The organism is Bacillus sp. 05T22 (assembly GCF_056396765.1).
The window spans coordinates 1-57,671 of sequence record NZ_JBFTMC010000010.1; the positions used below are offsets into that span (position 1 = coordinate 1).

Here is a 57,671-nt window from a genome sequence, read left to right on the forward strand (position 1 = left end):
AGTTGGACCCCATGAAGGGAAGTTAATAACAACTGGAAAACTTGAACCTATTGCAGAAATGCCTGCTATAATAAATGCAAAGAAATTAAATACAGTAATTTGGTCACTGCTTATTGGAACGGGACTATATATTATATTAAGATTAATTTTACGAAAAAGAGTATCAGCGGCCCTTCAGCCAGTAGTAAAAAACGTTAACAGTGATTTACTTGATGAAATTGGATATCGATCTATTGCAATTGGATTCCCAATCTTTACGTTAGGAGCGTTAATTTTTGCGATGATTTGGGCACAAATTGCATGGACGCGCTTTTGGGGGTGGGATCCAAAAGAGGTATGGGCACTCATTACATGGCTCTTTTATGCTGCAGTTTTACATTTACGTCTATCTAAAGGTTGGCATGGTGAGAAGTCGGCATGGCTTGCGGTAATTGGATTTGCCATTATAATGTTTAACTTTATAGCTGTAAACTTAATTATTGCTGGTTTACACTCATATGCGTAAGGTTTTTTCTCTTTTTTAGAGGGACATACCGTTTAGTTAAACGTAATAAAATAGGAAAGTGGTTGTCACTTTCCTATTTTATTTTTGTCAATTTCTTTTCTTTTTTGAGAAAAACATGGCAAAATAAAGGTTGATTTTGTAAAATGATGTGAGGACTAAATGTCCTGTTCAAAAAAAATACATATTTTTGGAAAAGAAATGAACAAACTTTATTATTCTTGTGAAGTATAATTGTTAAGGTGGAAGTCGGACGCTTTAGAATTATCTATTATGAGATAAAAGTAAAAACAGTATTATATTGTAGAGAGGTAGGTGTGAACCGTTGTCATGTTTTTTTCGGGCAGCGGGAAGCAATGGAAAATGAACCAAGAATTTTAATTGTGGATGATGAAGATCGTATTCGTCGTTTATTAAAAATGTATTTAGAAAGAGAACAATATACAATCGATGAGGCTGACAATGGTGATACAGCCTTAGAAAAAGCATTGCAAAATGACTATGATTTAATCTTATTGGATATCATGATGCCTGGAAAAGATGGAATTGAAGTGTGTAAAGGGATTCGCGAGAAAAAAGCAACACCAATTATTATGCTGACAGCTAAAGGTGAAGAAGTAAACAGGGTGCAAGGATTTGAAGTTGGCTCGGATGATTATATTGTAAAGCCGTTTAGTCCACGTGAAGTAGTTCTTCGTGTAAAAGCGGTCTTGCGACGTTCTGTGACAACAACATTCTTTACACAAGATACAACAACAAAAGATATTATTGTATTCCCGCATTTAACAATTGATAACGATGCGCATCGCGTTACTGCTGATGGTGATGAAGTCAATTTAACACCAAAGGAATATGAATTGTTACTATTTTTAGCAAAGGCTCCTGATAAAGTATTTGATCGTGAGCAATTATTAAAAGAGGTATGGCAATATGAATTCTTTGGAGACCTGCGTACAGTAGATACGCACGTAAAGCGTTTACGTGAAAAATTAAGTAAAAAATCAGCTGATGCAGCGAAGATGATCGTAACTGTATGGGGTGTTGGTTATAAGTTTGAGGTTGTGAACGACTGATGCTTTGGAGAAGTGTAGTAGGAAAGCTATGGATGACCATATTGCTTCTTGTTTCATTTGTTCTTGGCTTTGTTGCCATTTTGCTTTCACAGTTTTTTGATAATTACTATATTGAAATGAGTGAAACAAGGCTTACAAAAGTAGCGACAAGTGTTTCAGAATTAATAGAAGAAGGTGCAGACGAAAAGACGATTGAGAATATTGCGTATAAGTTTGCCGATCMACTCTCACGAATTATTATTGTAAAAGGGGATCATGAAGTTTCTTCTTCACCGAAACAAGAAGGATTGGTGGATCTTACAATAGAAGATCTGAAAAAGGATAAAGATTTAGCAGCTGTTTTTATAGATAAAAAAGAAAATAAAGAAAAAATAAAAAAAGTGTCTGATGACAAAACGAAGAAAAACTCTGAAAATGATATTATGATTGTTGGCAAGCCGCTGCAATCATCAAATCATAGTGCGGTGTTTGTGTATCAATCATTGCAAGTTCCGAAACAAGGTATGGAAAAAGCGACAGATTTTATTTTTTTATCAGCGGGAATTGCGATTATTTTAACAACGTTCTTTGCATTTTTCTTATCGACACGAATTACAGCTCCACTTCGTAAAATGCGTGAAGTGGCCTTTGAAGTAGCGCGCGGGAAATTTGATACGAAAGCACCTATGGTTTCGCAAGACGAGATAGGAGAGCTAGCAACGGCGTTAAATCAAATGGGAAAACAATTAAAGTTTAATATTAATGCACTACAGCAAGAAAAAGAACAACTTTCTAGTATCTTAAGCAGTATGGCAGATGGGGTTGTAACGCTGAATCAAGAGTGTGAGGTTGTTGTTATCAATCCGCCGGCGGAGCATTTTTTACAAGTTTGGCAAGAAGAAAAAGAGTTGGAATTAAGTAGGAATTTACCGCCGGAACTTGTTGAGTTGTTTCATCTGGTAGTAGAAAGTGAGCAACAGCAAGTCATTGAAATTAATTTACAAAAGGGTAACTACGTTGTCCTTATGACGCCGCTATATAATCAAACAAAAATTCGCGGTGCTGTGGCGGTGCTTCGTGATATGACAGAAGAACGTCGCCTTGAAAAAATGCGTCAAGATTTTATTGCGAATGTGTCTCATGAATTGCGCACACCGATGGTTATGCTCCAAGGGTATAGTGAGGCAATCTTGGATGATATTGTTCAAACAAAAGAAGAAATAAATGAATTTGTACAAATTATTTATGATGAGTCAGTTCGTTTAGGTCGCCTTGTGAATGAGCTTTTAGATTTAGCGCGTATGGAAAGTGGTCATGTTGAATTGCATATATCTGAAGTGGATATTCATCCATTTGTTGAGAAGATTGGACGCAAATTTCAAGGGATTGCAAAAGAAAAAAATGTGCAGTTAACAGTTGATTTCCGTAATCCAATTGAGCAACATTCGTTTGATCCAGATCGTATGGAGCAAGTATTAACGAACTTAATTGACAATGCAATCAGGCATACAAATGCAGGTGGTCATGTTGAGCTTATTATTGATACGAAAAATAATGGACTGATGTTTGAAGTGCAAGATTCAGGTGCTGGTATTCCTGAAGAAGACATTCCGTTCTTGTTTGATCGTTTTTATAAAGCTGATAAAGCAAGAACACGTGGGAAAACAGGTGGTACTGGTTTAGGGCTTGCAATTGCTAAAAATATTGTACAAGGGCATAATGGTAAAATTTCTATATCAAGTGTCGTTGGAGAAGGAACAATATTCTCTGTATATTTACCAGGTCAATCAATATAAGTGATATTGTTGTGAGCGAATACTGAAGTTCTAGTATTTTTTATTCTTTTTGAGTTTATAATATTTTCTCAATGGAATGAAGAATATTAGAGCTTTTTGTTTTATTGTACTATTTGTAGATGGTAGTCTCTCTATGAAAGCTGATTGAAAGACAAGAAGCTTAGACTAAGGAAAGAATAAATCCATGTTGATTTGCTGGCATATAAGTCACGGCTATGAAAACAAAAGAAGGCCTCCGCTCATTTTCTCCTTCTGTTTTCACATGGCATGGGGCTAAAGGGTACTGATCGTTTCTACGCATAGTCGGATGCTCTCTCTCATCAAAAAAAGAAAGGTTTAAGCCGTTTTTTCAATGTATACTTACATTTGATGGATCGTGTAATGAATAAAAATTTAAAAGAGAGGTGTAGAATATTTGAAACTATATACGAAAACAGGAGATAAAGGACAAACGAGTATTATAGGTGGACGAGTTGATAAAGATCATATTCGTGTAGAAGCATATGGAACAATTGATGAGGCGAATTCTCATATTGGATATGCGATGACTATGCTTCAAGAAGAATGCTTTCAAGACATACATGAGGAGCTTGAAAAGATTCAGCATGAATTGTTTGATTGCGGTGGGGATTTAGCAATTGTGCAGCAAAAATTACCTTATAAAGTAACAGAAGAAATGGTCATATATTTAGAAGGACGAATTGATCACTACATAGAAGAAGCGCCACCATTAGAGTGTTTTATTTTACCTGGCGGGAGCCCAGCATCTGTGGTGATCCATGTTGCACGTACGGTAACGCGAAGAGCTGAGCGCAATATTGTATCATTAGGAAAGCAAGAGGAAATAAATGAAGTTGTATTACGATATGTCAATCGATTATCTGATTATTTATTCGCAATAGCTAGGGTGATAAATGCTCGCCTTATGGTGAAAGATGTTGAATATAAACGAAGTGCAATTGTTTTTCGTAAAAAGGAAGTGGAGTAATTCACTTTCTTTTTTGTATACTTTTTTCCGTAATATACCACAATAGAGAAAGTGTGGCGGTTATTAAAAAACGGAGGATGTATATGAAAGGCTTAAAAGTCGGGATACTTGTCTTTGGATTGTTTTTTAGTTCTCAATTATATGTTTATGCTGAGGACGGGCGATGGACATGGCCGGTAGATGGAAGAATTAGTGACTATTTTGGAACAAGAAATGGAAAACACTATGGTATTGATATAGCTGCTCCAATCGGAACGCCGATTGCAGCTATCCGAGGTGGAACGGTGACAAAATCCTATTTTTCAAATAGTTATGGAAATGTAGTGTTTATTAAGCATGGAGAATATGAGGCCGTTTACGCCCATCTAAATAAGAGATATGTATTTCAAGGGAATCATATTACAAGAGGTGAGGTAATTGGTGAAGTGGGAAACACAGGTGAATCACGAGGTGCACATCTGCACTTAGAAGTTCATAAAGGTGCTTGGACATTTGGGAAAAGAAATGCAATGAATCCATTGTTTGTTTTAAACGAAGAAAGGGATCAAGTGGTTTCATCATCGATGTATATTGTGCAAAAAGGGGATACATTGGTCAGTATTGCCCGTAGGTTTGGCATGACTGTTCATGAGATAAAAGTAAAAAATGCATTACAACAAGATCGAATTTATCCAAATCAAAAATTATATATGAATTAAAAAAAGGGCTAGTAGGACTAGCTCTTTTTTTTACCAAAAAATAAAGACACATATAAATCCAGAAATGGCTAAATAGCTATAATAATAAAAGACCTTTGCTCTTGTTTTTTCGTTCGTTCGAAATAATACAATGGTTGGTTCAATTAGTCCAATTGTAAAGCAAAGTAGACCAAGAAGCATACAACCGATAGAAAAAGCATACAAGGCAACTTGTACTTGTTGGAATGGAATAATCCATTTTAATAAAAATGCAATAAGTGCGGTATAACAGATGCTACCAATGTATTTGTTTAAAGTTGTATTGGAACGAAAACCAGGGAGCTTTTTCAAAAAGGATCGGGAAACAACTTCTGTTTGTAAAGAAGTATGTTCTTCTATTATTTTTTGGGCTTCTTTTCCTTTATGGAAGAGAGAAAGAATCCAATTACGCTTTCCTTGGAAAACAAATTGTGATGTTGTTAAATAGTGATCAATTTTCACTTTATCCCAACTTTTCCACAGATGACGCTCGCATAGCTTTAGTTTACTTTCTGTTGTTTTATCATACTGATATACACTAATTCCTTCTTTGTCAAAAGTAGCATAGTATGTTTCTCTTGAAAATGCGCCTAAATCAATTGGACAGTAGAAAAGTAATTCCTTTTTTAAATAAAAGTATTCTTTTCTTAAGTTTTTTTTCATGGTTTCTTGAATAGAGTGTCTTTTTTCTTTCTTCATGACATTTCCTCCGTATTAAGAAAATGCTCTTATCTTAACAATTCAACATCTTATCACTTTTCTGTATGAATGACTAGGGAATTACGCGGGAAAAAGTCAGATTGTAAAAAATATGGATTGTGTTGTCAAATAATTCGATAGCTTTTTTATTGAGTATTAATAAGACGAATCTTATATAGAGTGATGCTTACTATTCGTAAGTTATAAACATTTTTATTCACAACTGTATGATGTTGTTGTATAATGGTGAAGAAAATAGAATATCGGTCTATCTTCGGGGCAGGGTGAAAATCCCGACCGGCGGTGATGAACAGTTGTTTTTCGTTCTAAGCCCGCGAGCCGTTAAGGCAGGATTTGGTGAGATTCCAAAGCCGACAGTATAGTCTGGATGGGAGAAGATGGAGGTTCAAGCGTTCAAAAAAGATAGGTATTTGAACGTCTGTTTGATGTGCCTAAAAATTCTCCCTTTGTGTTATACGCAAAGGGTTTTTTCGTATCATGAATAAATAGGCATAGCGGAACCTTTCCACTTTCCATGAGATGATCGATGGAAAAGGAGAGAGAATGATGAAACAAAAGAACAGTGTAGTACAAATGGTAAGTGTAGCGATGCTTAGTAGTATTGCGTATTTGCTTATGATGTTGGATTTTCCATTTCCAGGACTTCCGCCGTTTTTAAAAATTGACTTTAGTGATGTGCCAGCTTTAATTGCAGCGATTATTTTTAGTCCGATTGCAGGTGTAGTTGTAGAAGGAATAAAAAATATTCTTCACTATGGAATTCAAGGAAGTTTAACGGGGGTTCCAGTTGGAGAAATAGCGAACTTTATTGCGGGATGTTTATTTATTGGACCAGCAACTTTCTTATTCCGAAAGTATCGTACAGTAAAAAGTTTAACAACAGGGTTAATGTTAGGGACGGTTACTATGTCTATCATTATGAGTGTGTTAAATTATTTCATCATTTTACCAGCTTACACTTGGTTTTTAAATCAGCCTGCTATGTCTAGTAGTGGTATGCGACAAATGATTGTAGCGGCAATTCTGCCATTTAATTTAATTAAGGGAATTGTTGTAACAGTTGTATTTGTAGCGCTGTTCTCACGTTTGAAAGTGTGGGTATTTGCAAAAATGAAAAATGCATAGAAACTTTGACCATCAGCGGGAGAGTACCGCTGATGGTCTTTTTATTTGTGAGTTAGATCAATAACAAAAGATCCCCCTCATAAAATGAGGGGGATCTTTTGAAGTTAATAAAAAAGACTATTCGAATTTTAAAGCGTCGCCATCGAATGATTCGTCAGCAACTTTAATTGAGTCAGTTGGGCAACCTTCAAATGCGTCCATCATGTCGTCAATTAATACATCTGGAATTTCAACGATACCTTGGTTATCATCTAATGTTACAAATGCAATACCTTCATCATCGTAGTCATAAATGTCTGGTGCAGCAGCTCCGCAAGCTCCACATGCGATGCAAGTGTCTTTATCAACAATTGTATATTTTGCCATATTTCTTTCCCTCCTGATAATATGTATGTGAAAATAGTCGCCATAAAAATTATAACCTTATTGTAAAACGGTTTTTCAAACTTTTCAACATAAAATTATAATGATAATGCTTATCAATTAGAGTGTCAACTTATTTTTGATTTATTTCACAAGATTTTCAAAATGCCTAAATGCTGTACAGTTTGATACAATAGACAATATAAAGTGAAGCTTCCATCAATGGAAGCTTTTCACCTCCGGCTGATGGGAGGCCTTCACCAATTAGGCTGTTACTGCCAGCGCATAGCAAGATAAATGTAATTGAAAGGTGGAAGCGGTGATGCAGTTACAATATACTTTATTGTATTGTATAAAACAATTAAATGGTGAACGAACTGTTTCTTCCATTTATCACCTTTTAAAAGGAAAACGTTCTTCACAAACACTACAAGACGGAAATATATTTCACATTTCTTTTCTGTTTGGAATATACAAATCATTACAACGTTCTGATTATGATCAGGAAATTGAACATGTATTGCATAAAGAATGGATTCAGAATGTACATGGAAATACGTACATTTTAACTGATGCTGGAAAGGAACAACTGGAAACTTGGAAAAAAACACTTTCTTTTCCACAGTATTTACATGGTTTACACTATGGTGATATTGGTGAAATCTTTTGGAAACGACTTTCATTAATTATTCAAACTGTGTCAAACTTACAACAACAGAATGCGAAATTTATTCCTATTCAACAAGATACAGAGGTAATGATGTGGGTCAAGCGGTTTCTCACCGGGATACCGTATGCAAGAAGTAAACTTGCGGAAGGTTTATGGAAAGAGATACATATGCTGTTGAAAGATACCTTGCCAATAGAAGCAACAATTTTTACATATCGACTAACAGGATATGAACGGATTGGATATACATTAAAACAACTTGCAGAAATTACAAACCAAGATGTATTTCGTGTATATCTTTTATTTTGGGGTACCATTCATTTCTTTATTCAATCTGTTCGAGATAATGAAAAAGATTTTCCATTATTAACAGAGATTATTTCTTATCCGAATGAAAGGGCAGATTTGTTTAGTTTATCAACAAAGAAAACATATCAGCTTTGGGGACAAGGGCGTTCTTTAGAGGAGATTGCAACAATTAGAAATTTAAAGGTTGCAACAATAGAGGATCATTTTGTTGAAATTGCATTACGAGAACGAGATTTTTCTATTGAAATGTTCATGGGGAAAAATAAAATTAAGCATGTGCAGCGCATTATTGAAACATTACAAACACGTAAGTTGCGTGTATTAAAGCAAGCGGTAGGAGAAACAGTTTCTTATTTTGAAATTCGTCTTGTGTTAGCGCAGATGGAGGGTGTAAATGAGACTTGAGGATTATCTGTATAAGTGGTTTGGTTATAACGAATTTCGTCAAGGGCAGAAAGAGGTTATTGTGGATTTGTTGCAAGGAAAAGATGTTGTGGCGATGCTTCCAACTGGAAGAGGAAAATCAATGTGCTATCAACTTCCAGGTCTTATGCAAGATGGAACAGTACTGATTGTTTCTCCATTACTATCCTTAATGGAAGATCAGGTAACGCAGCTTAAATATATAGTAAAGGATCGTGTGATTGCGTTTAATAGTTTCCGTACATTAACTGAGAAAAAAGAAGCGATAAAAAGATTATCTTCTTATAAATTTGTTTTTGTCTCGCCTGAAATGCTGCAAACTGAAGCAATAATAAGAGAACTAAAAAAGATTCATATTTCGCTATTTGTCGTTGATGAAGCACATTGTATTTCGCAATGGGGTTACGATTTTAGAACAGACTATAAAAAATTAGATCAAGTTATAGCGGCTATTGGACATCCTCCGGTATTAGCATTAACAGCTACTGCAACAAAAGAAGTATTACAAGATATTATAAAAAGTTTAAAACTTACGACTGTAGCAGAGCATGTGTATTCGATTGATCGTCCAAATATTGCAATGGAAGTACAATTTGTACAAACAATAGAAGAAAAAAAGGAAGCGCTTCTCACGCAAGTTACTTATTTACAAGGACCAGGAATTATTTATTGTTCTAGCAGGGCTTGGACGGAGCGCCTGACAGAATATTTAAGGAGTAAAGGTATAGCAGATGTTGCATTTTATCATGGTGGAATGGAACATGAAGAGCGGATGTTAATTCAGCAGCAATTTATGAATGATCAACTGCAGCTTGTTATATGTACAAGTGCATTTGGTATGGGGGTAAACAAGCCAAATACAAGATATATTATTCATTTTCATTATCCAGCAAATATTGCTTCTTATTTACAAGAAATCGGTAGAGCGGGAAGAGATGGAGAGATGAGTATTGCGATTCTACTTTGTAGTCCATTGGATCATGATCTACCAGTTTCTATCATTGAGGATGAATTACCAAATAAACAGCAAATTCAATTTTTATTTTCCTTACTACAAGAGAAGATGTTCCAAACGAAAGTATTGCCAATGCAAGATGTGGAAGAAATTTGTTATAATGCCGCAAGGTTTAGTGAGCAGCATTGGCGTTTTGTACGTTATCATTTAGAAAAGATGAAAATCATACAACAGAAGAAGCTCATTATGGAATCCTTGTCAGATGAGAAAATGAAAAAATTGATGTTAGAAGTGGACGGGCGTCTTCGGAATAAATATAGGCAATTAGAAAATATGAAATCGTGGCTCCAGTTTAAAGGGTGTAGACGGGAACAAATGCTACATCAATTTGGATATAAGAAGGAAGCTGAGGTGAAAAACTGCTGTGACTACTGCGGTATTTCCAAAGAAGATTATAAAAAAAGACGAGCAAGACAATCAATTTTCGACTATAATTGGGAAGCAGAGTTACAATTGCTCTTTGGTATGAGAGAACGGAGGAATGATGAACATTCAAAGGCGTAGTATTGAAGACATAGGTCCGAAAGAAATACGGCTTAACCTCTATATAACACAATTAATAATAATAGGTGTTGGCTGCGCATCAGCCTGTATATTATTTCCAAATAGGGATGAATTTTATGATATGTGGAAATGGGAACCTGTTTCCATCCTTATAATAGGCAGTGGAGTTGCGGGTGGTGTCATCTTATTTGATTATATTGCAATGCAAGTGTTCCCAGAATCGTGGTTTGATGATGGTGGAATTAATGAGCGGATGTTCCAAGGGATTTCTGTCATACAATTATTAGTTATTACGTTTGTTATTGGATTTGCTGAAGAATTTTTATTTCGGGGTGTGTTACAGACGCATTTCGGACTTGTAATTGCGAGCCTTATTTTTGCTGTTTTACATATTCGATATGTGATGAAGCCATTCTTATTTTGCTTTGTATGTATGATTAGTTTTGTATTTGGATATGTGTTTCAATGGACAGGAAATTTGTTTATAACAATTTTTGCACACTTTCTTGTTGATTTTATAATGGGACTTCAATTAAGAAAATAAATGAAAGGTGGTGGTGAACAGCATGAGGAAACAAATTCCCGATTTTGAAGAAGAATTGGAAGAAGAACAAACAGAAGAAGGTTTACCGCCGCGAAGTGAGGTTCATAGAAATAAAGAAAAGAAAAAATCTAAATTTAAGATTAACCACTTTTTTGTTCGAGTTTTAACATTTTTATTTATTTTGTTACCACTTAGTATTTTATGGTATACGGATAAGTATATCGAAGTAAAAAGTGCAAAAGAGAATGATGTCCCTGGAACAAATGCGTTTGAAGTGATTTTTTTCGATTCAAATAAACATGGTGAAGGAAAAAAGAAGCAGTCAGAAAAATTTGAAACGCATATTGTAAAAGAAGGTGAGACATTTGAAAGTATTGGGAAACAGTATTTTCCCAATGAAGATGGGGCTACAATCATTAAAAGTTATAACAATTTACAAGACAATCAGTTAGAAGTGGGAAAAGAATTGAAAATTCCTGTCAAAAAGAAAACGGAGAAGGAATAGTAGCTGTAAAATAATTTTTATATGAGTGATTGAAAAGGTGAATGAAGTCTTTTGTATCGGATGAGATTTTATCCATCTTTATTGCAATATAGCTTGATAAAATTACATATTGTTGAGAGGGAAGTTGAGAAAAATATATGTTGTGGATTTTAGGTGGCACGTTCATATGTATTGGCTTTATTTGTCTTTTTATGATGTATAGAGAAGCATTACGTAATACATTGCTAGAACACACTTTATCATTTGTAAATTTCCCGGAAAGCTTTGGAAAGGTCAGAATATTTTTCATTTCAGATATTCATAGGAGAATTGTTTCGCCTTCTTTAATTGAAAATGTAAAAGGAAAAGCTGATTTTGTTATTATTGGCGGTGATTTAGCTGAGAAAGGTGTATCGTTATCACAAATTGCTGCTAATGTTCAAACATTAAGTAAAATTGGTCCTATATATTTTGTATGGGGAAATAATGATTATGAAATTGACTATCATGAACTAGATGCGTTATTACTAGAACATGGTGTGAAAATTTTAGATAATACAAGAGTGCTGTTTGAATCAGATTCTGGCGACAAGCTTTGCTTATTAGGGGTGGATGATGTTGGATTAGAACGGGATCGTTTAGACTTGGCACTAGCAGATTGTCAAGAAAATGGCTTTCGTATTCTTATTAGTCACAACCCTGTTATTGTAAACAAAATGTCTGGACAAGAACAAATTTCCCTCGTATTAAGTGGTCATACCCATGGGGGACAAATTCGTCTATTTCATTTTAAACGATATCTAAAAGGCGGCGTATATAAGTATCCGAATACAACTTTATTTGTGAGTAATGGGTATGGAACGACATTGATACCACTACGTTTTCGAGCTCCAGCCCAAACGCACTTAATTACGTTGCAAGGAAAAAAATAAGAGATGTTCGGTTTAAAGGTGGGAAAACATGCCAACTTTAAAAGGAAAATATAATATAAAAGCAGTTTCGAATATGCTTGGAATTCAGCCAAGTACGCTGCGGGCTTGGGAGAGACGATATCATATTATTGCTCCAAAGCGCAATGATGCTGGGCATCGCCTATATACAGAAGAGCATGTGAGAATTTTAAAATGGTTAATGCATAAAGTGAATGARGGATTTACAATTGGTCAAGCAGTCCAGTTATTAGAAAGCAATCGATTGCAAAATCACAATTTAGTTGAAGTAGCGTACAGTACAGAAGTGTTTTTAGTAGACGATATCCTTCATTATTTGTTAAAATTTGATGAAAAACATGCCCGTGAATTATTAAACGAGGCATTTGTTATTTATACAACAGAAAAAGTAATCACTCATATATTTGTTAAGATTATTGATAAATTGGAGACTATGCGGAGAAATGATGAGATAACAGCTGTACAAGAGCGGTATATAGATTCATTTTTATGTTCACGCATTGGAATGATTTATCATAATACGCATACTAATTTTATTTTGCCAAAAGCTTTGGCTATATGCGCACCAGGAGAATTGAATACATTAAACCTTTTTGTTTTCACAATATATTTACGTTTGAAAGGCTATCAAGCAACATATTTTGGGACAGGCCTAGAGGAAGATGAGATTCATACAGTTATTAAGCAATTTGCACCCAAATATGTGTTTATATCATGTTCAAAAGAGCGATATTTGAAAGGCGCACTAAATTTGATTAAGAAGTTGCAAAGTCAGAATTCAAAGATCTGCATAGGGCTTGTTGGATTTGCAAGTGAGTTTGTTTCAGATGAAGACAAGATCGGACTTCAAAATGTGTTCATTGGTGATACAAAAAAAGAATGGGATAAATGGTTAAATACGTCGGAATAGTTGTTCGAAAAGAACCATCTATTTTCTATTTCATATAATAAAAATTAGATACAACGGTTACGTAGGGAGGTTACAAGATGAGGCTGGAACGTTTAAATTATAATAAAATCAAAATTTTCCTAACGTTTGACGATTTATCTGAACGAGGATTGACGAAGGAGGATTTATGGAAAAATGCTCCGAAAGTGCAACAGTTATTTCGMGATATGATGCAAGAAGCAAATAAAGAACTTGGATTTGAAGCGGATGGTCCAATTGCGGTTGAAGTTTTTTCTTTACAAGCACAAGGAATGGTTGTAATTGTCACAAAAGAAAATCACGAAACCGATACAGAAGATGAGTTTCGTGATGAGTTTATTGAGATGCAAGTAACTCTAGATGAGAGTGAACATATATTGTATGAATTTGCAACGTTTGAAGATGTGATTACGTTGGCAAATCGTTTGTATAATCTCGGTGTAACCGGAGGGAAACTTTACACATGGGATGGGCGTTTTTATCTTTGGATGGAAGAAGAAACACCATTATTAAAGGCAGATATTATTGCGATTTTAGCAGAATACGGTAATTCTTCTACAGCAACAATTTATCGTATTATGGAATATGGAAAAGAATTAATGGATTCTCAAGCAATTCAGCAAATATACAAGTATTTTGTCTTAAAACAAAACCTCAGCTAGTAGAAATAGCTTGAGGTTTTGTTAGTATTTCGCGATATTAGAGAGACTAAAATACATTGTGATATAAAAAACATTTAAATATTTAAGTATTTTACTTTTCTAAAAGCAATAAAAGGACTATAATAATAGTGAAAACGCTTGCAATAAAGAATAGTTTGTATACATTTGTTAGCGTTTTCTATTGCATTCCAAATTTAACGGTGTATACTAGGCAATGAAGGTTTACTAAACAAGTGAAATTACAGGGGGTTTACTTACTATGGTAGCCGAAAAGGGAGCTCAAACACAAACACAACAAAGGGAGCAACATTTTGAATTGTTGAATTCAACTCAAATTGTTATTAACGAAGCCCTAGAAAAGTTGGGTTATCCAAACGAGGTATATGAATTACTGAAAGAACCAATTCGTATGATGACAGTGAAAATTCCAGTTCGTATGGATGACGGGACTGTTAAAATATTTACAGGATATCGCGCACAGCACAATGATGCTGTTGGTCCAACGAAAGGTGGAATTCGCTTCCATCCAAACGTAACAGAAAACGAAGTGAAAGCACTTTCTATTTGGATGAGTTTAAAATGTGGTATTGTTGATTTACCATATGGTGGAGGTAAAGGTGGTATCATTTGTGATCCACGTGAAATGTCTTTCCGTGAATTAGAAAGATTAAGCCGTGGATATGTACGAGCAATTAGCCAGATTGTTGGTCCAACAAAAGATATTCCTGCTCCAGATGTATTTACAAACTCACAAATTATGGCATGGATGATGGATGAATATAGCCGCATCGATGAATTTAATTCACCTGGATTTATTACAGGTAAACCGCTTGTATTAGGTGGATCTCACGGGCGTGAAACAGCAACTGCAAAAGGTGTAACAATCTGTATTCGCGAAGCTGCGAAAAAACGCGGTATCGATATTAAAGGCGCTCGCGTTGTTGTCCAAGGGTTTGGGAACGCTGGTAGCTTCTTAGCTAAATTTATGCATGATGCCGGTGCAAAAGTAATTGCGATTTCTGATGCTTACGGTGCACTACATGATCCAAATGGATTGGATATCGACTACTTACTAGATCGTCGTGACAGCTTCGGAACAGTAACGAAATTGTTTAACAATACAATTTCAAACAAAGAGCTATTAGAACTTGATTGTGATATTTTAGTTCCAGCTGCAATCGAGAACCAAATTACAGAAGAGAATGCTGCGGATATTAAAGCGAAAATTGTTGTAGAAGCAGCAAATGGTCCAACTACATTAGAAGCAACTAAAATTTTAACAGAACGCGGTATTTTACTTGTTCCTGATGTATTAGCAAGTGCTGGTGGTGTTACTGTATCTTACTTCGAATGGGTACAAAATAACCAAGGTTACTACTGGTCAGAAGAAGAAGTAGAACAACGTTTAGAAAAAGTAATGGTAAGATCATTCGATTCTATTTACGAAACATCACAAGTTCGTAAAGTGAACATGCGTTTAGCAGCCTATATGGTTGGTGTACGTAAAATGGCAGAAGCTAGCCGCTTTAGAGGCTGGGTATAATAGAATAAAGAGTTTAGAGAGAACGTGGTTTCCTTCAAGGAAACCACGTTTTTTTATCATTTTAACCGAGAAGACCCCCTCCTCTAAACGAAGTGAAGGTGGGGGTCTTCTCGGTTTTTTCTTTTTAAAGAAAACGTCTTTTTTGTAGAACGTATGTTTGTTTTGTTGTATAATGATCTTATCAAATAAAATGAGGTGAAAACAGGTGAAGAAAGCGTATTTTTCGAAACGGATCTATAAGACAGGTTTACCCCATGAGATGGTAGATGCAGTCACACAGACAATCGAAACATTTAATCGGGCGAAACGATTTGCATTTCGAACGATCGTTCGGGAAAAACGTTGGAACCGCAAGATGCATGCGGATAGTCTTCATCTTGTTCTCAAGCGGAACTATCAATTGAATGATTACTATGCAAACAGTGCAGTGCAAGAAGCAAGGGCGTTGTTTACAGGTTTAATGGCGTTACAAAAACGATATGAGAAACAAACGCAAGAGAAGCTAAAGAAACTCAAGAAAAAGTTGAAACAAGAACGGACAAACCTTCGTAAAATCAAACAAAGTTGTGTGAAAGGAAAGCTGACGTTTCCAAAAAACACTCGCTTCGCGAAGCACAACAACCTCATTTCCTTATCCCGTAAAAAAGACACATTGATTTGGCTGAATGAATATCTGTTTGAGCACCAATACTTAGATGTTCAAATCAAAAGGATTCAGGCGAAAATCGGCCTTTTAACCCACAGACAATACCGTTTAACGCAGAAACTTACAACATATAAAATGAATGTTCCAAGCTCAGTATTTGGAAGCAAAAAACTGTTTCGCTCTCAATTTACCATCGATGAGTTTGTACGTAACCACGACAAATGGAAAGCATTATTTTCCCGTGCTCGAAATAAACAACTGATACTATCTGGCCGTAAAGATGCCAAACATGGGAATTTTGTGTTTCAGTATGTGCCTGAGACAAAGGGATTATGGATGACGACAAGTTCCGGAAAAACACTTATGTTTCCAGCTGTTACGTTCCCGTATGGACAAGAAGTCATTGAGAAAGTAATCACAACCCAATTACAGTGTAAGCATAAGAAAAAGCATGGCAAACCGATTGCATGGTCTGTGGAAGACTATGGTCCGTATTGTATTGTGAAATGTTTAGTCGATGTGCCCGAAAACCCTCATACGAATTACAGTAGATCAGACGGCGCGATTGGTGTAGATTGTAATCTCGAGCATTTTGCGTGGGCGAATGTAACAAAGGATGGGAATTATAAAGGAAGCGGTTCCCTCCATTTTTCGATTCTAGGTAAATCCACCGGACAAATCACAAAGATCATCGAAGTGGAGGCGATTCGCTTAGTGGACTTAGCGGAGCGGTATAATAAGCCGATTGTCATCGAGAAGTTAGATACAACCCAATCGAAAACAGGGTATCGTTATGGAAATAAACGAGCAAATCGAATGAAGAGTATGTTTGCGTATGAGAAAATGACAAGCGCAATTCTGGGTCGTGCGGATAAAAGGGGTGTGGCTGTTTTTCAAGTGAATCCCGCCTACACTTCGATCTCAGGGAAAATGAAGTATATGCGGAAATTTGGTATCTCTATTAAAGTGGTTCAGTTAAATAATTACTGTTAATAGGTGTAATATTGTTAAAAATGGATGCTCGATTACAAAAAAACAAAAAAGAACATTTGTTCTATTAGAACGTTTGTGCTATACTCTCTTTAGATAAACAAAACGGAAACAAGATAAGGAGAGATTAATAATGAAAATGACAGCAGACCAAAGATTTATGATGCCAACAGATGTTATGGAACGGGTAGAGGTTTTACGGAAAAAACATGTGAAACGTTCATCTTTGTTACAATCCGTAAATAAATTTTTCGGTTTAGATACAAAAGAAGATCGTGTTTGGTTTTATGGGTTTTATGGAACTGCTGTAAGTATTTTACTATTTATGGTATTTACTTCAAATATTTTCGATTTTCTCTTTGCGTAAGAAATGTGCTATATAGATATCGAGGTTGAATACATATATAAGGAAGAAAGGTAATTTTCTAGAGCGGAGTTGATAAATATGGTGATGTTCCCTATAGAGCGAAATTATATTGGGTACGGAAGCTCACGACCAGGAATCCGCCTTTCGAAGGTGAGGTTTATTGTAAGTCATGATACAGGGAATCCTGGCAGCAATGCGATAGGAAATCGTGATTACTTTAACGAAATACAACCAAAAGCATCGGCGCATACTTTTGTAGATGATACAACCATTTTAGAAATTATCCCAATTGATGAGGTAGCGTATCATGTAAGATATAATGTACCAACAGACAATGATTTGTTTGGTTATGATGCGAACAAAGCGGCAATTGGTGTTGAAATGTGTTACGGAGGTAGTATTAATTTTTGGGATTCTTACACGCGATTTACATGGTACCATGCCTATTTATGTCATACATTCAATTTGAATCCTAAAACAGATATTGTATCTCATAAAAAACTCGATCCGAAGAGAAAGATTGATCCAGAAAATGTATTGGGACAACAAGGAATCCGATTTAGACAATTTTTAGCGGACGTCTATCGAATGTATGTATCGTTTAGATGACAAATATATGAAAAATGAATACAATAAAGATAGGTGCTTACTGCTGAAAGTAGGTTTTTTCTTGTTTTGTAATAAATAGAGATTGAGGCAGAAGACTAGGAGTGAACCAAGTATGCATTTGAACGCGTAGAACAAGTGCAAAAAGATGGGGACTTCTTTAGAGTAAGTACGACGAAGCGTGATGGGAATACGGAAACATACGCTGCGAAATATATCGTAGTGGCAACGGGATATTATGATAATCCAAACTATATGAACGTTCCTGGAGAAAAATTGGAGAAAGTATCTCATTATTTTAAAGAAGGACATCCTTATTTTGACCGAGATGTAGTTGTAATAGGAGGGAAAAATTCAAGTGTAGATGCTGCGCTCGAACTTGTAAAAACTGGAGCACGTGTAACGGTGTTATATCGCGGGGGAGAATATTCGCAGAGTATTAAGCCGTGGATTTTACCTGAATTTGAAGCGTTAGTGCGTAATGGCACGATTCAAATTCAGTTTCATGCTCACGTAAAAGAAATTACCGAACATACACTTACGTATACAAGTAACGGAGAGTCATTTACGATTCAAAATGATTTTGTGTTTGCGATGACGGGGTACCATCCAGATCATAGTTTCTTAACAAAAATAGGAGTAGAAATTGATAAAGAAACAGGGCGCCCAATGTATACAGAAGAAACAATGGAAACGAATGTGGAGAATATCTTTATTGCGGGTGTTATTGCAGCTGGAAATAATGCGAATGAAATTTTTATTGAGAATGGAAGATTTCATGGTGGAGCAATTACACAAACAGTTGTATCAAGAGAACAAAAATAAGCTGTCGAATTTTTCGACAGCTTATTTTTTAATTGTGCATAAACATTTGCTGGATTTTATCTTTAGAATGAGTACATTCTAAAGCAACAAGTAGTTTAATACGAGCTTTTTGGGCATTTAAACCGTATGTGAAAACAATTCCCATATCTTTTAATTGTTTTCCTCCACCCTCATAGGAATATACGTCTTGGACAATTCCATTAAAGCAGCGGGAAACGAGAACAATTGGAATTCCTTTAATTATTAAGCGCTGTAAACTAGAAAGCGTTCGTGGTGGTAAATTACCTTGACCAAGTGCTTCGATTACAATCCCATCGACCGGTAGGTTTTCAATTGCTGCTAATAATGTATCATCCATACCAGCGTATGCCTTTAACACAACAACATTTTTAGAAATTTGCCCAACCATGTATGTTTCATGATGGACGAGAGCGTGATGGAAGACAACGCCGCGTTTTGTCACCATACCGATTGGTCCGTATTGAGGGCTTTGGAATGTTGCAACATTACTTGTATGTGTTTTTGTTACATTTGTTGCACAGTGAATTTCGTCGTTTAACACGACAAGAACACCTTTTCCAAGCGCTTCGCTGCTACTTGCAACCTTTACAGCTGATAAAAAGTTATATAAGCCGTCAGCACCCAATTCATTGCTAGAGCGCATTGCACCTGTTACAACGATTGGAATGTTCGCTTGTACAGTTAAATCTAAAAAGTATGCGGTTTCCTCTAATGTATCTGTACCATGTGTAATGACAACACCATGGATATCTTCATGTTTTACTCTTTCGTCAATGATGATTTGTAATTGTAACATCTCGCTAGGAGTCATATGAGGAGATGGAAGATGAAAGACATCTTCAACAATTAAATCAATATCATCCGTTAAATTTGGAATGAATTTTAAAAGAGGATTTTGTTCCCCTGGTTGTACAACCCCAGTTTCTTTATCTTCCTCCATTGCGATTGTTCCACCTGTGTGTAAAACTAGGATTTTTTTCAATGCTTATACCCCTTTCTAGTCAAAAAATACATTTAGAACATACCATGTTTTTACTAGATTCGACAATGGAAATGTATAAAAGTTTGTATTAGAAATGAAAATAAAGTTGACTACTTTATATTGGAAATAATTAAAGGGAATGGATTCTTAATTTTTTTATTGTGAGTTGTTAGAATGAGTGAGAAAAATGAAAAGAGGATATTTCTTTGAAAAAAATTGAGGGAGCTTTAATTCGTATATTATTGATTCAATTTATTTGTCTCTGCATTATTCAATTGCTTTTCATGCAAGAATCCACAGTGAAATATTTATCAAAAATCGTTTATTATGAAGGAGTTACAAGTGAAAATATAACTGATATTTTACAAGTCAATAAGTAGTTTTCATTTTCTTCTAGTGAGGATTGTGCTACAATAATTGAGGATTTAATCGGTATGAAACAAGTATAGAGAAGCAGGGGATTTGTACCTGCTTTTCATTTTGTTTTATAAGTGAAAAAAATGAGGTGTTACAGTGGATAAACGAATTTCAATTGCGATAGATGGTCCAGCAGCTGCTGGAAAAAGCACAGTTGCAAAGGTTGTTGCGAAAGAACTTTCTTATGTCTATATTGACACAGGTGCAATGTATCGTACGCTTACATACGCTGCGCTGGAACAAAATGTAGATATTGAAAATGAAGAAAGTTTAATGGAAGTTTTAAAAAATGTGAATATTGATTTTCAGCAAGGTGAAAATACACAACTAGTTTTCTTAAACGGCAAGGATGTATCTGAAGCGATTCGTACACCGAATGTAACAAATCGCGTATCAATTGTTGCCAAGCATCGTCTTGTTCGCGAAGAGATGGTGCGCCGCCAACAAGCTCTAGCAGAAAAGGGCGGGGTGGTAATGGATGGTCGTGATATTGGTACGCATGTGCTACCTAATGCGGAAGTGAAGATTTTTATGCTTGCTTCTGTTCAAGAGAGAGCGGAGCGTAGACACCTTGAAAATACGAAGAAAGGCTTCGCTTCTAGTTTGGAGCAATTGAAAAAAGAAATTGCCAAGCGTGATAAATTAGATTCAGAGCGCGAAGTTTCTCCGTTAAAAAAAGCGGATGATGCATTGGAGTTAGATACAACTTCTTTATCAATTGAAGAAGTTGTCCAAAGAATTATGGATATTGTTTCTGGAGCGTTTGCAAAATAAAGAAAGAGGGAATCCTCTTTCTTTTTTTATTTTAAAAATATTGGTATAACAGAGAATAGTGAAACACTTTCCTTGACAAATAAGTCAATTTGTAAGAAGTTAGTAAAAGAAGAGGAACTGTCAGAATATATTCGCTATTATATTTTAAAACATACTTTATTCAAGGAGATTTTGCTGTATACTATTTATATAGGCTTCTATATCTTCTATGAAGTGTATAGCAAAAAATAGGTTGTTGTATGTATTGGAAGCGAGTATATGCTAAAAATTTCTTATAACATGCAAATGAAAACATTTGTTTTCATTTCGTATATACATAAAAAAGCTTTGTCAATTCTGTAGGGAGGTATTTCCATGGTAGAAAAAATGAATGAAGAAGTTGTGGATTCAAAAGCATTACAAGTGGGTGACGTTGTTACAGGTTCTGTAACAAAGGTTGAAGAAAAACAAGTTCTTGTAAATGTTGGATACAAAACAGATGGCGTTATTCCGATTAGTGAATTAGCTAACGTTCATATTGAAAAAGCGAGCGATGTTGTAAAATTAGATCAAAATCTTGAATTAAAAGTTATTAAATTAGAAGATGATGATCTTGTATTATCGAAACGTGCTGTTGATGCAGAAAAAGCATGGGTAGAGTTGCAAGAAAAATTCACTTCAGGTGAGGTTTTTGATGTTACTGTAAAAGATATTGTGAATGGTGGTTTAGTTGTGGATCTTGGTGTCCGTGGATTTATTCCAGCTTCACTTGTAGAAATGCACTATGTAGAAGATTTTACTGATTATAAAGGAAAAACATTAGCGGTGAAAATTGTTGAATTAGATCGTGAAAAAAATCGTGTTATTCTTTCACATAAAGCAGTTGTAGAACAAGAATTAGAATCAAAGAAAAAAGAAGCGATTTCTTCTTTAAAAGAAGGAGACGTTGTGGAAGGTACAGTTCAGCGATTAACTGACTTTGGTGCTTTTGTGAATGTTGGTGATGTAGATGGTTTAGTACACATTTCACAAATTTCTCATGACCGCGTTGAACAGCCTTCTGATGTGTTAACACAAGGACAAAGTGTAAAAGTCAAAGTATTATCGGTTGATGCAGATACGCAGCGTATTTCTTTATCGATTAAAGCGGCTCAGCCAGGACCTTGGGAAAACGTTTCTGCTGAAGTTAAAGCGGGTGATATTCGAGAAGGTATAGTGAAACGAATTGTTACATTTGGTGCTTTCGTTGAAATTTTACCAGGTGTAGAAGGACTTGTGCATGTATCACAAATTGCAAATCGTCACGTAAAAAATCCAAATGAAGTATTAGAAATGGGACAAGAAGTGAAAGTGAAAGTACTTGAAGTACATGCAGCAGAAAAACGCATTTCTTTAAGTATAAAAGAAGCTGTTGAAGAAAATAATGAAACAGAAGATTATAGCCAATATGAGCCGACTTCCGAGTCTGCAACTTTCCAATTTAGTGATATTATTGGTGAACAACTGAAAAAATTAAAGAAATAAAGAGGGGTACAAGTGGTAAGGGCAAAACGAAAATTAGAACATATTGAATACGCTCTTTCCACCGGACAGTCTCGTATACATGGCTTTCATGACATTGCTTTTGTCCATCAAAGCTTGCCAAATYCAAGTTATGAAAGCATTACATTTGAAACGGAAATCGGCGAACTTTCATTAAGTTCGCCGATTTTTATCAATGCGATGACTGGTGGTGGTGGAGATCACACATTACATATTAATGAACAGTTAGCACACGTGGCTAAGCATCACAACCTTGCGATGGCTGTTGGTTCTCAAATGGCTGCGTTAAAAGATGAAACAGAAGCATCTTCTTATCGAATTGTTCGAAAGGTAAATCCAAATGGAATCGTTTTTGCAAATTTGGGTAGTGAAGCGAGCGTTGAACAGGCAAAACGAGCGGTTGATATGGTTGAAGCGAATGCTTTGCAAATTCATTTGAATGTCATTCAAGAACTAACGATGCCAGAAGGTGATCGGGATTTTACAGGCGTATTAGAGCGGATTGAACAAATTGTTACAAGTTCTCCGGTTCCAGTTATAGTAAAAGAAGTAGGTTTTGGTATGAGTAAAGAAACGGTACAGCAGCTAACTAATGTTGGTGTTACGGCTGTAGATGTTGGTGGTTATGGTGGCACAAATTTTGCTGCAGTTGAAAATGAGCGAAGGAAGCGAATGCTTTCTTATTTTAACGATTGGGGCATTCAGACGGCAGCTTCAATCATAGAAGCATCCTCTACAAATAAAAACCTCTCTCTTATTGCATCTGGTGGTATACAAACTGCACTGGATATAGCAAAAGCGATTGCCCTGGGGGCACAGGCGACTGCTTTTGCCGGATATTTTTTACGTATATTGATGAATGATGGTACCCAGAAATTAATGGATGAAATAGAACTTTTACATACAGATTTACAATTTATAATGACGGCTCTTGGAGCGAGAACACTCTCTGAGCTTCAGCGAGTGCCGCTTATTGTGAAGGGTGACACGTATCATTGGTTATCGCAACGTGGGATTGATACGATGCGCTATAGCAATAGGTAATGTTTTTTAAGTTTTTTTGCAGGTTATTTATAAATCAGAATAAGATAAGAAAAAAAAATCAACCGTTCGGTTGATTTTTTTTTGTACCCGCCTTGTACAATGAAGAGGAAAGGGGAAGATGGAATGAAATGAATAAGATTATTGAAGTGGATAAAGTAACGAAGTGCTATGAAACTTTTAAAGCACTATCTAATATTTCATTTTCTGTATGGGAAGGTGAAATTCTATGTTTTCTTGGTCCGAATGGAGCTGGGAAAAGTACTCTCATTATTAATATATATACTAAGCTCCAAGTTTCTAATCGTGTAGAAGCAATAAAGAAAGCGTTGGAAAATGGATTAATAACATAATGAATTGTGGGGAAATGAAAAAACAGCCGATGTCGGCTGTTTTTTCATTTTGTTTAATGCTGATTTTGCTTGCGAGCTTGTTCTGGTGTATCAAGACTCGTTGCTCCAGGATATTGCAGCGATTGGTCGCGGTCAGACTCGACACGGCGCGACTGTTTTAGTTTCTTTTCTTGGCGGTCTTTTCCCATCGTTATCTACACCTCCTTAATAGAAAGTGTTGCTGTTATAAGAAAAACTATGCAAAAAGAAGAAAAGGATTAGTTTTTATAAAAAGTTCCCATAATGGAAATGATAGGAGGAGAAAATATGGATGGAAGTTATTTTTATTTTTTAGCGTGGGTGGGCTGGGTTGTTACAACGTTTTTTTTGAAAAAAGATGAAATTCGTTGGAAAGTTAGTGCTGCTATATTAATATTTATTATTTGTTCACAGATAACGGTATCTATTGCTTCTTTCACTGTATCAATAAACGCTCTTATACTCGGTATTATTTCCTTTTTGGGGATTGCTCTATATTCTGTGTGGAAAAAAATGTATGCCTTATTGTCGGCACTTATCATTGCTATGCTATATACAAGCTTTCATTTATTAGAGGTGTATGATCCGATTTGGATTGTTATTGATAGAATTTTTATGTTAAGCGGTACTCTTGTATATGCATCAATTTTATTACATCGAGATCGTCTATTGCGTCTATGTTCTTTATATGCCGGAGCACTACAAGGAGAAATATTGGTAACATTTATTTTTCGCAGGCTTCATTTCCCATACGAATTTGGTGGTTTGACATTCTTTGATATCATTGCTGTTTCTACACTACTGGTTATGATGATGTCTTATATCGCAAAATTATCGGCGTATAGAGGACAATTTAGAAAAAAACATGTAAAAGAAAGGCRAGGGTAATACATGACTGAATATACACCAGCCATTTTATGTGGCGTCATTGCTGGAACAGTAACGCGAATTTTGATGCTTCGTACAGATACGAGGCAGTATCCGACACGTTTACATGGAAAAATCATTCACATTGCTATGGGATTAATTGCAGCAGCTTTAGGAGCAATTGCTATTCCATCCATTTTGAAGAAGGATTTTTCAGCGATTACTTTCTTAACATTAGCTGCGTCTCAATTTCGAGATGTTCGAAATATGGAAAGGAATACACTGCAGCAATTAGATGGGTATGAGCTTGTACCGCGTGGAAACACATATATTGAGGGGATAGCTCTTGTATTTGAAAGTCGCAACTATTTAGCGATGTTAACAGCATTTGTGACAACATTTACATATATAGGGTTTCATTCGTGGATAGCTGGTGTAGTTGCTGGCACAGCGGGATTCTTTATTGCCAAAATATTGATGTCTGGTAAAAGGTTACATGATCTTGTAGACATTGAGCATGTTCCTCTCCACTTTGAGGGAGCAGGACTATATATTGATAATATTTATATTATGAATATTGGATTGCCCGCAAGGCAAGAAGAAATTATGAAGTATGGAATGGGCTTTATTTTAAAGCCTAAGTCTATTGACGCAAGAGTAACAATCTCCAATCTTGGACAACGACAAGCAATCTTGCATGATGTATCGGTTGCATTAGGCATATTTAGAGATTCTGGAACCCCGGCGTTAGTCCCCTTAGCTAAGCGCGATTTAGAAGATGGAAGAGTAGGGGTATTTGTACTCCCGCAAGATCAAGATGTAAAAAAAGCGATTGCAGTAATAGGGAATGTACCAACATTAGAAAGTGCGGTTCATATGTCATCAGAGGCCCCAAAAGGAAGGGGAGATATACAATGATGTTAGAAAGCTATATTCTTGCTGTAATTACAACGACGCCAGAAAAGTTTGCTGGGGGAGCACCTTTATTTACTTGTGACTCAAAAGAAGAAATGGAATTTGTAGCAAATAATTTAGAAGCGATTTTAGACGGTATTGCACACCGCTTACAAGAGAATGTATATATTATTGTGAAACATTAGTAACGTGTGTTATAATATGAGATGTTTTGATACGATGAGAAATATTCTGGAATGCAAATCCCTTCTTGCACAAAGAAGGGTTTTTTACATAATAAACAGAAGCAAGTTGAAAGGATGAAATTATATGCCGAAACCAGTAGTGGCAATAGTAGGACGCCCGAACGTAGGGAAATCTACTATTTTCAATAGAATTGTTGGAGAGAGAGTTTCAATTGTAGAAGATATCCCAGGCGTAACGCGAGATCGTATTTATAGTGCGGGAGAATGGTTAAATCATGAATTTAACATTATTGATACAGGTGGAATTGATATTGGAGACGAGCCGTTTTTGACACAAATTCGTCAACAAGCGGAAGTTGCGATTGATGAAGCGGATGTTATCATTTTTATGACAAATGGCCGTGATGGTGTAACAGCTGCAGATGAAGAAGTAGCAAAGATTTTATATCGTTCTAAAAAGCCGGTTGTACTAGCGGTGAATAAGGTTGATAATCCAGAGATGCGTAATGATATTTATGATTTCTATGCATTAGGATTTGGTGAGCCATTCCCAATTTCAGGTACACACGGATTAGGTTTAGGTGATTTATTAGATGAAGCAGCAAAGCATTTCCCTAAGATTGAAGAAGAGGCATATGATGACGAAACAATTCGTTTCTCATTAATTGGGCGTCCAAATGTAGGGAAATCATCACTTGTAAATGCATTGCTTGGTCAAGAGCGTGTAATTGTAAGTAACGTAGCAGGAACGACCCGTGATGCTGTTGATACACCATATAGTAAAGATGGTCAAGATTACGTTATTATTGATACGGCGGGGATGCGTAAAAAAGGGAAAGTATACGARAGTACWGAAAAGTATAGTGTACTTCGTGCATTGAGAGCGATTGAACGWTCTGACGTTGTTTTAGTCGTTTTAGAYGGTGAAGAAGGAATTATTGAACAAGATAAAAAAATTGCTGGTTATGCACATGACTCAGGACGAGCAGTTATTATCGTTGTGAATAAGTGGGACGCAGTAAAAAAAGATGAAAAGACAATGAAGGCATTTGAAGAAAATATTCGTGCGCACTTCCAATTCTTGGATTATGCACCGATTGTATTCTTATCTGCGAAAACGAAAAAACGTACACAGACATTATTACCAGTTATTAATGAAGTTAATGAAAGTCATAGTATTCGTGTACAAACAAACGTATTAAACGACGTGATTATGGATGCTGTTGCAATGAATCCAACACCAACGCATAATGGACAACGTTTGAAAATCTTCTACGCAACGCAAGTCGCGGTGAAACCACCAACATTTGTTGTATTTGTAAATGATCCAGAATTAATGCACTTTTCATATGAGCGCTTCTTAAAGAATCGTTTGCGTGAGTCGTTTGGCTTCGTAGGAACGCCAATCCGAATTATTTCTAGAGCAAGAGACTAATGGAGAGGATGTGATTTTATGAAAAAAATCACAGTAGTAGGAGCAGGTAGCTGGGGCACAGCGTTAGCGATGGTATTAGCTGACAATGGTCATGATGTACGTATTTGGGGAAATCGTTCTGAGCTCATGGATGAAATCAATATGAAACATGAGAACAGCCGGTATCTCCCAGGAATTACATTGCCAAGCACAATCGTAGCCTACTCTTCTTTAGAAGAGGCATTAGTAGATGTAGATACAGTACTTTTAGTCGTGCCAACGAAAGCGTACCGGGAAGTATTGCAAAATATGAAAGAAATTGTTTCACAGCCAATTACTTGGATTCATGCAAGTAAAGGGATTGAACCGGGAACTTCAAAACGTATTTCAGAAATGATTGAAGAAGAAATTCCAGCGCATCTTATTCGTGATGTTGTTGTCCTATCAGGACCAAGCCATGCGGAAGAGGTAGGGCTTCGTCAAGCGACAACTGTTACTTCAGCTGCTAAACGTATGGAATCAGCTGAAGAAGTACAAGACTTGTTTATGAATAGTTATTTCCGAGTATATACGAATCCTGATATTGTCGGAGTAGAGCTCGGTGGGGCATTAAAAAATATTATTGCACTAGCCGCGGGTATAACGGATGGCCTTGGATTAGGTGATAATGCAAAAGCAGCTCTTATGACACGTGGTTTAACGGAAATCGCTCGTTTAGGAAGAAAGATGGGTGGTAATCCATTAACATTTGCTGGTTTAACGGGAATGGGTGACTTGATTGTAACTTGTACAAGTGTCCATAGCCGAAATTGGCGTGCGGGAAATATGCTTGGAAAAGGATATTCATTAGAAGAAGTATTAGATAGTATGGGTATGGTAGTTGAAGGTGTACGAACAACGAAAGCTGCATATGAGATGGCTGAGAAAATGAAAGTTGAAATGCCAATTACGGCAGCGTTATATGATGTACTATTCAATGGAAATAATGTGAAAGATGCAGTAGGGTCATTGATGGGGCGTGTTCGTAAACATGAAGTTGAAGCGATACCTGATTTATTGTAAATAAAAGCTGTATGCGTGAAAAAAGCACGTATACAGCTTTTTGTTTTTCTGGGTTTTTTCACCATTTATTTCTTTTTGCATACGATGGATTGTAACTTGAAGAGAGGGTGAAGAAAATGGATAATAACATTTTCAATAATATTGAAAAAGAAGCGAAAGTAAATAAAGACGATATTTTTAAATTAGCATCATCTGTACAAAATGCAAATTTACGCGATGAGAAAGTACTACGTCAATTAATCCATCAGGTCGCAGTAATGGCAGGGCGAGAGGTACCAAAAGAGCAAGAAGATCAAATTGTAAAAGCGATTATTAATAATAATATGCCAACAGACTTTAGCTCGTTAAGTAAAATGTTTAAAAAATAAAGCATGCGAAACAAAGGGTTCGAGGATTGCATACGATAGCTATGAAGAAATGGGATTGGGGCTGTTTGTGGGCGTATTTGGTCAACCGAAGCGAAGATGATACATTCGCTTCGGTTTTATTTTTGTTTTTTTATTTACATTTTGATTTTTCAATATATAATTCACCATTATGAAGAACGAAAGGTGACCTACACTCATTTTATCTATTTGTTTTCACTTGGCATGGACAGGAAGAGGGTCTGACCGCTTCTATGCATGGTCGGATGCTCTCTCCCGCCCGAAAAGAAACGCTTTCTGCCGTTTTTTTCAATTTGTACGTATACATAAATATTCTCCAACATATAAGTCTCAGCTGTGAAAATAAAAGGAAGTCTCCACCCGCTTTCTCCCTCTGTTTTCACTTGGCATGGGGCAGAAAAAGGATCTAACCGCTTCTTAGGCCACTGAAAAAGTCTATTTTATAAGAAAAAGGAGTTCATCACCTACTATATACAGGTAATGGACTCCTTTTTCTTTTCAACATATTGATAAAATTCGTGTTATTTTTTCAAAGCAAACACTTTTTCAGTGCCTTCACCGCTTCTATGTATGGCCGGATGCTCTCTACCAGCTAAAAAGAATGGTCTTATATTATTTTTCTATTTGTTTAAAATTTTTAATTTGTTAAAATAGTATAAAAATAGATTGATAATTAAGGGGTGTGTATATGTCTGAAGGACTTATAAAAATGTGGTTTTCTTTAGGAGCAATGGGATTCATGTTTATTGCAGTAGCTTTTATTTTATTAAGTAGGCATAAAATAAAGAATAAAATTTTGAAAGGTATTACAGCGCTGGTTGCTTATACACTTATGGTTGTATCTGGGATTGTTATTTTTCTCGTTGTATTTAGTGGGCCAGTCGAACAATAAGAATGAATAATCGCCACTCTTTGTTTTCAAATAGATTGTGGGGAGGTAGGTGGAAATGAATAAACAAGATTTAATAGATGTGAGCGAGAAAATAAAGGATGGATTGTCTGTGAAAAAAAACTATATTATTTTAATATTTTGTTGTATAAGCCTTTTGTCAGGATGTATGTATCCTAGAGAAAATATGAAACAGAATGCTGTCCCTTATGAAGATCAGCTGCAAGCTGTACAAAAGGCAGTCAATACATATAAGGAACAAAATAATGGTTTATTGCCAATTAAAACGCGTGATATGAGCACACCAATTTATCAAAAATATCCAATTGATTTTCAAAAAATTGCACCACGTTATATACAAGAAGCACCTGGAAATGCATATGAAAGTGGTGGTGTATATCAATATGTATTAGTAGATGTAGAAACAAATCCAACGGTAAAATTAATCGATGTAAGAATGGCAGAACAAATTCGGGATGTTAAGTTGAAATTGCAAATGTATCGTGATGAACATCAATATCCTCCTTTTAAAAAGGTTATTGCAGATGGTGTTTATGAGCTAGATTTCAAAAAGATGGGATATAAAGATGTACCTCAAGTGACAAGCCCATATTCTGGAAAGGGATTGCCGCTTGTAATTAATGAAAAAGGGGAGATTTTTGTTGATTATCGAATGGATTTATATGAAATGTTACAAAAAAACGGAGAAAAGTTGAAAGAGGGGGAAGATATTCGTAATATGCTTTTAAAAGATACACCATTTGTGCCCGCATACTCTTTACCGTATACAGTAAGAAACGGAGAACCAATTTTTTTTAAATGATAAGTCATGAACCTTTCTTCTAGCGAATAAGTTCTAGAAGAAAGGTTTTTTCATGTATTACAACTTATGATGCAAACAAAAAGTTCTTTTTAAATAGTCATATGAATTTAGGACAAAATCATATGATATATTGTCCACACTTCTAGAATATTTTTATGTTATTTCATATGATAGGAGACATCAGTGAAGGATATTGTATGTGAATACAAATTGGATTATTCCCAAAAATTTTGAGGGAGGGAATCACTTGGAAAAGGTCGATATTTTTAAAGATATTGCTGAGCGCACAGGCGGTGATATTTATTTAGGGGTTGTAGGAGCTGTTCGAACAGGAAAATCAACGTTTATTAAAAAATTTATGGAGCTTGTTGTTATTCCGAATATCGAAAATGATTCAGATCGTCAGCGAGCACAAGATGAATTACCTCAAAGTGCTGCTGGACGTACGATTATGACAACAGAACCGAAATTTGTTCCAAACCAAGCGGTTTCCATCCATGTTGATGACGGTCTTGAAGTAAATATTCGATTAGTAGATTGTGTTGGTTATACGGTTCCTGGAGCGAAAGGATATGAAGATGAGAATGGCCCACGCATGATTAATACACCTTGGTATGAAGAACCCATCCCGTTTCATGAGGCTGCTGAAATTGGAACGCGTAAGGTGATTCAAGAACATTCTACTATTGGGGTTGTCATTACAACTGATGGAACGATTGGAGAAATTCCAAGACGAGATTATATAGAAGCAGAAGAACGTGTTATCAATGAGTTAAAAGAAGTGGGTAAACCGTTTATCATGATTATTAATACAGTACAGCCGTATCATCCAGATACAGAACAGTTACGTCAAAGTTTATCAGAGGAGCATGATATTCCTGTATTAGCAATGAGTGTGGAGAGTTTAAGAGAAACAGATGTTTACAATGTACTTCGTGAAGCTTTATTTGAATTCCCTGTTTTGGAAGTGAATGTGAATCTACCAAGCTGGGTTATGGTATTAAATGAGGGACATTGGTTACGTCAAAGTTATCAAGAAGCTGTTCAAGAGACAGTTAAAGATATAAAAAGGCTTCGTGATGTAGATCGTGTTGTTTGGCAATTTAGTCAATATGAGTTTATTGATCGAGCGAGTTTAGCTGGGATTGATATGGGGCAGGGCGTTGCAGAGATTGATTTATATGCACCAGATGAATTGTACGATCAAATATTAAAAGAAGTTGTAGGTGTAGAAATTAGAGGGAAAGATCATTTATTAAAGCTTATGCTTGATTTTTCTCATGCAAAAACGGAGTATGATCAAGTTTCAGAGGCTTTAAGAATGGTCAAACAAACAGGATATGGCGTAGCTGCGCCGGCCTTAGCTGATATGAGCCTAGATGAGCCAGAAATTATTCGTCATGGATCGCGATTCGGTGTGAAATTAAAGGCAGTTGCACCGTCTATTCATATGATTAAAGTTGATGTTGAATCTACATTTGAGCCAATTATTGGCACTGAAAAGCAAAGTGAAGAGCTTGTCCGCTACTTAATGCAAGATTTTGAGGATGATCCGCTTTCTATATGGAATTCTGATATCTTTGGACGCTCGCTTAGTTCAATTGTTCGAGAAGGAATTCAAGCAAAATTATCTTTAATGCCTGAAAATGCTCGTTACAAATTAAAAGAAACGCTAGAAAGAATTATTAACGAAGGATCTGGCGGATTGATTGCCATTATTTTATAAGGACCCCCCCCTCGAGCAGGGGGTTTTTGCTTTTTTATCCCGCTATTTGTAGTCTGTAAGACTCCAGTCTCAAGATTCAGAGAAAAGTGAGGAAGATAGGCGGAGGGGAGAAAAGAAATAGTCATTATCTAATATTTTGTAGCATATTGTCAAGTTTCATCGTTTTTTCACATTTTCGAGGTAACAATTTCTTTAAAAATATTGAATTATACAGGAGAATCGTATAATATAGGCGTTGATAATGATTTATCTACATCTTTGTAGTATAGAATTTGTAAAAATTGCCTACAAATGAAAGTAAGACTCATTTTATGATCATTATACAGTCTTATCTTTGGGAGGAGGTGAATGGCATGAACAAGACAGATTTAATCAATGCTGTTGCAGAAGCAAGTTCCCTTTCTAAAAAGGACGCAACAAAAGCAGTTGACGCTGTTTTTGATTCTATCTTAGAAGCTTTAAAACAAGGTGATAAAGTACAATTGATCGGATTCGGTAACTTCGAAGTTCGTGAGCGTGCGGCTCGTAAAGGACGCAACCCACAAACTGGTGAGGAAATTGAAATCGCTGCAAGTAAAGTACCTGCATTCAAACCTGGTAAAGCGTTAAAAGATGCGGTTAAATAATCCTTACATATTAACAGGGAAGAAGAGTTTCCTTTTTGGAAACTCTTCTTTTTGCTTTTAAAATCATAAATATGCTAGAATGTGTTCGTATCACTTTTAGGTTTTTCGGGAGGGTTAAGCGGATGGCAAAAGTTAACTTAGAACAAATCGAGCAAGCAGTGCGTCTTATTCTAGAGGCAATTGGAGACGATCCAAATCGTGAGGGAGTACTTGATACACCGAAACGTGTTGCGAAAATGTATGCAGAAGTATTTTCAGGTATGCATGAAGATCCAAAGGAGCATTTGCATAAAGTGTTTGGAGAAGAGCACGAGGAGCTTGTATTAGTAAAAGATATTCCATTTTATTCGATGTGTGAGCACCATCTTGTTCCGTTTTACGGAGTTGCTCATGTTGCATATATTCCACGTGGTGGAAAAGTAACAGGTTTAAGTAAATTAGCTCGTACTGTAGATACAATTGCACGTCGTCCACAACTTCAAGAACGTATTACGTCAACAGTGGCTAATTCTATTATGGAAGTGCTAGAACCACATGGTGTTATGGTAGTTGTTGAAGCGGAGCATATGTGTATGACAATGCGCGGTGTGAAAAAGCCTGGTGCAAAAACGGTAACTACAGCAGTGCGCGGTGTGTTAGAAAATGATGCAGCGGCACGTAGCGAAATTTTGTCTTTTATTAAGGCAAAGTAAAGGAAAGCGGGAAACTGCTTTTCTTTTTTATTTATATTATTTTACTTTTGATTCCGGTTGTTTGTAGGAAATACTGTCTGTATCCAACAAAACTAGGTGGGGATTACTGCCTGTGAAATCTAAATTCTTATAATGAGCAAGGAGAGATGAGAATTCCATTTTAATGTGTGTTTATGGAGTGAGAGATATAGTCTTTAAAAAATTACATATATTTTGATAGCTGTCCATAAACTTATAGGTGAATGAGTTTTTGTTTTTTATGCGTATTGTATGAATAGAAATCTAACGTATGGTTTATCTTGATTCCCCAAGTTTTGGTTATAGAAAATAGAATGTATGTGTTATAATAGGTTTTATGAATTAGAAAACAAGGGTGATTTTTTGTGTGTGACATCTACGGAGGGTATGCGGATATAAAGGAGCAGTTGCTATCAAAACTGCGCCATCCTTATTTTATAAACTATATTGAAGAACCATTTATTGATGAAGAAAAGGTAGTGCTTTTATACGCTGCTTTAAAAAATGCAAATTTACATAAAGAACAAATTGATCACTATGTTTTAACGATTATGCTTGTACAAATCGCTCTTGATACACATGAAAAAGTATCAAACAAAGCAGATGAAGAAGCAAGTGGATTTCATAAGCGTCGTCAGCTTACAGTACTTGCAGGTGATTACTATAGTGGATTGTATTATTATTTACTTTCAATGAATTGTGATATTGTATTAATTCGTGCACTTGCCGAAGGGATTAAAGAAATTAATGAACATAAAATTATGTTATATCAGAGGGCATATGAAACAGCTGATGAAGTAGTCAAAAGTGTTATGACAATCGAATCGGCACTTTTACAAAAAACATGTGATCATTTTCATTTATCACATTGGAAACCGTTTATAGCGTATATGCTAGGGAATAAGCGTCTTCAAAAAGAGTATCAATTGCATGCTAAAAGAAAAACTGCACCTGTTTTTCAAGCGGTTCAAGCAACTCTATCAAATGATGATGACAGAAATGTGGAAACGGTCTTTACAGAGTGGTTGAAAAAAATGGATGAACAAGAAAAATCATTTCTTCAAAGCCATAAAGAAATTGATGAGATAGTTTCCGCATTACAAGATAAATTGAAAACATAAGCAATTTTATATTGGAAGAAGGGTAAGCGCATGCAACAATCAAAAGAAGAAAGAGTACATGACGTATTTGAAAAAATCTCTGATAAATACGATGTAATGAATTCAGTTATAAGTTTTCAAAGGCATAAAGCATGGCGAAAAGAAACGATGCGAATTATGGATGTACAGCCTGGAAGCAAGGCGTTAGATGTGTGTTGTGGAACTGCTGATTGGACAATTGCACTTGCTGATGCTGTTGGAACGACTGGGAAAGTATATGGATTAGACTTTAGTGAAAATATGCTATCTGTTGGAAAAGAGAAAGTAGAAGCTTTAAATTTAAAGCATGTGGAACTTATGCATGGGAATGCGATGGAACTTCCATTTGAAGATGGTACATTTGATTATGTAACAATCGGATTTGGTCTTCGTAATGTTCCTGATTATATGCACGTATTAAAAGAAATGAAGCGAGTAGTAAAGCCAGGCGGGAAAGTGATTTGTTTAGAAACATCTCAACCAACGATGATTGGTTTTCGCCAGATGTATATTTTGTATTTCAAATACATTATGCCTTTGTTTGGCAAAATGTTTGCAAAAAGCTATAAGGAATATTCATGGCTTCAGGAGTCTGCTAGCACATTCCCAGGGATGAAAGAATTAGCGAAGATGTTTGAATCGGCAGGACTTGAGCATGTGCAAGTGAAACCATTTACTTTTGGTGTAGCAGCTATGCACTTAGGATTAAAACCGAAATTAAAATAGAAAAAAGACGTTTTTAGGTTAAGGTGAACAATATGAAGTTACAACTTATGTACTCTTTTTTACGATCGGATATTGATGTAATAGAAAAAGAATTAAAAAAGGTTGTTGCCTCAGAGCAACAACTAATAGAAGATGCGGCATTACAGCTTATCGAAGCTGGTGGTAAACGAATTCGTCCTGTATTTGTGCTACTTGCGGGGAAATTCGGAGACTACAAGTTAGATGCAATTAAACATGTTGCAGTTGCTCTAGAGCTCATCCATATGGCTTCGCTTGTTCATGATGATGTAATTGACGCAGCGCTCTTACGAAGAAGTAGTGCAACTGTAAATGCAAAATGGGGAGATCGTATTGCGATGTATACGGGAGATTATTTGTTTGCAAAGTCTCTAGAGTGCATTACGAATTTAGAAGTTCCAGAAGCTCACCAGGCATTGTCGTATACAATTTTGGAAGTGTGTAAGGGTGAAATCGAACAAATTAAGGATAAGTATGATTATAATCAAAATTTAAGAACGTATTTACGACGAATTAAGAGAAAAACAGCATTGTTGATTGCGGCTAGTTGTCAGTTGGGAGCCATTGCTTCTGGGGCAAGTCGTGATACTGTAAATCGTTTGTTTTGGTATGGTTATTTTGTTGGAATGTCGTATCAAATTATTGATGATATTTTAGATTTCGTTTCAACAGAAGAAAAATTAGGAAAACCTGCTGGTGGAGATTTATTGCAAGGAAATGTCACACTTCCAGCTTTGTATGCAATGGAAGATCCAGAGCTTCGTGCAAAAATTGTATCCGTACATGAAAATACAACTGCAAGTGAGATGAAAGAAATTATTCATGATATTAAAACAAGTCCAGCAATTGATCGGGCATTTGCATTTAGTGAACGTTATTTACATAAAGCATTAGAGGTAATAAAACCTTTGCCACGTGGACAGGCAAAATATGCGTTGCAAAATGTTGCAAAGTATATTGGAAAACGAAAATTTTAATGACTTTCTTTTACAAATAAAAAAATCTCTCTATTTCAAAACTATTGCACAATTGTGATAAGGGTGTTAATATGTGTGTGGGGATATACAATTACATACATAATTCAGAAGTGGAGAGATTTTTTATGGAAAAAACATTTCTAATGGTAAAACCAGACGGCGTACAACGTGCCTTCATTGGGGAAATTGTAGCTCGTTTTGAGAAAAAGGGCTTTCAATTAGTTGGTGCGAAATTAATGCAAGTTACTCCAGAAATTGCAGGAAAACATTACGCTGAGCACACAGAAAAACCTTTCTTTGGTGAATTAGTAGATTTCATTACATCTGGTCCTGTTTTTGCAATGGTATGGCAAGGGGAAGGTGTAGTAGATACTGCTCGTAATATGATGGGTAAAACAAGACCTCATGAAGCGGCACTAGGTACAATTCGTGGCGATTTTGGTGTAACAGTTGCGAAAAATATTATCCATGGTTCTGATTCTCTAGAAAGTGCAGAACGTGAGATTGGTATTTTCTTTAAAGAAGAAGAATTAGTAGACTACTCAAAATTAATGAATCAATGGATTTACTAATTATTTTAAAATAATTTGTAAACGCTTTAATTACTGTGATAATAGTGAAAAGTGCAAGGAGAGTGTGAATACTCTTCTTGCACTTTTTTAGTTTCAAATAGTTACGAAGTAAGGCCCGGTATGATATATTGATACATAAAGTAAAACTTCTATGAAGGAAGAATAACTTTTGAACAAGACATAAAACCTTTCTTTTTAGGTGGGAGAGAGCATCCGCTCATGCGTAGAAGCGGTCAGATCCTCATCCTATCATTAATGTGGATAAAATAATTACAAGAAAAGGGGAATATCCGATGCGATACATCACAGCGGGTGAATCTCACGGTCCGCAGCTTACGGCAATTTTGGAAGGTATTCCAGCAGGGTTATCTTTAGTAGCAGATGATATAAATGAAGAATTAGCAAGAAGGCAGAAAGGTTACGGACGTGGCAGACGTATGCAGATTGAAAAAGATCAAGCACAAATTGTCAGTGGTGTTAGACATGGACTTACGCTTGGGTCTCCAATTGCACTCGTTGTCGAAAATCGAGATTTTACCCATTGGACAAAGATTATGGGAGTAGATCCGTTAACTGAACAAGAAGCAAAAGAAATGAAAAGACAAATTACAAGACCGAGACCTGGTCATGCTGATTTAAATGGTGCAATTAAATATGGACACCGTGATATGAGAAATGTACTTGAACGCTCTTCAGCACGTGAAACAACAGTTCGAGTTGCAGCAGGAGCTGTTGCGAAAAGACTTTTAGCAGAGTTAGGTGTAAAGGTTGCTGGACATGTAATTGAAATTGGCGGTGTGCAGGCAGAAAAGCTTACATATGACTCAATAGAACAACTACAAGAAATTACAGAAGCATCCCCGGTTCGTTGTTTAGATGAGGAAGCATCTAAAAAGATGATGCAGGCAATTGATGATGCAAAAACAAGTGGAGATTCTATTGGTGGAATTGTTGAAGTGATTGTAGAGGGAATGCCAATTGGAGTAGGGAGCTATGTGCATTATGACCGAAAACTCGATGCGAAATTAGCAGCGGCAGTAATGAGTATAAATGCTTTTAAAGGTGTGGAAATTGGCATTGGATTTGAAGCGGCACATAAGCCAGGAAGTCAAGTACACGATGAAATTCTTTGGGATCAAGAAAAAGGGTATACGAGACGAACAAATCATGCTGGTGGATTAGAAGGTGGCATGACAACAGGTATGCCGGTTGTCGTACGCGGCGTCATGAAACCCATTCCAACGCTATATAAGCCGCTTCAAAGTGTTGATATTGATACGAAAGAATCTTTTTCAGCGAGCATTGAACGTTCTGATAGTTGTGCTGTACCAGCAGCTAGTGTTGTGGCGGAAGCAGTTGTTGCATGGGAACTAGCAGTAGCTCTAGTGGAACAATTTGGAGCAGATCGTATGGATTGTATTCGTGAAAATATTAAGAAACATAATGAATATGCGAGGGAATTTTAATGGAGAAAATACATATTCAGACGCAGTCTAAAGAGTATGATGTATATGTAGGAAAAGATGCGTTGTCACATTTGACAGCGCTTGTTCGAAATATGGAACCGACTGTTTCTAATGTAATGGTCATTTCTGATGAATCTGTCGCATCATTTCATTTAGAAGAAGTTATGGATGCATTGCAAGTAGAAAAACATGTTTTTTCATTTGTTGTTCCAAGTGGAGAGAAAGAAAAATCATTTGAAAACTTTTATGCGGCTCATACGTCAGCGCTTGAAAATGGGATGGATCGACATTCTTTAGTTGTTGCACTTGGAGGAGGAATGATCGGTGATTTAGCGGGTTTTGTTGCGGCGACATTTATGCGCGGTATTCGCTTTATTCAAGTTCCAACAACGTTACTGGCACATGACAGCGCAGTTGGTGGAAAAGTTGCCATTAATCACCCTCTAGGAAAAAATATGATCGGAGCGTTTCATCAGCCAGAAGCAGTTCTATATCATACACCATTTTTAAATTCATTACCGGAAAAAGAGTGGCGTTCAGGATTTGCTGAAGCGATTAAACATGCTTTTATCGGTGATGTTGAATTATATCATTGGTTAAAGCGAGAAGTGAAAACATTAGAAGATATACGGGATGAAAAATTAATTTATATATTACAGCGAGCAATTCCTGTAAAAGCAAATATTGTAGCGCAAGACGAAACTGAAAAAGGTGTGCGTGCTCACTTGAATTTTGGACATACATTAGGACATGCTCTTGAAAAAGAGATGGGATATGGGGAAATTACTCATGGTGATGGAGTAGCAATTGGTATGTTATTCGCGATATTCTTAAGTGAACAAATTTATAAAGTAGACCTTGGTTATAAGGAAATTAAGCGGTGGTTTTCTCAGTATGGTTATCCACCTATGCCAAGGAATCTAAATATAGAACGTCTTGTGCAAGTGATGAAGCAGGATAAAAAAGCGAACGCAGGAATAATTCGTATGGTACTTATGCAGGAATATGGGGTGGTGAATGTCGTATCTATTTCAGATGAGACTGTTCATACTACATTAGAAGCATTTCAAAGAGATGAGGAATCTATTTGATTCGCGCAATTCGCGGCGCGATTACAGTCGAACATAATGAAGCTGAGGAGATATTGACTGCAACAGAGCGTTTAGTGAAGAGAATAGCAAATGACAATGGAATCTATCCGGCTGATATTGTATCGGTGTTAATTTCTACAACAGCTGACATAAATGCATGTTTTCAGGCAGCGACTTGGAAGGCTTTACTTATTACCGGTGATGTGTGTAAAAGAAATAGATGTACCGAATGCTTTGCAGAAGTGTATTCGTGTGATAATGACAGTCACGACAAAAAAGTTGCAGCATGAAGTAGAGTGTATACATGCAGAAAAGGCGATTGTACTGCGGTCTAATCTAGTAAAATGACAGGGGGAATCAAAATGAGAGTAAAAGAGCAATTGTTAACTTTGAAAGCATATGTACCTGGCAAAAACATTGAAGAAGTAAAAAGAGAATATGGATTATCTAAAATTGTAAAATTAGCATCTAATGAAAACCCGTTTGGCTGTTCAAAACGTGTAACGAAAGCTTTAGCTTCATTAAGCACACAATATGCTTTATATCCAGATGGAGCAGCTTTTGAACTTCGTGAAAAAGTAGCCGCACACCTTCATGTGAAACCAGAGCAACTTTTATTTGGTAGCGGTCTGGATGAAGTAATTCAAATGATTAGTCGCGCTTTATTAGAAAAAGGTACAAATGTTGTGATGGCAAATCCAACATTTTCACAATACTATCACCATGCTGTAATTGAAGGGGCAGAGGTTCGTGAAGTGCCACTTAAGGATGGTATTCATGACTTGGACACGATGCTAAAGCAAATTGATGAACAAACGCAAATCGTATGGATTTGTAATCCGAACAATCCAACAGGAACATATGTAGAAAAGCAAAAATTACTTTCATTTTTAGAGGCGGTTCCGAAGTCAACACTCGTAATTATGGATGAAGCATACTATGAATATGCAGGAGCGAAAGAGTATCCACAAACATTGCCACTTCTTGAAGAGTATGAAAATCTCATGGTGTTACGTACATTTTCAAAAGCATATGGCTTAGCTGCTTTTCGTATTGGTTATGCTGTAGGGAATGAAAAACTCATACAGCAATTAGAAGTAGCAAGATTACCATTTAATACATCAGCTATTGCGCAAGCTGTTGGTTTGGCAGCGATAGAAGATCAAGAATTTTTACAAGAGTGCGTGAAGCAAAATGCTGAAGGATTAAATCAATATTATACGTTCTGTAAGGAGTACGACGTTTTTTACTATCCATCACAAACAAATTTCATCTTCTTAAGGCTTGGGATTCCCGGTAATGAAGCATTTGAAAGATTAATGAGAAAAGGGTATATTGTTCGTTCAGGTGCTGCGTTTGGCTTGCCAGATGGTATTCGTATTACTGTTGGTTTAAAAGAAGAGAATGATGAGATTATTGAATTGCTGACGGAACTTGTGAAAGAGCAAAAGAAGAAAGAAAAAACGTATTCTTAAGAAAAAGCGCGGCTCCCATTATGAAGYGACCCCTGTCAAGTAGATAGTATTTAAAAAGCGCCACTAAGCAACCTGAGTTCTATATTTATATGGACTCAGGTTATTTAATTTCTTTTGAAATCTTTGGTGATTATAAAATTGTATATATTTGCGCACGGCAAGTTTAACCTCATCGGCTTTACGGAAAGAGTATAAATGAAAACACTCTGACTTAAAGTGGCTGAAGAAGTTTTCTATACAAGCATTGTCCCAACAGTTTCCCTTTCGAGACATACTTGCCTTCATCTGATATTTTTTAAGTAATTGATTATATTGGCGGGATGTGTACTGAAACCCTTGATCACTATGTAAGAGAATCCCTTTGACGTTTCGTTTTTTCCTTGCCTTTTTAAGAGTATCTAACACGAGTTTTAAGTCGTTTCTACGACTGATTTCATAGGCAACGATTTCATTGTTGTACAGGTCCTGAATAGCGGATAAGTACAATCGCTGTCCATTGAAAATCAAGTAGGTAATATCCGTTACCCATTTTTCGTTTGGTTTTGAAGCTTGGAAGTTCCTGTTTAGATGGTTATCTGAAACCACATAGACTTCTTTTTTTCCATAGTAAGGACGTTTTCTTCTAATAACCGCTTTAATGCCTAGTTCCCCCATCAACCTTTGTATGCGTTTGTGATTCAAATGAAGGTTGTATGTGACTTTCAGCCACACTTGTACTCTTCTGTATCCATAAATCCCTCTAAGTTTTTTATGGCACATCAATATCTTTTTCTTGATTTCGGCATCCTCCAATTGTTTTTCAGAAAAAGCTGAGTTTCGTTTTCTCCACTTATAGTACCCACTTTCTGGTTACACCAGCAATATCGCATAGAATGGTAACCGTATAACCTTTTTCTAACATCTCATGAATGACTTCAAACTTTCTCGTTTTGGATATAGCTTTTATGCCTCCTTTTACATCCCTAAGAGCTTTTTTAACATTTCATTCTCCGCCTCTAATCGTCTAATCTTAGCTTCTGAATCTTCTGGTTTCGTTCTTGGTCTACCCAAACCTGTGCCTTTCGCTTTACCGCGTTTTTCTTCTAGCCCTTTGATTCCTTCAGCTTCAAAGTGTTTCACCCAACGACTTACGACTGAGTGATGAATTCCTAATTCTTTAGCAACGGTTTTATAGCTCATTCCTTCTTTCAAGTACAAATCTACTGCTTTTTTCTTAAATTCTATATCGTAAGTTACTCTAATTTTCCCCATAGAAAAATCCCCTCCATAGTAAACAGATTAATGTGCTTTCTTTTTACTGTCTACTATAAGGGGATCATATCATTATAGGAGTCGTTTTCTTTTAGATTATACATATTTGCGCGATGAAGAAGGAAAGCAGTACAATAAAGATATATACATACAAATTGGAAAACTGCCATAAACATTTCTTTTTAGGAGGGAGAGAGGATCCGGTCGTGCATAGAAGTGGTTAGAGCTTTTTTCAGTCCCATGCCAAGTGAAAACAAAGAGAGAAAATGAGTGGGGATCTTCTTTTGTTTTCATAGCCGCGACTTATATGTTGGAAAATCAAAATGGATATATAGAGATGATATAGGTGTACAAAAGTATATATTATTTTTAATAGGGGTGATAAAAATGAGGAGACTCATAAGGCGGAAAAATGGTTTGAATGGAACGATTGCTGTGCCTGGAGATAAATCTATTTCACACCGCGCTGTGATGTTTGGAGCGATAGCAGAGGGAACAACAAAAATTTCAAATTTTTTATTAGGAGAAGACTGTTTAAGTACGATTGCTTGCTTTCGGAAATTAGGAGTAATGATTGAGCAAGATGGTAACGATGTCATTGTATATGGAAAAGGATTAGCTGGATTACAGGAACCGAAAGAGGTGCTAGATGTAGGGAACTCAGGAACCACTATTCGTCTCATGCTCGGTATTTTAGCGAATGCTCCTTTCCATTGTACTATAATTGGGGATGAATCTATTGGAAAACGTCCTATGAAACGTGTTACAGCCCCTCTTCGTGAAATGGATGCACAAATTGAAGGTCGGGAAGATGGACAATATACGCCGTTGTCGATTCGTGGAGGAAACATAAAAGGTATACACTATCATTCTCCTGTAGCAAGTGCGCAGGTAAAATCAGCTATTTTACTTGCAGGATTGCAAGGAGAAGGGGTGACATCAGTAATAGAACCGTTACAATCTCGTGATCATACGGAAAGAATGCTGCGTGCATTTGGTTGTGAAGTGAATGTAGAAGGGCGAACTGTTTCTTTACAAGGGGGGCAATCGCTTGTAGGAATGGAAATAGAGGTTCCAGGTGATGTCTCTTCAGCTGCCTTTTTCTTAGTAGCGGGTGCAATTGTACCAAATAGTAAACTTGTATTGAAAAATGTTGGTTTAAATCCAACAAGAACAGGGATTCTGGATGTGTTATCAGAAATGGGAGCGCTTATTTCAATTCGTAATGTTCGAAATGAAGAGTTTGAACCATGTGGAGATATTACAATTGAAACTTCTGAACTGAAAGGAATTGAAATTGGCGGTTCACTTATTCCAAGGTTAATTGATGAAATTCCTATTATTGCTTTACTGGCGACACAGGCGACAGGAACAACAATTATTAAAGATGCAGAGGAGTTAAAAGTAAAAGAAACGAATCGCATCAATACGGTTGTTGATGAGCTTCGAAAACTGGGAGCGAAAATTGAAGCGACACCAGATGGTATGATTATTAATGGGAATCAGAAGTTACAAGGGAATATTGTTAATAGTCATGGGGACCATCGCATTGGCATGATGCTTGCAATTGCGTCTTGTATAGCAGAAGGAGAAGTGCAAATGGAAAACGGTGACGCAGTCGCTATATCTTATCCGAATTTTTTTGAGCAGCTAGAATCTCTGTGAAGATTCTTTTCTGCTCCTTTGAGTTGCTTACATGACAACTGTTGTTTATGATTAATGAACAGAAGAGAATATTATAAGAATTAAAGGAGACATTTATGCAAAAGTTTGAACAGGCTGTTTCTTATATTGAAAATGGGGAAGCGGAAAAAGGATTAACACAATTAAAAGAATTGGTAAAACAAGGGACAGATGAAGAGAAGTATGATATTGCTCGCTACTATCATACGCTTGGATTTATTGATGAAGCGTTAGCGATTACAGAAGATTTACGTTTGTTATATCCAGAAGAAAGTGAGTTTACAATATTTTTAGCAGAATTATATATTGATTTAGATAAAGAAGATGAGGCAATTGAAGTGCTTCATGATATCTCTGAAGACGATGAACTGTATGTTCAATCTTTACTACTTGTTGCGGATCTATTTCAAATGCAGGGCTTCGATGATGTTGCAGAGCAAAAACTATTAAAAGCAAAAGAAATGATGCCAGAAGAGCCTGTTATTACTTTTGGACTAGCAGAACTTTATAGCAGTAAAGGTGAGGAGCAAAAAGCGATTGCTTATTATCAGTCATTACTTTCTGATCACAAAGTAATGGGAGGCGTTGTAATTGCTCTTCGCTTAGCTGAAACGCTAAGTGCAATTGGAAACTGGGAAGAAGCGATTACGTACTATGAAGAAGGATTAGAAGAACAAAAAGATATTCATTCTTTATTTGGGTATGCATTTACACTTTATCAAGGTGAAGAGTATCAAAGGTCGATTGGAGCTTGGAAAGAATTAAAAGAACTAGACCCAGAATATGCATCCTTATATATGTATTTGGCTAAATGTTATGAAAAAGAAGGAATGCTTCAAGAAAGCTATGAAACACTTCATGAAGGAATTAAAATTGATGAATTATCTGTGCCTCTTTATGCAGAACTTGCAAATATTGCAGCGAAGATAGGGAAATTAGCAGAAGCAGAAGAATTGCTTCAAAAAGCATTACAGATTGATCCAGGACATTTAGGTGCGATATTAAAATATGCATATATCTTAAAAGAACAAGAGAAATATGAAGAACTAATTGTTGTTGTAGAAAATGCAATGGATAGTGGAGAACAAGATACACAATTACTTTGGGATCTGGCATTTGCGAAAAAACAATTAGAAATGTATTCTGATGCATTAAAACACTATGAGAGTGCATATACTTCTTTTAAGAATCATTCGGATTTCTTGGAAGAGTACGGTTGTTTCCTATTAGAAGAAGGATTGCGAAAGGAAGCGAAAGAAGTGTTTACACGCTTACTACAACTGGATCCAACACAAATTCACATCGAAGAATTGCTATATAATTTAGAGGATTTTTCATAAGTTGGAAGGAAAGTGAATGCTGCTTCTTGAATCTAAATAAGAAAAGAGAAAGACAGAGGAGGGACTGAGCGCTATGAATACCCCTGTTTCTGTAAACGAGAAGAAGGATTTTGTAAAATGGTTTTTAAACAATTATCAACTGAAACAGCGTGAATGTGTATGGATTTTAAATTATTTAATGAGTCATGATCAATTAATGCACAAAGTCCACTTCGTAGAACATGCAAAATATTGCCCTCGTGGTTTAGTGATGTCAGCAAATTGTGTGAAAGATACACCGCTAGAGAGTATGTGGATACTGGTATTATACCCCTTCTTTCTATTTCAGTAGCAAAAGAAATGAAGAGTGTCGTAGCGCAAGGGGAATTTATTGAAACTTTAAGCATGGAGTTAGAAAGAGAATATAAAGGAAGAGTGTTTTTGTTACCGCCGTTTACGTACTTAACGGAGCAGCAAAAGCAAGAGCAAGGGCGTTTACAAGATTGGACAAGTCATTTGCAGGAGCAAGGATTGAAACATATTGCTTATGTTACAAGTGACTTTGCATGGAAAGAGGGTGTAGATACGTTACCAGGTCATTTGTTTTGGTTACCTGCTTTATTGCTAGAGGAATTTAGTGATCAAGCGAAAAGAGAAGTAATTCATGCGCATGTAAAAAATATAATGGAATTATTGACAGAAAAGTGGGAAAATAAAAAATAAGCAGATAGTTCTTATGATTATGAGTAGTATGATATTGACCTGCGCATGTGGGTATTATATCATGATAGTGTCCTAGTTTTTATTTTTTTATACTGTTTTGTCACGAGGGGACAATTTCTGATAGAGGGGGGAAATTTTCGTGAGCGAGAAAGAACATCGTGTGTCAAGAAGACAATTTTTAAACTACACGCTTACAGGTGTAGGAGGTTTTATGGCAGCTGGAATTTTAATGCCAATGACGCGCTTTGCACTTGATCCAGTTTTAAGGAAAGAAGCGGGGGGAGAGATGGTTGCTGTTGCGCAAGTTAAAGAGATTACAACAGAACCAAAACGCTTTGACTTTAAGGTAAAGCAGGTTGATGGATGGTACAAGTCCGAAGAACCAAAATCTGCTTGGGTGCATAAAGATGAAAGCGGAGACATTGTAGCGTTTTCTCCAGTGTGTAAACATTTAGGGTGTACGGTTAACTGGAATTCAGACAAGTCGCATCCTAATCAATTTTTTTGCCCATGTCACGGGGGACGTTACACAAAAGATGGCATAAACATAAAGGGAACGCCGCCTCTTGCTCCACTTGATGTGTATGAATCCAAAGTGAAGGATGGAACGCTTTATTTAGGAAAAGCAAAGCCAAGAGGGGGTGCGAAATAGATGTTAAATAAAATTTATGATTGGGTGGACGAACGGTTAGATATTACACCGATATGGCGTGATATTGCCGACCATGAAGTACCCGAACATGTAAATCCAGCACATCACTTTTCTGCATTCGTCTACTGCTTTGGAGGACTTACGTTTTTTGTTACTGTAATTCAAATTTTGTCAGGAATGTTTTTAACAATGTATTATGTACCGGATATTAAAAATGCTTGGGAATCGGTTTATTATTTACAAAATGAAGTTGCGTATGGACAAATTGTACGTGGCATGCACCATTGGGGTGCCAGCCTTGTAATTGTAATGATGTTTTTACATACACTTAGGGTTTTCTTCCAAGGTGCATATAAGAAACCTCGTGAATTAAATTGGATTGTCGGTGTTCTTATTTTCTTTGTTATGCTAGGTCTTGGTTTTACCGGATATTTATTACCATGGGATATGAAAGCGTTATTTGCAACAAAAGTAGGGATTCAAATTGCGGAGCAAACACCGCTTATCGGCCCTTATATTAAAACATTACTTGCTGGTCACTCCGAAATTGTCGGGGCTCAAACATTAACTCGCTTCTTTGCTATTCACGTCTTCTTCTTACCAGCAGCACTTCTAGGCTTAATGGCCTTCCACTTCATCATGATTCGCAAACAAGGTATTTCTGGTCCGCTATAAGTAAGAGATTGCTAATTTGAAAGAATAGGAGAAAAACTGAATTGAAGGAGGGAGATTATGCATCGCGGCAAAGGGATGAAGTTTGTGGGAGATTCACGAGTACCTGTAGCACGTAAACCGAATATCCCGAAAGATTATTCTGAATACCCAGGGAAAACAGAAGCGTTTTGGCCGAACTTCTTGTTGAAAGAATGGATGGTTGGTGCGGTTTTTTTAATCGGTTATTTATGTTTAACGGTGGCGCATCCGTCGCCACTTGAGAGAATGGCGGATCCTACAGATGCAGGATATATACCACTTCCAGACTGGTATTTCTTATTTCTGTATCAGCTTTTAAAGTACTCATATGCATCAGGCTCATTTACTGTAATCGGCGCGTTTATTATGCCAGGGATTGCATTTGGAGCATTACTATTGGCGCCATTTCTCGATCGAGGTCCTGAAAGACGTCCATTGAAACGTCCAGTTGCAACTGGATTCATGCTTTTAGCAATTGCTTCTATCATCTTTTTAACATGGGAGTCTGTGGCACATCATGACTGGGAAGCTGCAAAAAAACAAGGTGCAATTGTGAAAACGACACCAGTAGATAAAAATGATGAAGGTTATAAATTGATGCAAAAAAATACATGTTTAACATGTCATGGTGATAACTTGCAAGGTGGTGCAGCGGCGCCAGCGCTGCAGAATTTAGCATTAAAACCAGAAGAAATTGCAAAGATTGCGAAAGATGGAAAAGGTGCGATGCCTAAAGGCGTATTTAAGGGCACAGATGAGGAGTTGAAGAAGCTCTCAGAATTTATTACGAAATATAATAAAAAATAATTGAAGGCTGACTACGAATTTGTAGTCAGCCTTTCTGTTTGTAACACAAAGTTTGCTATAATAAAAGCATAGCGTTTTAGAGAATAAAAAAGTTACTTTGTTTGAAAGGTGTTGTATATACATATTGGTCTACGTGTATGCGTTATTAAGACAGCGTTCGGTTTTACTACTTTTGTTCATCATTAACATTTTAGGGACAATATATGGTTTTATTTGGTATGGAGATCAACTGATGGAAACTTCATTGATATTCTGGCCATTTGTTCCTGATAGCCCTATTGCAAGTTTCTTCTTTGTTTTTGTATTACTAGCCTTTTTGTGTAATAAAAATTGGGGACTAATAGAAGCTTTGGCAATCGTTTCCTTAATGAAATATGGTATTTGGGCTGTTGTTGTAAATGGCATTATGTTTATGGTTAAGGGCAATCTTGAGTTTATAAGTTATATGTTGGTACTTTCTCATTTTGCAATGGCTATACAAGGTTTATTATATGCCCCGTTTTATCGTATAAAAAAGTGGCATTTTATTGTAGCAGGTATATGGACGTTACATAATGATGTAATCGACTATTTGTTTTGGCAAATGCCGAGATATGGTATTATGCATTTGTTTGTAGAACAGATTGGTTACTTTACATTTTGGCTAAGTATTGTTGTATTAGCTATTACATACTATTGTTGTTTGAGAAAAAATCGAAAACAGTTTTCGTTATGAAATTAAATGAGGGATTGGGGAAAGAAAATGAATAAAAATAAGATAGGTGTAAGAATATTCGATCATTTGATAACTACTATTGTCTCATACTGTATAGCATTTTCTATTTTTGCTATTGCAACTACAATTGTTGTATATGGGAAATGGTTATATTATGCAGATATACATTTTTTAAATATATCAGATTTAGCAAATATGACAGAATCAGAAATTAAGAAGAACTATGATGTACTGATGACATACCTTTCTCCTTTTTATCATGAATCATTACAATTGCCTACACTAGATATGTCAACAAGTGGAAGAATTCATTTTGTTGATGTGAAAAATATTTTAGTGAAGATTCAATACGGGATGTGTATGGCGCTCAGTATTGCTTTATTGGGGGGGGGGTATTTATTGCGTAAACGAAAGATGAAGTTTTTATTACATGGTGCAATTTTGACCATTATATTTCCGATTGCGCTTACGTTGCCTATTGCAATTAATTTTGAAAAGAGTTTTGTACTATTCCATAAACTTCTTTTTAGCAATGATTATTGGCAATTTGATAGTGAAACAGACCCTATTATTTTAATGCTACCAGAACAGTTTTTTATGCATGCAGCATGTGTAATTTTAATATTGATTTTATGTGGGAGTGCTTTTTGTTATTGTATGTATAGATATTTATTAAAAAAGCGGAAGTCTTCAATGGAAAATCTTTATTCATAAAATATTTTTCGGTTTCGTTCTGTTCTATTCTTGTCCACCTTAACATATTTTGTACTAGTAGTTATAGGGGGGACCGGAATGAAGAGAGTCTTAATTGGAATGATAGCATTTCTGATTATATTGTTTCCAGTACGTATATACGCTGAAAAATGGAATGAGTTAACGGGGCTATTAGATGATTCCTTGCAACTTGTAAAACAAGAAGAATATAAGAAAGCAACGCAAGTATTGCAACATTTTTCAGAACAATTTGTATTGCGGGAGAATGAAAAGGAAAATAAACTAACACCCATGCATTTTCGGGTAATCTCTTTAGCGTATGACAGGGCACAGCGATCGCTTGGGGAAGAAAGTTTAGATCAGCAAATAAAAATAGATGATGTATTGGCACTACAATTGGTGGTAGATGCGGAAGTATCTAAGTATCAACCGCTTTGGATAGAACGAGAAGGACGTGTTATGGGGGCTTTTGCTAAAGTTGAAAAGGCACTTCAAACAGAAGATGATGAACGATTCCAACAATCATTAAATACATTTTTGCATGAATTTGATATGATTTATCCAAGTTTAATGATTGCATTGCCGGAAAATCAATCACAGCGTGTAAATGCGCATTTATCGTATTTGGATGAATTTCGTAATGTGATGTTAAAAAATAAAAGTGGACAAATGCAAGTAGGGATTATAAAAGGAGATTTACAAAAAATATTTCAAACAGCAAAGAAAGATGAAGTGGACTCTTCTCTCATATGGTTTATGACAATTACAGGTGGACTTATTTTCTTTACATTAACGTACGTTGGTTGGAGAAAATATAAGGGAGAGAAAGCGAAGCGTACCAGTGGGATACATTCTAAAAATCGATAAGATCACTAATATAGACAAGGATTGTAAGGTTTCTTTATTGACAATATATAAAGAAGAAAATAGAATGGATAGTACTACAATTACGACTTCAATGGAGGTTCATAATGGCTTTTTATTTAGTTTATTTCGCGATCATTATGATCATACCGTTGTATGCACAGTCAAAAGTACGCAGTGCTTATAGCAAATATTCACAGGTGTATTCAACATCGGGTATGACAGGAGCGGAAGTAGCTCGGAAAATTTTAGATGAAAATGGTTTGTATAACATAGCTGTGGAAGAAACACCAGGGCATTTGTCAGACCACTATGACCCAACAGCCAAAACGGTTCGCTTGTCAACTGATAACTATTATGGTCATTCAGTTGCTGGAACAGCTGTAGCAGCTCATGAAGTAGGGCATGCGATTCAAGATGCGAAAGATTATAAGTTTATGCGTTTTCGTCATTCTTTAGTTCCAGTTGCAAGCTTCGGATCGAACATGTCATGGGTGTTCATTATGATTGGTATATTTGCATCGATGACAAAGCTATTGTTACTAGGGATTATTTTAATGGCAGCAGGTGTAGTTTTCCAGCTCGTTACATTGCCGGTTGAGTTTGATGCTTCCAAACGTGCAATGCAGCAAATTGAAGCACTTGGAATTGTATCAACAGACGAATATGGGCAAGCACGTAAAGTATTAAATGCAGCAGCTTTAACATATGTTGCAGCGGCGGCAGTAGCGGTATTTGAATTGCTTCGTCTAGTATTAGTTTATACAGGGATGCAGCGTAGCGATGATTAAAGACTATCGATTTCGATAGTCTTTTTCTTTATCCCGCTATTTGTGGACAGTAAGACTTAAGCCTTAAGTTTCAGAGAGAAGCGATGAATTTTGTTTTATAATTTGTTTATTATTGTAAATTGATAAAAAGTAGCATAATGAAATTTAAAGAGCAAGTTATAATAATAAGAAGCATAGGTAAAGTGATTATGAGTGAAGGTGATGGAAATGCAATATCCAGATTCATTAGTACTGCATGTGAAAAAACTTAGTGCTCCCTATCCATTAGAAGGTTTTTTATGTGGACAAGGTCCTGAAAATCCGAAACTAATGCTTGTTGGAGAAGCGCCAGGAGAAACAGAAATTCATAATGGCGTTCCGTTTAGTGGAAGAGCAGGTAAGGAGTTAATGGGATTTTTAGAACGTATCGGCCTTACAAGGGAAGACGTATATATTACGAGCACTGTACGTAGCCGGCCTTATATATGGAGAGAGAAAAGAGAGCGGAGCGGGCAAGTTGCTCAGAAGAAATATAATCGAACCCCAAATCAGAGAGAAATACTTGTACATGCTCCTTTGTTAGATTATGAGATGGAACATGTGCAAGCACCGGTTATTGTCACACTTGGAAATATTGCATTAAAGCGTTTAGTGGGACCAGATAAAAAGATTACTGATGTTCATGGGCAATTATTGCAGCAGCCAGTACGAAGACTAAAAAATAATCAAAGTACAGATTTTATATGGACCGAGAAGATATATAATATTTTTCCGACATTTCATCCAGCATCAATTTTTTATAATAGAGGCTTGTTGGATTTGATTTATGAGGATTTAGAAAAATTAAGGAAGTATATATAGTAGAAGTTTTCTTTATAGTGGTTTACAACTTAAAGAGCTATCGGGTTCGATAGCTTTTTAAGTTGTGTATTTGGAAAGTGTAGTAATGTTAGAAATCTAGCATGTTTAATTATGTAATGGATTTTTATTTTCGTCTAATGTAAAGCCTTCACCAACTACATCATGTACATCACTTACTGCAACAAATGCATGAGGATCTACTGAAGTAATAATATTCTTTAGTTTTACGATTTCATTTTTTGCCACAACACAATAAAGTACGTTTCGCTCAATCTTTGTATAAGAGCCAACTGCTTTTAAAAAGGTTGCCCCGCGCTCCATCTCGGATAAAATCTTGGCAGCAATTTCGTCGTTTTTATCTGAAATAATGGTTGCCCCTTTTGCTGCATATGCTCCTTCTTGCATAAAGTCAATGACCTTTGCTCCGATAAAGACCGCAACTAACGTATACATGCCCTCGCGATAAGATAGATATGTAAGAATGGAGATGACAATGACAACAGCGTCAAACATAAACATTGTTTTTCCCATGCTCCAGCCAACATATTTATGAGCTAATCGAGCAATAATATCGACGCCACCAGTTGTTCCACCGTATTTGAATATAATTCCGAGACCAATCCCAATAAATGCTCCAGCGAACAGGGCTGCTAATGTCATATCATTTTGCAAATTTAAATGTAAATTTAATGATTCGTAGCGCTGAAAAATCCATAGAAATAAGGAGACGCTAAACGTTCCGATTAATGTGTATAAGAAAGTTGTTCGGCCGAGTAATTTCCAACCGACAAAAAAGAGAGGGATGTTTAAGATTAAGTTTGTATAAGATGGATCAAGCGAAAAGAGAAAATAAAGCAATAACGTAATTCCTGTAAAGCCACCTTCTGCTAAGTGATTTTCAATATTAATATTTACGATGCCAAAAGAAAAGATAGCGGAACCAATCAAAATAAATATAATGTTTCGAATCTTTAAGTTGGTTTTCATGTAGCAAGCCCCCTAATATGTAATTGTTACTTCGCTCCGTTGAAATAGCTAATGACGAAGAAACACGATAAGAATAGTAAGTCACTTGTATGATTGTAATTGGTAAGAGGTAACCTTTTACAGGAAGAACATTTGCAAAAGAAAGTTTCACTTTACCCCGCTCCAACGGTTGGTAGGAAGCGAAGGCGAGAAGAAAAGAAAAGACTAACCAACCGTAAGAGCCCGATTGGTTCAACTAATCTTTTGTAAGAAGAACATTTGCAAAAGAAAGTTTCACTTTATTATAGTCTATCCCAAAATACGTGGCAAATAGGGACGAAAGAGGAATAATATTTGTCAAATCGCCATGAATTGGCTAACATGAAAGAGGAAGGATTAGAGGTGAACAACATGGAACAAAAAACGATGAAAGATATGCAGAAAGAAGTAGATGCATATATTAGTCAATTTAAAGAAGGTTATTTCAGTCCGCTTGCAATGATGGCTCGTTTGACAGAAGAAATGGGTGAACTTGCAAGGGAAGTGAACCACTATTACGGTGAGAAACCGAAGAAAACGACTGAAAAAGAACGAACAATTGAAGAAGAACTTGGAGATGTATTATTTGTTATGATCTGCATGGCAAATAGCTTACATATTGATTTAGAAACAGCACATAACATTGTAATGGATAAATTTAATACACGTGATAAAGATCGCTGGACACGTATTGAAGAGGGAGAGAAAGAATAATGAAAGATATTAAAGTGATTATTGCTGGACCAAGAGGACGTATGGGACACGAAGCAGTACTTCTAATGGAAAGAACACCACATTTTCAATTAGTAGCAGCAGTTGATTATAAGCATGGTGGTGAAATGATTTCAAATCTTCCTGGAATGCCTACATTACATGCACCAATCTATGCGGATTTACATACTTGTTTAAATGAAGTAGAAGCGGATGTATTGCTAGATTTAACGACACCAGAAGTCGGCAAAGAACACGTTACACTCGCTGTTGAACATGGTCTTCGTTCTGTTATTGGTACGACAGGGTTTACAGAAGAAGAACTTCAGCATTTAACAGACACTGCGAAAGAAAAACAGGTAGGTACTATTATTGCTCCAAACTTTGCAATTGGTGCAATACTTATGATGAAGTTTTCTCAAATGGCAGCGAAATATTTCCAAGATGTTGAAGTGATTGAACTACATCATGATCAAAAATTAGATGCACCATCAGGTACAGCTGTAAAAACGGTAGATTTAATTCGTCAAAATCGTGAACCAAAACAACAAGGTCATCCAAATGAAACAGAACAATTAAAAGGAGCACGTGGTGCAAATGTAGATGGTATTCATATTCATAGCGTGCGTTTACCAGGGCTTATTGCGCATCAAGAAGTATTGTTTGGCGGAGACGGACAGATGTTAACAGTTCGTCATGATTCATTCAACAGAGCATCATTTATGTCTGGAGTAAAATTATCTATTGAAACAGTAATGAATCTTGACCATCTTGTATATGGATTAGAGAAGATCATCGATTAAAGGGGGGAAGACGGATGAAGATTGCCTTAATTGCACATGACAAAAAGAAAGATGATATAGTTTCGTTTGCATACGCATATAAACCAATTTTTGAACAACATGAACTTTTTGCTACGGGAACAACAGGCCTTCGCATTATGGAAGCGACAGGACTTACAGTCACAAGATATCAATCTGGTCCTCTTGGCGGCGATCAAGAAATTGGTGCAATGATTGCAAAAAACGATTTAGACATGGTGATTTTCTTTCGGGACCCACTAACAGCACAACCACATGAGCCAGATGTAAATGCATTGCTTCGTTTATGTGATGTGTATGCGATTCCGCTTGCAACGAATATGGCAAGTGCTGAGATGTTAATGCATGCATTAGAACGAGGAGATTTAGACTACCGAAAGTTACGAAAATGAGGGAACAAATTATGAGGGGATTACATATATTAGCGTTTGGTGCTCATGCCGATGATGTTGAAATCGGCATGGCTGGCACTATTGCCAAATATACAAAACAAGGATATGAAGTTGGCATTTGTGATTTGACAGAAGCCGATTTATCCTCAAATGGGACGGTTGAACTAAGAAAAGAAGAAGCGCAAGTAGCCGCTCGTATCATGGGAGTGACAGAGCGAATCAATTTAGCAATGCCAGACCGCGGTCTGTATATGAAAGAAGAATATATAAGAGAAATCGTAAAAATTATTCGGACATATAAGCCAACGCTTATTTTTGCACCATACTATGAAGATCGCCACCCAGACCATGCGAATTGTGCGAAACTCGTGGAAGAAGCTGTGTTTTCAGCAGGTGTTCGTAAATATATGCCAGAAATGTCACCACATCGCGTACAATCTTTTTATTATTATATGATTAATGGTTTTCATAAACCGAATTTCTGCATTGATATTAGCGAACATCTTTCTGAAAAGATAGCCGCGTTAGAAGCCTATGAAAGCCAATTTACAGCAGGAAGTGATGGTGTGAAGACACCTTTAACAGAAGGGTATGTCGAAACAGTAATCGCTCGTGAGAAAATGTTTGGAAAAGAAGTTGGAGTTATGTATGCTGAAGGATTTATGAGTAAAAAGCCAGTTTTATTACATGCTGATTTAATAGGGGGATGTAAATGAAATTGAAAATAGGTATAACATGTTATCCTTCTATTGGTGGTTCTGGGGTTGTAGGAACTGAATTAGGAAAACAATTGGCTGAACGAGGTCATGAAATTCACTTCATTACCTCTGGAGTTCCATTCCGATTAAATAAAGTATATCCAAACATTTATTTTCATGAAGTAACGGTAAATCAATATTCTGTCTTTCAATATCCACCTTACGATTTAGCATTAGCAAGTAAAATGGCAGAGGTTGCACAGAGAGAAAACTTGGATATTTTACATGTACACTATGCAATACCACATGCAATTTGTGCATACTTAGCGAAGCAAATGATTGGAGACGATATTAAAATCGTTACGACGTTACATGGAACTGATATTACTGTACTTGGTTCAGATCCTTCTCTAAATAATTTAATACGGTTTGGTATTGAGCAATCTGATGTTGTTACAGCTGTATCTCACTCGTTAATTCAAGAAACACATGAGCTTGTAAAGCCAAATAAAGAAATTCAGACTGTATATAATTTTATTGATGAGCGTGTCTATTTTAAGAGAGATATGTCCCAACTAAAAAAAGAGTATGGCATACGTGAAGATGAAAAGGTATTAATTCATATTTCGAATTTTCGCAAGGTCAAGCGTGTACAAGATGTTGTCCAGTCATTTGCTAAAATTGTAAAAGAAGTGGCAGCGAAATTATTACTTGTTGGTGATGGACCAGAATTTTGTACAATTTTACAGTTGGTGAAAAGCTTACATATTGAAGAACATGTTTTGTTTTTAGGAAAACAGGATAATGTTGCTGAGCTTCTTGCAATGAGCGATTTAATGTTGCTTTTATCAGAAAAAGAAAGCTTTGGCCTCGTTTTACTAGAAGCAATGGCGTGTGGTGTRCCWWGTATYGGWACGMGKGTTGGRGGYATTCCAGARGTYATTCAACATGGTGAAACRGGATATATATGTGAAGTTGGAGATATCAAAGGTATAGCTAAGCAAGCGATACAATTGCTTAAAAACGACGATTTCCATCAAAATATGGCACAGCGCGCCATGGAAGCTGTATATGAGCAATTTCGTTCGGAAAATATTGTTTCACAATATGAGGCAATTTATTATGACATACTAAGGGATGACAAAAATGAAACGATTTAAACAAGCTGGAGCAATTATTGAGACATTGAAACAACATGGGCATGAAGCATATTTTGTTGGAGGAAGTGTGCGTGATTTTATTATCAATAGACCAATTGGTGATATTGATATCGCAACATCAGCTCTTCCAGAAGAAGTGATGCATTTATTCCCAAGACATGTCCCTGTTGGTCTTGAACATGGTACGGTTATTGTTGTTCAAGAAGGTGTTCCGTATGAAGTGACAACATTTCGAACGGAGAGTGGTTATGAAGATTTTCGCAGACCAAGTAGTGTTCAGTTTGTTCGTTCATTAGAAGAAGATTTAAAACGACGGGATTTTACTATGAATGCGATTGCGATGAATGAAGAAGGAAACATCATTGATTTGTTTGCAGGGCAAGAGGCAATTCGTAAACAAGAAATTGCAACAGTAGGGAATGCTGCGGATCGCTTTCAAGAAGATGCACTACGTATGATGCGGGGTATTCGCTTTGTTAGTACTTTAGGATTCTTTTTAGAGGAACAAACGAAACGTGCGATTGAAGAGTATGGGCATTTACTGGAACATATAGCGATTGAAAGAATTACAGTTGAGTTTGAAAAACTGTTGACGGGTAAATATTGTGTAAATGGGCTTCAACAACTAGTAGAGACGAAACTAGTTACGCACTTACCATATTTACAAATGTCAGAAGAAAGAATTTTAAAAGCTATGCAATATAACTGGGATTCTTTTGAAACCGATATCGAGGCGTGGGCATTTTTCTTATATTGTATTGGTGAAGAACATCCAGCAGTTTTCTTACGTCAATGGAAATTTTCAAACAAAAAAATAAAAGATATTGTAGCTGTTATATTAGCAATCCGCTCTAGAAAAACAAAGTCTTGGGATGCAGTTTTTCTATACAAGACAGGTTTACATACTGCT

At 36.2% G+C, this 57,671-nt stretch carries 62 protein-coding genes, 5 pseudogenes and 1 riboswitch (1 of these 68 running past the window's edge); of the genes and pseudogenes, 60 read left to right on the top strand and 7 right to left on the bottom strand.

All coding sequences use genetic code 11. The features are described from left to right. The 5 genes from ccsA to AC1DIT_RS05200 form a co-directional block, all read left to right on the top strand. Positions 1–505 (top strand): cytochrome c biogenesis protein CcsA (gene ccsA / locus AC1DIT_RS05180; RefSeq protein WP_476998088.1); only part of this gene is annotated, 505 nt, incomplete at its 5' end. 353 nt (positions 506–858) lie between these two features. Then, entirely contained in the window at positions 859–1,575 is a 717-nt protein-coding gene (gene resD / locus AC1DIT_RS05185; RefSeq protein WP_026008430.1) for a DNA-binding response regulator ResD, read from the top strand. Continuing rightward, the gene (locus AC1DIT_RS05190) at positions 1,575–3,350 is read left to right on the top strand and encodes an ATP-binding protein (protein ID WP_476998089.1); all 1,776 of its coding nucleotides are present in this window, start codon (positions 1,575–1,577) and stop codon (positions 3,348–3,350) included. The genes resD and AC1DIT_RS05190 overlap by 1 nt, the downstream gene beginning before the upstream one ends. 415 nt (positions 3,351–3,765) lie before the next feature. After that, entirely contained in the window at positions 3,766–4,338 is a 573-nt protein-coding gene (locus AC1DIT_RS05195; RefSeq protein ID WP_016132644.1) for a cob(I)yrinic acid a,c-diamide adenosyltransferase, read from the top strand. Positions 4,339–4,421: 83 nt separating this feature from the next. Further along, entirely contained in the window at positions 4,422–5,036 is a 615-nt protein-coding gene (locus tag AC1DIT_RS05200) for a peptidoglycan DD-metalloendopeptidase family protein (protein WP_016132645.1), read from the top strand. A gap of 30 nt (positions 5,037–5,066) precedes the next feature. On the opposite strand, the gene AC1DIT_RS05205 is transcribed toward AC1DIT_RS05200, so the two are convergent. Continuing rightward, positions 5,067–5,753, bottom strand: a complete 687-nt coding sequence (locus AC1DIT_RS05205) for a hypothetical protein (protein ID WP_016114068.1) — start codon at positions 5,751–5,753, stop codon at positions 5,067–5,069. A gap of 266 nt (positions 5,754–6,019) precedes the next feature. Then, positions 6,020–6,157: riboswitch (FMN riboswitch) on the top strand. Between the two features lie 163 nt (positions 6,158–6,320). Here AC1DIT_RS05205 and AC1DIT_RS05210 point away from each other — a divergent pair. Further along, positions 6,321–6,899, top strand: coding sequence for an ECF transporter S component (locus AC1DIT_RS05210; protein ID WP_016132646.1), 579 nt, complete (start codon positions 6,321–6,323; stop codon positions 6,897–6,899). Between the two features lie 117 nt (positions 6,900–7,016). Here the strand turns inward: AC1DIT_RS05210 and AC1DIT_RS05215 are convergent, their stop codons facing one another. Beyond that, positions 7,017–7,265 carry a ferredoxin gene (locus AC1DIT_RS05215; protein WP_003206564.1) on the bottom strand — a complete coding sequence of 83 codons (249 nt, stop codon included), beginning with the start codon at positions 7,263–7,265 and terminating at the stop codon, positions 7,017–7,019. A 319-nt stretch (positions 7,266–7,584) separates the two neighbouring features. On the opposite strand from AC1DIT_RS05215, the gene AC1DIT_RS05220 reads away from it, so the two are divergent. The 12 genes and pseudogenes from AC1DIT_RS05220 to AC1DIT_RS05275 all read left to right on the top strand — a co-directional run. Further along, positions 7,585–8,646: a YpbB family protein gene (locus AC1DIT_RS05220; RefSeq protein ID WP_016132647.1), complete on the top strand. Its 1,062-nt coding sequence runs from the start codon at positions 7,585–7,587 to the stop codon at positions 8,644–8,646. Continuing rightward, on the top strand, positions 8,636–10,183 hold the full coding sequence (locus AC1DIT_RS05225) for a RecQ family ATP-dependent DNA helicase (protein WP_016132648.1): 1,548 nt from the start codon (positions 8,636–8,638) through the stop codon (positions 10,181–10,183). The genes AC1DIT_RS05220 and AC1DIT_RS05225 overlap by 11 nt, the downstream gene beginning before the upstream one ends. Beyond that, positions 10,164–10,727, top strand: coding sequence for a CPBP family intramembrane glutamic endopeptidase (locus AC1DIT_RS05230; protein WP_016132649.1), 564 nt, complete (start codon positions 10,164–10,166; stop codon positions 10,725–10,727). The genes AC1DIT_RS05225 and AC1DIT_RS05230 overlap by 20 nt, the downstream gene beginning before the upstream one ends. A 22-nt stretch (positions 10,728–10,749) precedes the next feature. Then, positions 10,750–11,232 (top strand): LysM peptidoglycan-binding domain-containing protein, encoded by a 483-nt coding sequence (locus tag AC1DIT_RS05235; RefSeq protein ID WP_016114073.1) that lies wholly within the window; start codon positions 10,750–10,752, stop codon positions 11,230–11,232. 137 nt (positions 11,233–11,369) lie between these two features. Further along, on the top strand, positions 11,370–12,143 hold the full coding sequence (locus tag AC1DIT_RS05240) for a metallophosphoesterase (protein WP_006094245.1): 774 nt from the start codon (positions 11,370–11,372) through the stop codon (positions 12,141–12,143). A gap of 28 nt (positions 12,144–12,171) precedes the next feature. Beyond that, on the top strand, positions 12,172–13,071 hold the full coding sequence (locus tag AC1DIT_RS05245; RefSeq protein ID WP_016132650.1) for a MerR family transcriptional regulator: 900 nt from the start codon (positions 12,172–12,174) through the stop codon (positions 13,069–13,071). Between the two features lie 77 nt (positions 13,072–13,148). Next, positions 13,149–13,751, top strand: coding sequence for a genetic competence negative regulator (locus tag AC1DIT_RS05250; protein WP_006094247.1), 603 nt, complete (start codon positions 13,149–13,151; stop codon positions 13,749–13,751). Positions 13,752–14,010: 259 nt separating this feature from the next. After that, complete coding sequence (gene gudB, locus AC1DIT_RS05255; protein ID WP_003196304.1) at positions 14,011–15,294, top strand: NAD-specific glutamate dehydrogenase; 1,284 nt, start codon at positions 14,011–14,013, stop codon at positions 15,292–15,294. Between the two features lie 205 nt (positions 15,295–15,499). Beyond that, positions 15,500–16,933 carry an IS200/IS605 family accessory protein TnpB-related protein gene (locus AC1DIT_RS05260; RefSeq protein WP_016132651.1) on the top strand — a complete coding sequence of 478 codons (1,434 nt, stop codon included), beginning with the start codon at positions 15,500–15,502 and terminating at the stop codon, positions 16,931–16,933. A gap of 127 nt (positions 16,934–17,060) precedes the next feature. Then, entirely contained in the window at positions 17,061–17,297 is a 237-nt protein-coding gene (locus tag AC1DIT_RS05265) for a DUF3961 domain-containing protein (RefSeq protein ID WP_033671033.1), read from the top strand. 78 nt (positions 17,298–17,375) lie between these two features. Further along, positions 17,376–17,906, top strand: a complete 531-nt coding sequence (locus tag AC1DIT_RS05270; protein WP_016114076.1) for a peptidoglycan recognition protein family protein — start codon at positions 17,376–17,378, stop codon at positions 17,904–17,906. A gap of 114 nt (positions 17,907–18,020) precedes the next feature. Continuing rightward, positions 18,021–18,728: pseudogene (locus AC1DIT_RS05275) on the top strand (NAD(P)-binding domain-containing protein); the annotation flags it as partial. Positions 18,729–18,756: 28 nt separating this feature from the next. Here the strand turns inward: AC1DIT_RS05275 and AC1DIT_RS05280 are convergent. Continuing rightward, complete coding sequence (locus AC1DIT_RS05280; protein WP_077294433.1) at positions 18,757–19,731, bottom strand: asparaginase; 975 nt, start codon at positions 19,729–19,731, stop codon at positions 18,757–18,759. A gap of 206 nt (positions 19,732–19,937) precedes the next feature. Between AC1DIT_RS05280 and AC1DIT_RS05285 the strand changes: the two genes are divergently transcribed. From AC1DIT_RS05285 to AC1DIT_RS05305, 5 genes are all read left to right on the top strand, one after another. Next, a complete protein-coding gene (locus AC1DIT_RS05285) occupies positions 19,938–20,111 on the top strand; it encodes a DUF5359 family protein (protein ID WP_003196311.1) in 174 nt (57 codons plus the stop codon). A gap of 133 nt (positions 20,112–20,244) precedes the next feature. Beyond that, complete coding sequence (cmk, locus tag AC1DIT_RS05290; protein WP_016132654.1) at positions 20,245–20,922, top strand: (d)CMP kinase; 678 nt, start codon at positions 20,245–20,247, stop codon at positions 20,920–20,922. Between the two features lie 354 nt (positions 20,923–21,276). Further along, entirely contained in the window at positions 21,277–22,425 is a 1,149-nt protein-coding gene (gene rpsA / locus AC1DIT_RS05295) for a 30S ribosomal protein S1 (protein WP_016114081.1), read from the top strand. A gap of 12 nt (positions 22,426–22,437) precedes the next feature. Continuing rightward, positions 22,438–23,487: a type 2 isopentenyl-diphosphate Delta-isomerase gene (gene fni, locus AC1DIT_RS05300; RefSeq protein ID WP_476998090.1), complete on the top strand. Its 1,050-nt coding sequence runs from the start codon at positions 22,438–22,440 to the stop codon at positions 23,485–23,487. Positions 23,488–23,615: 128 nt separating this feature from the next. Beyond that, complete coding sequence (locus tag AC1DIT_RS05305) at positions 23,616–23,837, top strand: ATP-binding cassette domain-containing protein (protein ID WP_016132655.1); 222 nt, start codon at positions 23,616–23,618, stop codon at positions 23,835–23,837. 53 nt (positions 23,838–23,890) lie between these two features. Here the strand turns inward: AC1DIT_RS05305 and AC1DIT_RS05310 are convergent, their stop codons facing one another. After that, positions 23,891–24,025: a YpzI family protein gene (locus AC1DIT_RS05310; RefSeq protein WP_016114084.1), complete on the bottom strand. Its 135-nt coding sequence runs from the start codon at positions 24,023–24,025 to the stop codon at positions 23,891–23,893. Positions 24,026–24,143: 118 nt separating this feature from the next. Between AC1DIT_RS05310 and AC1DIT_RS05315 the strand changes: the two are divergent. The 19 genes and pseudogenes from AC1DIT_RS05315 (at position 24,144) to hisC (ending at position 40,922) form a co-directional block, all read left to right on the top strand. Then, positions 24,144–24,754: pseudogene (locus AC1DIT_RS05315) on the top strand (YphA family membrane protein). Then, the gene (locus AC1DIT_RS05320; protein ID WP_016114086.1) at positions 24,747–25,640 is read left to right on the top strand and encodes a YIEGIA family protein; all 894 of its coding nucleotides are present in this window, start codon (positions 24,747–24,749) and stop codon (positions 25,638–25,640) included. The pseudogene AC1DIT_RS05315 and the gene AC1DIT_RS05320 overlap by 8 nt, the downstream one beginning before the upstream one ends. Next, a complete protein-coding gene (locus AC1DIT_RS05325; RefSeq protein WP_016114087.1) occupies positions 25,637–25,822 on the top strand; it encodes a capping complex subunit for YIEGIA in 186 nt (61 codons plus the stop codon). Before AC1DIT_RS05320 ends, AC1DIT_RS05325 begins: the two co-directional genes overlap by 4 nt. 124 nt (positions 25,823–25,946) lie before the next feature. Beyond that, entirely contained in the window at positions 25,947–27,257 is a 1,311-nt protein-coding gene (gene der / locus AC1DIT_RS05330; RefSeq protein ID WP_003206531.1) for a ribosome biogenesis GTPase Der, read from the top strand. An 18-nt stretch (positions 27,258–27,275) separates the two neighbouring features. Beyond that, positions 27,276–28,298: an NAD(P)H-dependent glycerol-3-phosphate dehydrogenase gene (locus AC1DIT_RS05335; RefSeq protein WP_016114088.1), complete on the top strand. Its 1,023-nt coding sequence runs from the start codon at positions 27,276–27,278 to the stop codon at positions 28,296–28,298. A gap of 116 nt (positions 28,299–28,414) precedes the next feature. Then, positions 28,415–28,666, top strand: a complete 252-nt coding sequence (locus AC1DIT_RS05340) for a stage VI sporulation protein F (protein WP_000369751.1) — start codon at positions 28,415–28,417, stop codon at positions 28,664–28,666. Between the two features lie 706 nt (positions 28,667–29,372). Beyond that, positions 29,373–29,576 carry a DUF2768 domain-containing protein gene (locus AC1DIT_RS05345; protein ID WP_016114089.1) on the top strand — a complete coding sequence of 68 codons (204 nt, stop codon included), beginning with the start codon at positions 29,373–29,375 and terminating at the stop codon, positions 29,574–29,576. Between the two features lie 109 nt (positions 29,577–29,685). Continuing rightward, entirely contained in the window at positions 29,686–30,396 is a 711-nt protein-coding gene (locus tag AC1DIT_RS05350) for a hypothetical protein (RefSeq protein WP_026008435.1), read from the top strand. A 247-nt stretch (positions 30,397–30,643) separates the two neighbouring features. Then, a complete protein-coding gene (spoIVA, locus tag AC1DIT_RS05355) occupies positions 30,644–32,122 on the top strand; it encodes a stage IV sporulation protein A (RefSeq protein ID WP_016114091.1) in 1,479 nt (492 codons plus the stop codon). Positions 32,123–32,475: 353 nt separating this feature from the next. Then, positions 32,476–32,748 (top strand): HU family DNA-binding protein, encoded by a 273-nt coding sequence (locus tag AC1DIT_RS05360; RefSeq protein WP_001043860.1) that lies wholly within the window; start codon positions 32,476–32,478, stop codon positions 32,746–32,748. Between the two features lie 122 nt (positions 32,749–32,870). Continuing rightward, positions 32,871–33,440, top strand: coding sequence for a GTP cyclohydrolase I FolE (gene folE, locus AC1DIT_RS05365; RefSeq protein ID WP_003206523.1), 570 nt, complete (start codon positions 32,871–32,873; stop codon positions 33,438–33,440). A 383-nt stretch (positions 33,441–33,823) separates the two neighbouring features. Beyond that, entirely contained in the window at positions 33,824–34,579 is a 756-nt protein-coding gene (locus tag AC1DIT_RS05370; protein WP_016114092.1) for a heptaprenyl diphosphate synthase component 1, read from the top strand. Between the two features lie 30 nt (positions 34,580–34,609). Next, entirely contained in the window at positions 34,610–35,323 is a 714-nt protein-coding gene (locus AC1DIT_RS05375) for a demethylmenaquinone methyltransferase (RefSeq protein ID WP_016132657.1), read from the top strand. A 32-nt stretch (positions 35,324–35,355) separates the two neighbouring features. After that, positions 35,356–36,318 (top strand): heptaprenyl diphosphate synthase component II, encoded by a 963-nt coding sequence (hepT, locus tag AC1DIT_RS05380; protein ID WP_016114094.1) that lies wholly within the window; start codon positions 35,356–35,358, stop codon positions 36,316–36,318. 125 nt (positions 36,319–36,443) lie between these two features. Further along, on the top strand, positions 36,444–36,890 hold the full coding sequence (gene ndk / locus AC1DIT_RS05385; RefSeq protein ID WP_003206516.1) for a nucleoside-diphosphate kinase: 447 nt from the start codon (positions 36,444–36,446) through the stop codon (positions 36,888–36,890). Positions 36,891–37,183: 293 nt separating this feature from the next. Continuing rightward, positions 37,184–38,356 carry a chorismate synthase gene (aroC, locus tag AC1DIT_RS05390; RefSeq protein WP_016114095.1) on the top strand — a complete coding sequence of 391 codons (1,173 nt, stop codon included), beginning with the start codon at positions 37,184–37,186 and terminating at the stop codon, positions 38,354–38,356. Beyond that, positions 38,356–39,447, top strand: coding sequence for a 3-dehydroquinate synthase (aroB, locus tag AC1DIT_RS05395; RefSeq protein ID WP_016114096.1), 1,092 nt, complete (start codon positions 38,356–38,358; stop codon positions 39,445–39,447). The genes aroC and aroB overlap by 1 nt, the downstream gene beginning before the upstream one ends. Before the next feature lie 53 nt (positions 39,448–39,500). Next, a pseudogene (locus tag AC1DIT_RS05400) lies at positions 39,501–39,795 on the top strand (chorismate mutase). Positions 39,796–39,809: 14 nt separating this feature from the next. Beyond that, positions 39,810–40,922, top strand: coding sequence for a histidinol-phosphate transaminase (hisC, locus tag AC1DIT_RS05405; protein ID WP_016114098.1), 1,113 nt, complete (start codon positions 39,810–39,812; stop codon positions 40,920–40,922). A 63-nt stretch (positions 40,923–40,985) separates the two neighbouring features. On the opposite strand, the pseudogene AC1DIT_RS05410 reads toward hisC, so the two are convergent. Beyond that, positions 40,986–41,756, bottom strand: a pseudogene (locus AC1DIT_RS05410) (IS3 family transposase); the annotation flags it as partial. A gap of 120 nt (positions 41,757–41,876) precedes the next feature. Further along, positions 41,877–42,173 carry a transposase gene (locus tag AC1DIT_RS05415; RefSeq protein WP_016113570.1) on the bottom strand — a complete coding sequence of 99 codons (297 nt, stop codon included), beginning with the start codon at positions 42,171–42,173 and terminating at the stop codon, positions 41,877–41,879. Between the two features lie 381 nt (positions 42,174–42,554). Here AC1DIT_RS05415 and aroA point away from each other — a divergent pair, with 381 nt between their 5' ends. The 12 genes and pseudogenes from aroA to AC1DIT_RS05475 all read left to right on the top strand — a co-directional run bounded on the left by aroA (position 42,555) and on the right by AC1DIT_RS05475 (position 51,974). After that, entirely contained in the window at positions 42,555–43,838 is a 1,284-nt protein-coding gene (aroA, locus tag AC1DIT_RS05420) for a 3-phosphoshikimate 1-carboxyvinyltransferase (protein ID WP_375337741.1), read from the top strand. Positions 43,839–43,933: 95 nt separating this feature from the next. Continuing rightward, positions 43,934–45,196, top strand: a complete 1,263-nt coding sequence (locus AC1DIT_RS05425) for a tetratricopeptide repeat protein (RefSeq protein ID WP_016132659.1) — start codon at positions 43,934–43,936, stop codon at positions 45,194–45,196. Positions 45,197–45,269: 73 nt separating this feature from the next. Beyond that, positions 45,270–45,476 (top strand): annotated as a pseudogene (locus AC1DIT_RS05430) (YpiB family protein); the annotation flags it as partial. Continuing rightward, positions 45,458–45,898 carry a YpiF family protein gene (locus AC1DIT_RS05435; RefSeq protein ID WP_476998091.1) on the top strand — a complete coding sequence of 147 codons (441 nt, stop codon included), beginning with the start codon at positions 45,458–45,460 and terminating at the stop codon, positions 45,896–45,898. The pseudogene AC1DIT_RS05430 and the gene AC1DIT_RS05435, both read left to right, overlap by 19 nt. Positions 45,899–46,037: 139 nt before the next feature. Then, positions 46,038–46,550, top strand: a complete 513-nt coding sequence (gene qcrA / locus AC1DIT_RS05440) for a menaquinol-cytochrome c reductase iron-sulfur subunit (protein WP_003196349.1) — start codon at positions 46,038–46,040, stop codon at positions 46,548–46,550. After that, on the top strand, positions 46,551–47,225 hold the full coding sequence (gene qcrB, locus AC1DIT_RS05445; protein WP_000932700.1) for a menaquinol-cytochrome c reductase cytochrome b subunit: 675 nt from the start codon (positions 46,551–46,553) through the stop codon (positions 47,223–47,225). 57 nt (positions 47,226–47,282) lie between these two features. Continuing rightward, positions 47,283–48,050, top strand: coding sequence for a menaquinol-cytochrome c reductase cytochrome b/c subunit (qcrC, locus tag AC1DIT_RS05450; protein WP_016114102.1), 768 nt, complete (start codon positions 47,283–47,285; stop codon positions 48,048–48,050). A 124-nt stretch (positions 48,051–48,174) separates the two neighbouring features. After that, positions 48,175–48,765 (top strand): lipoprotein heptaprenylglyceryl N-acetyltransferase LhaT, encoded by a 591-nt coding sequence (gene lhaT, locus AC1DIT_RS05455; RefSeq protein ID WP_033671036.1) that lies wholly within the window; start codon positions 48,175–48,177, stop codon positions 48,763–48,765. A gap of 27 nt (positions 48,766–48,792) precedes the next feature. Beyond that, positions 48,793–49,479, top strand: coding sequence for a lipoprotein intramolecular transacylase Lit (gene lit, locus AC1DIT_RS05460; protein WP_016132660.1), 687 nt, complete (start codon positions 48,793–48,795; stop codon positions 49,477–49,479). A 78-nt stretch (positions 49,480–49,557) separates the two neighbouring features. Continuing rightward, on the top strand, positions 49,558–50,346 hold the full coding sequence (gene ypjB / locus AC1DIT_RS05465; protein WP_016132661.1) for a sporulation protein YpjB: 789 nt from the start codon (positions 49,558–49,560) through the stop codon (positions 50,344–50,346). A gap of 104 nt (positions 50,347–50,450) precedes the next feature. Further along, on the top strand, positions 50,451–51,134 hold the full coding sequence (locus tag AC1DIT_RS05470) for a zinc metallopeptidase (protein ID WP_016114106.1): 684 nt from the start codon (positions 50,451–50,453) through the stop codon (positions 51,132–51,134). A 201-nt stretch (positions 51,135–51,335) separates the two neighbouring features. Next, on the top strand, positions 51,336–51,974 hold the full coding sequence (locus AC1DIT_RS05475; protein ID WP_016132662.1) for a uracil-DNA glycosylase: 639 nt from the start codon (positions 51,336–51,338) through the stop codon (positions 51,972–51,974). A 105-nt stretch (positions 51,975–52,079) separates the two neighbouring features. Here AC1DIT_RS05475 and AC1DIT_RS05480 read toward each other — a convergent pair whose 3' ends face one another. Then, the gene (locus AC1DIT_RS05480; RefSeq protein WP_016114108.1) at positions 52,080–52,961 is read right to left on the bottom strand and encodes a YitT family protein; all 882 of its coding nucleotides are present in this window, start codon (positions 52,959–52,961) and stop codon (positions 52,080–52,082) included. Positions 52,962–53,351: 390 nt separating this feature from the next. Between AC1DIT_RS05480 and AC1DIT_RS05485 the strand changes: the two genes are divergently transcribed. The 6 genes in view from AC1DIT_RS05485 to AC1DIT_RS05510 are tightly spaced (at most 14 nt apart) and all read left to right on the top strand, a layout consistent with a single transcriptional unit that may run on beyond the window. Continuing rightward, the gene (locus tag AC1DIT_RS05485; RefSeq protein ID WP_044880798.1) at positions 53,352–53,693 is read left to right on the top strand and encodes a nucleotide pyrophosphohydrolase; all 342 of its coding nucleotides are present in this window, start codon (positions 53,352–53,354) and stop codon (positions 53,691–53,693) included. Then, on the top strand, positions 53,693–54,493 hold the full coding sequence (gene dapB, locus AC1DIT_RS05490; protein ID WP_003206495.1) for a 4-hydroxy-tetrahydrodipicolinate reductase: 801 nt from the start codon (positions 53,693–53,695) through the stop codon (positions 54,491–54,493). The genes AC1DIT_RS05485 and dapB overlap by 1 nt, the downstream gene beginning before the upstream one ends. 14 nt (positions 54,494–54,507) lie before the next feature. After that, a complete protein-coding gene (mgsA, locus tag AC1DIT_RS05495) occupies positions 54,508–54,903 on the top strand; it encodes a methylglyoxal synthase (RefSeq protein ID WP_006094308.1) in 396 nt (131 codons plus the stop codon). Positions 54,904–54,914: 11 nt separating this feature from the next. Beyond that, entirely contained in the window at positions 54,915–55,619 is a 705-nt protein-coding gene (gene bshB1, locus AC1DIT_RS05500) for a bacillithiol biosynthesis deacetylase BshB1 (RefSeq protein WP_016114110.1), read from the top strand. Further along, positions 55,616–56,761: an N-acetyl-alpha-D-glucosaminyl L-malate synthase BshA gene (gene bshA, locus AC1DIT_RS05505; RefSeq protein ID WP_476998092.1), complete on the top strand. Its 1,146-nt coding sequence runs from the start codon at positions 55,616–55,618 to the stop codon at positions 56,759–56,761. The genes bshB1 and bshA overlap by 4 nt, the downstream gene beginning before the upstream one ends. Further along, positions 56,748–57,671, top strand: partial view of a CCA tRNA nucleotidyltransferase gene (locus AC1DIT_RS05510; protein WP_016114112.1) — the 5' portion only. It continues 270 nt past the right edge of the window; the window shows 924 of its 1,194 coding nt (coding positions 1–924); it begins with the start codon at positions 56,748–56,750; the stop codon falls past the right edge of the window. Before bshA ends, AC1DIT_RS05510 begins: the two co-directional genes overlap by 14 nt.

What these genes read in the sequence shown, in the direction of transcription:
- resD (WP_026008430.1), top strand. Translation starts at nt 859, where the DNA reads ATGGAAAATGAACCAAGAATTTTAATTGTGGATGATGAAGATCGTATT.
- AC1DIT_RS05200 (WP_016132645.1), top strand. Translation starts at nt 4,422, where the DNA reads ATGAAAGGCTTAAAAGTCGGGATACTTGTCTTTGGATTGTTTTTTAGT.
- AC1DIT_RS05205 (WP_016114068.1), bottom strand. Translation starts at nt 5,753, where the DNA reads ATGAAGAAAGAAAAAAGACACTCTATTCAAGAAACCATGAAAAAAAAC.
- AC1DIT_RS05210 (WP_016132646.1), top strand. Translation starts at nt 6,321, where the DNA reads ATGAAACAAAAGAACAGTGTAGTACAAATGGTAAGTGTAGCGATGCTT.
- AC1DIT_RS05215 (WP_003206564.1), bottom strand. Translation starts at nt 7,265, where the DNA reads ATGGCAAAATATACAATTGTTGATAAAGACACTTGCATCGCATGTGGA.
- AC1DIT_RS05220 (WP_016132647.1), top strand. Translation starts at nt 7,585, where the DNA reads ATGCAGTTACAATATACTTTATTGTATTGTATAAAACAATTAAATGGT.
- AC1DIT_RS05225 (WP_016132648.1), top strand. Translation starts at nt 8,636, where the DNA reads ATGAGACTTGAGGATTATCTGTATAAGTGGTTTGGTTATAACGAATTT.
- AC1DIT_RS05230 (WP_016132649.1), top strand. Translation starts at nt 10,164, where the DNA reads ATGAACATTCAAAGGCGTAGTATTGAAGACATAGGTCCGAAAGAAATA.
- AC1DIT_RS05235 (WP_016114073.1), top strand. Translation starts at nt 10,750, where the DNA reads ATGAGGAAACAAATTCCCGATTTTGAAGAAGAATTGGAAGAAGAACAA.
- AC1DIT_RS05240 (WP_006094245.1), top strand. Translation starts at nt 11,370, where the DNA reads ATGTTGTGGATTTTAGGTGGCACGTTCATATGTATTGGCTTTATTTGT.
- gudB (WP_003196304.1), top strand. Translation starts at nt 14,011, where the DNA reads ATGGTAGCCGAAAAGGGAGCTCAAACACAAACACAACAAAGGGAGCAA.
- AC1DIT_RS05270 (WP_016114076.1), top strand. Translation starts at nt 17,376, where the DNA reads ATGGTGATGTTCCCTATAGAGCGAAATTATATTGGGTACGGAAGCTCA.
- rpsA (WP_016114081.1), top strand. Translation starts at nt 21,277, where the DNA reads ATGGTAGAAAAAATGAATGAAGAAGTTGTGGATTCAAAAGCATTACAA.
- AC1DIT_RS05305 (WP_016132655.1), top strand. Translation starts at nt 23,616, where the DNA reads ATGAATAAGATTATTGAAGTGGATAAAGTAACGAAGTGCTATGAAACT.
- AC1DIT_RS05310 (WP_016114084.1), bottom strand. Translation starts at nt 24,025, where the DNA reads ATGGGAAAAGACCGCCAAGAAAAGAAACTAAAACAGTCGCGCCGTGTC.
- AC1DIT_RS05320 (WP_016114086.1), top strand. Translation starts at nt 24,747, where the DNA reads ATGACTGAATATACACCAGCCATTTTATGTGGCGTCATTGCTGGAACA.
- AC1DIT_RS05325 (WP_016114087.1), top strand. Translation starts at nt 25,637, where the DNA reads ATGATGTTAGAAAGCTATATTCTTGCTGTAATTACAACGACGCCAGAA.
- AC1DIT_RS05335 (WP_016114088.1), top strand. Translation starts at nt 27,276, where the DNA reads ATGAAAAAAATCACAGTAGTAGGAGCAGGTAGCTGGGGCACAGCGTTA.
- AC1DIT_RS05340 (WP_000369751.1), top strand. Translation starts at nt 28,415, where the DNA reads ATGGATAATAACATTTTCAATAATATTGAAAAAGAAGCGAAAGTAAAT.
- AC1DIT_RS05345 (WP_016114089.1), top strand. Translation starts at nt 29,373, where the DNA reads ATGTCTGAAGGACTTATAAAAATGTGGTTTTCTTTAGGAGCAATGGGA.
- AC1DIT_RS05360 (WP_001043860.1), top strand. Translation starts at nt 32,476, where the DNA reads ATGAACAAGACAGATTTAATCAATGCTGTTGCAGAAGCAAGTTCCCTT.
- folE (WP_003206523.1), top strand. Translation starts at nt 32,871, where the DNA reads ATGGCAAAAGTTAACTTAGAACAAATCGAGCAAGCAGTGCGTCTTATT.
- AC1DIT_RS05375 (WP_016132657.1), top strand. Translation starts at nt 34,610, where the DNA reads ATGCAACAATCAAAAGAAGAAAGAGTACATGACGTATTTGAAAAAATC.
- hepT (WP_016114094.1), top strand. Translation starts at nt 35,356, where the DNA reads ATGAAGTTACAACTTATGTACTCTTTTTTACGATCGGATATTGATGTA.
- ndk (WP_003206516.1), top strand. Translation starts at nt 36,444, where the DNA reads ATGGAAAAAACATTTCTAATGGTAAAACCAGACGGCGTACAACGTGCC.
- aroC (WP_016114095.1), top strand. Translation starts at nt 37,184, where the DNA reads ATGCGATACATCACAGCGGGTGAATCTCACGGTCCGCAGCTTACGGCA.
- aroB (WP_016114096.1), top strand. Translation starts at nt 38,356, where the DNA reads ATGGAGAAAATACATATTCAGACGCAGTCTAAAGAGTATGATGTATAT.
- hisC (WP_016114098.1), top strand. Translation starts at nt 39,810, where the DNA reads ATGAGAGTAAAAGAGCAATTGTTAACTTTGAAAGCATATGTACCTGGC.
- AC1DIT_RS05415 (WP_016113570.1), bottom strand. Translation starts at nt 42,173, where the DNA reads ATGGGGAAAATTAGAGTAACTTACGATATAGAATTTAAGAAAAAAGCA.
- AC1DIT_RS05425 (WP_016132659.1), top strand. Translation starts at nt 43,934, where the DNA reads ATGCAAAAGTTTGAACAGGCTGTTTCTTATATTGAAAATGGGGAAGCG.
- qcrB (WP_000932700.1), top strand. Translation starts at nt 46,551, where the DNA reads ATGTTAAATAAAATTTATGATTGGGTGGACGAACGGTTAGATATTACA.
- qcrC (WP_016114102.1), top strand. Translation starts at nt 47,283, where the DNA reads ATGCATCGCGGCAAAGGGATGAAGTTTGTGGGAGATTCACGAGTACCT.
- lit (WP_016132660.1), top strand. Translation starts at nt 48,793, where the DNA reads ATGAATAAAAATAAGATAGGTGTAAGAATATTCGATCATTTGATAACT.
- ypjB (WP_016132661.1), top strand. Translation starts at nt 49,558, where the DNA reads ATGAAGAGAGTCTTAATTGGAATGATAGCATTTCTGATTATATTGTTT.
- AC1DIT_RS05470 (WP_016114106.1), top strand. Translation starts at nt 50,451, where the DNA reads ATGGCTTTTTATTTAGTTTATTTCGCGATCATTATGATCATACCGTTG.
- AC1DIT_RS05475 (WP_016132662.1), top strand. Translation starts at nt 51,336, where the DNA reads ATGGAAATGCAATATCCAGATTCATTAGTACTGCATGTGAAAAAACTT.
- AC1DIT_RS05480 (WP_016114108.1), bottom strand. Translation starts at nt 52,961, where the DNA reads ATGAAAACCAACTTAAAGATTCGAAACATTATATTTATTTTGATTGGT.
- AC1DIT_RS05485 (WP_044880798.1), top strand. Translation starts at nt 53,352, where the DNA reads ATGGAACAAAAAACGATGAAAGATATGCAGAAAGAAGTAGATGCATAT.
- dapB (WP_003206495.1), top strand. Translation starts at nt 53,693, where the DNA reads ATGAAAGATATTAAAGTGATTATTGCTGGACCAAGAGGACGTATGGGA.
- mgsA (WP_006094308.1), top strand. Translation starts at nt 54,508, where the DNA reads ATGAAGATTGCCTTAATTGCACATGACAAAAAGAAAGATGATATAGTT.
- bshB1 (WP_016114110.1), top strand. Translation starts at nt 54,915, where the DNA reads ATGAGGGGATTACATATATTAGCGTTTGGTGCTCATGCCGATGATGTT.